59 protein-coding genes, 1 tRNA gene and 1 riboswitch are annotated in these 55037 nt (G+C 62.6%); of the genes, 28 read left to right on the top strand and 32 right to left on the bottom strand.

What is annotated here, in order from left to right; all coding sequences use genetic code 11:
• Positions 1 to 117: 117 nt before the first annotated feature.
• The 8 genes from IB264_RS13610 (at position 118) to IB264_RS13575 (ending at position 7752) form a co-directional block, all read left to right on the top strand.
• Entirely contained in the window at positions 118 to 1116 is a 999-nt protein-coding gene (locus IB264_RS13610) for an ABC transporter ATP-binding protein (protein ID WP_025427831.1), read from the top strand.
• On the top strand, positions 1113 to 2063 hold the full coding sequence (locus tag IB264_RS13605) for an ABC transporter permease (RefSeq protein ID WP_025427832.1): 951 nt from the start codon (positions 1113 to 1115) through the stop codon (positions 2061 to 2063). The genes IB264_RS13610 and IB264_RS13605 overlap by 4 nt, the downstream gene beginning before the upstream one ends.
• Positions 2053 to 2868 (top strand): ABC transporter permease, encoded by an 816-nt coding sequence (locus IB264_RS13600; protein WP_025427833.1) that lies wholly within the window; start codon positions 2053 to 2055, stop codon positions 2866 to 2868. The genes IB264_RS13605 and IB264_RS13600 overlap by 11 nt, the downstream gene beginning before the upstream one ends.
• Before the next feature lie 25 nt (positions 2869 to 2893).
• Positions 2894 to 4321, top strand: a complete 1428-nt coding sequence (locus tag IB264_RS13595) for a gamma-aminobutyraldehyde dehydrogenase (protein WP_025427834.1) — start codon at positions 2894 to 2896, stop codon at positions 4319 to 4321.
• A gap of 67 nt (positions 4322 to 4388) precedes the next feature.
• Positions 4389 to 4880, top strand: coding sequence for an ester cyclase (locus tag IB264_RS13590; RefSeq protein WP_025427835.1), 492 nt, complete (start codon positions 4389 to 4391; stop codon positions 4878 to 4880).
• 289 nt (positions 4881 to 5169) lie between these two features.
• Complete coding sequence (gene fhuF, locus IB264_RS13585; protein ID WP_025427836.1) at positions 5170 to 5922, top strand: siderophore-iron reductase FhuF; 753 nt, start codon at positions 5170 to 5172, stop codon at positions 5920 to 5922.
• Between the two features lie 2 nt (positions 5923 to 5924).
• A complete protein-coding gene (locus IB264_RS13580) occupies positions 5925 to 7070 on the top strand; it encodes an ABC transporter substrate-binding protein (RefSeq protein WP_025427837.1) in 1146 nt (381 codons plus the stop codon).
• A gap of 160 nt (positions 7071 to 7230) precedes the next feature.
• A complete protein-coding gene (locus tag IB264_RS13575) occupies positions 7231 to 7752 on the top strand; it encodes a hypothetical protein (protein WP_025427838.1) in 522 nt (173 codons plus the stop codon).
• A 24-nt stretch (positions 7753 to 7776) separates the two neighbouring features.
• On the opposite strand, the gene IB264_RS13570 is transcribed toward IB264_RS13575, so the two are convergent.
• Positions 7777 to 8361, bottom strand: coding sequence for a cysteine hydrolase family protein (locus IB264_RS13570; protein ID WP_025427839.1), 585 nt, complete (start codon positions 8359 to 8361; stop codon positions 7777 to 7779).
• 114 nt (positions 8362 to 8475) lie between these two features.
• Between IB264_RS13570 and IB264_RS13565 the strand changes: the two genes are divergently transcribed.
• Positions 8476 to 8919, top strand: coding sequence for an Lrp/AsnC family transcriptional regulator (locus IB264_RS13565; protein WP_225906328.1), 444 nt, complete (start codon positions 8476 to 8478; stop codon positions 8917 to 8919).
• 164 nt (positions 8920 to 9083) lie between these two features.
• On the opposite strand, the gene IB264_RS13560 is transcribed toward IB264_RS13565, so the two are convergent.
• From IB264_RS13560 to IB264_RS13550, 3 genes are all read right to left on the bottom strand, one after another.
• Complete coding sequence (locus IB264_RS13560) at positions 9084 to 10370, bottom strand: aromatic ring-hydroxylating dioxygenase subunit alpha (RefSeq protein WP_192433704.1); 1287 nt, start codon at positions 10368 to 10370, stop codon at positions 9084 to 9086.
• 250 nt (positions 10371 to 10620) lie between these two features.
• Positions 10621 to 13068, bottom strand: coding sequence for an FAD-dependent oxidoreductase (locus IB264_RS13555; protein ID WP_025427842.1), 2448 nt, complete (start codon positions 13066 to 13068; stop codon positions 10621 to 10623).
• Positions 13065 to 15512, bottom strand: a complete 2448-nt coding sequence (locus tag IB264_RS13550; RefSeq protein ID WP_025427843.1) for an FAD-dependent oxidoreductase — start codon at positions 15510 to 15512, stop codon at positions 13065 to 13067. Before IB264_RS13550 ends, IB264_RS13555 begins: the two co-directional genes overlap by 4 nt.
• A 128-nt stretch (positions 15513 to 15640) precedes the next feature.
• On the opposite strand from IB264_RS13550, the gene IB264_RS13545 reads away from it, so the two are divergent.
• Complete coding sequence (locus tag IB264_RS13545) at positions 15641 to 16507, top strand: LysR family transcriptional regulator (protein WP_025427844.1); 867 nt, start codon at positions 15641 to 15643, stop codon at positions 16505 to 16507.
• A gap of 6 nt (positions 16508 to 16513) precedes the next feature.
• Here IB264_RS13545 and IB264_RS13540 read toward each other — a convergent pair whose 3' ends face one another.
• From IB264_RS13540 to IB264_RS13525, 4 genes are all read right to left on the bottom strand, one after another.
• Positions 16514 to 17185, bottom strand: a complete 672-nt coding sequence (locus tag IB264_RS13540; protein ID WP_025427845.1) for an amino acid ABC transporter permease — start codon at positions 17183 to 17185, stop codon at positions 16514 to 16516.
• A gap of 22 nt (positions 17186 to 17207) precedes the next feature.
• Positions 17208 to 18023 (bottom strand): transporter substrate-binding domain-containing protein, encoded by an 816-nt coding sequence (locus tag IB264_RS13535; RefSeq protein WP_025427846.1) that lies wholly within the window; start codon positions 18021 to 18023, stop codon positions 17208 to 17210.
• A gap of 11 nt (positions 18024 to 18034) precedes the next feature.
• Positions 18035 to 18337: a GYD domain-containing protein gene (locus IB264_RS13530; protein ID WP_038576291.1), complete on the bottom strand. Its 303-nt coding sequence runs from the start codon at positions 18335 to 18337 to the stop codon at positions 18035 to 18037.
• Between the two features lie 61 nt (positions 18338 to 18398).
• Entirely contained in the window at positions 18399 to 19064 is a 666-nt protein-coding gene (locus tag IB264_RS13525) for a cysteine hydrolase family protein (RefSeq protein WP_025427847.1), read from the bottom strand.
• 147 nt (positions 19065 to 19211) lie between these two features.
• Between IB264_RS13525 and IB264_RS13520 the strand changes: the two genes are divergently transcribed.
• Positions 19212 to 20102 (top strand): LysR substrate-binding domain-containing protein, encoded by an 891-nt coding sequence (locus IB264_RS13520; RefSeq protein ID WP_192433702.1) that lies wholly within the window; start codon positions 19212 to 19214, stop codon positions 20100 to 20102.
• A gap of 15 nt (positions 20103 to 20117) precedes the next feature.
• Here the strand turns inward: IB264_RS13520 and IB264_RS13515 are convergent, their stop codons facing one another.
• From IB264_RS13515 to IB264_RS13500, 4 genes are all read right to left on the bottom strand, one after another.
• Positions 20118 to 21809 carry an alpha/beta-hydrolase family protein gene (locus IB264_RS13515; RefSeq protein WP_025427849.1) on the bottom strand — a complete coding sequence of 564 codons (1692 nt, stop codon included), beginning with the start codon at positions 21807 to 21809 and terminating at the stop codon, positions 20118 to 20120.
• Positions 21810 to 21988: 179 nt separating this feature from the next.
• Entirely contained in the window at positions 21989 to 22621 is a 633-nt protein-coding gene (locus tag IB264_RS13510) for a LysE family translocator (protein ID WP_025427850.1), read from the bottom strand.
• 313 nt (positions 22622 to 22934) lie between these two features.
• A complete protein-coding gene (locus tag IB264_RS13505) occupies positions 22935 to 24224 on the bottom strand; it encodes a mechanosensitive ion channel family protein (protein WP_025427851.1) in 1290 nt (429 codons plus the stop codon).
• Between the two features lie 258 nt (positions 24225 to 24482).
• Complete coding sequence (locus IB264_RS13500; RefSeq protein WP_025427852.1) at positions 24483 to 24941, bottom strand: Lrp/AsnC family transcriptional regulator; 459 nt, start codon at positions 24939 to 24941, stop codon at positions 24483 to 24485.
• 124 nt (positions 24942 to 25065) lie between these two features.
• Between IB264_RS13500 and IB264_RS13495 the strand changes: the two genes are divergently transcribed.
• Positions 25066 to 26349, top strand: a complete 1284-nt coding sequence (locus IB264_RS13495) for a cystathionine gamma-synthase family protein (protein WP_025427853.1) — start codon at positions 25066 to 25068, stop codon at positions 26347 to 26349.
• Between the two features lie 55 nt (positions 26350 to 26404).
• On the opposite strand, the gene IB264_RS13490 is transcribed toward IB264_RS13495, so the two are convergent.
• Positions 26405 to 26755, bottom strand: a complete 351-nt coding sequence (locus IB264_RS13490; protein WP_025428215.1) for a VOC family protein — start codon at positions 26753 to 26755, stop codon at positions 26405 to 26407.
• Positions 26756 to 26823: 68 nt separating this feature from the next.
• Positions 26824 to 27756 (bottom strand): LysR family transcriptional regulator, encoded by a 933-nt coding sequence (locus tag IB264_RS13485; RefSeq protein ID WP_051509174.1) that lies wholly within the window; start codon positions 27754 to 27756, stop codon positions 26824 to 26826.
• Between the two features lie 90 nt (positions 27757 to 27846).
• Here IB264_RS13485 and IB264_RS13480 point away from each other — a divergent pair, with 90 nt between their 5' ends.
• Positions 27847 to 28233 (top strand): hypothetical protein, encoded by a 387-nt coding sequence (locus tag IB264_RS13480; RefSeq protein WP_025427854.1) that lies wholly within the window; start codon positions 27847 to 27849, stop codon positions 28231 to 28233.
• Between the two features lie 16 nt (positions 28234 to 28249).
• On the opposite strand, the gene IB264_RS13475 is transcribed toward IB264_RS13480, so the two are convergent.
• Positions 28250 to 28831 carry a TetR/AcrR family transcriptional regulator gene (locus IB264_RS13475; RefSeq protein WP_038576295.1) on the bottom strand — a complete coding sequence of 194 codons (582 nt, stop codon included), beginning with the start codon at positions 28829 to 28831 and terminating at the stop codon, positions 28250 to 28252.
• A 95-nt stretch (positions 28832 to 28926) separates the two neighbouring features.
• Here IB264_RS13475 and IB264_RS13470 point away from each other — a divergent pair, with 95 nt between their 5' ends.
• The 4 genes from IB264_RS13470 (at position 28927) to IB264_RS13455 (ending at position 31605) form a co-directional block, all read left to right on the top strand.
• Positions 28927 to 29718, top strand: coding sequence for a crotonase/enoyl-CoA hydratase family protein (locus tag IB264_RS13470; protein ID WP_025427855.1), 792 nt, complete (start codon positions 28927 to 28929; stop codon positions 29716 to 29718).
• A 44-nt stretch (positions 29719 to 29762) separates the two neighbouring features.
• Positions 29763 to 30137: a helix-turn-helix transcriptional regulator gene (locus IB264_RS13465; RefSeq protein WP_225906551.1), complete on the top strand. Its 375-nt coding sequence runs from the start codon at positions 29763 to 29765 to the stop codon at positions 30135 to 30137.
• Positions 30134 to 30697, top strand: coding sequence for an SRPBCC family protein (locus IB264_RS13460; RefSeq protein WP_025427857.1), 564 nt, complete (start codon positions 30134 to 30136; stop codon positions 30695 to 30697). Before IB264_RS13465 ends, IB264_RS13460 begins: the two co-directional genes overlap by 4 nt.
• A 110-nt stretch (positions 30698 to 30807) precedes the next feature.
• A complete protein-coding gene (locus IB264_RS13455) occupies positions 30808 to 31605 on the top strand; it encodes an SDR family NAD(P)-dependent oxidoreductase (RefSeq protein ID WP_025427858.1) in 798 nt (265 codons plus the stop codon).
• A 46-nt stretch (positions 31606 to 31651) separates the two neighbouring features.
• Here IB264_RS13455 and IB264_RS13450 read toward each other — a convergent pair whose 3' ends face one another.
• A complete protein-coding gene (locus tag IB264_RS13450; protein ID WP_025427859.1) occupies positions 31652 to 32131 on the bottom strand; it encodes a DUF1772 domain-containing protein in 480 nt (159 codons plus the stop codon).
• Positions 32128 to 32958 carry an NAD(P)H-binding protein gene (locus IB264_RS13445; protein ID WP_025427860.1) on the bottom strand — a complete coding sequence of 277 codons (831 nt, stop codon included), beginning with the start codon at positions 32956 to 32958 and terminating at the stop codon, positions 32128 to 32130. The genes IB264_RS13450 and IB264_RS13445 overlap by 4 nt, the downstream gene beginning before the upstream one ends.
• A 103-nt stretch (positions 32959 to 33061) precedes the next feature.
• Between IB264_RS13445 and IB264_RS13440 the strand changes: the two genes are divergently transcribed.
• From IB264_RS13440 to IB264_RS13430, 3 genes are all read left to right on the top strand, one after another.
• Positions 33062 to 33754, top strand: coding sequence for a TetR/AcrR family transcriptional regulator (locus IB264_RS13440; RefSeq protein ID WP_025427861.1), 693 nt, complete (start codon positions 33062 to 33064; stop codon positions 33752 to 33754).
• Positions 33753 to 34022: riboswitch (cobalamin riboswitch) on the top strand. Its footprint overlaps the gene before it by 2 nt.
• Before the next feature lie 42 nt (positions 34023 to 34064).
• Positions 34065 to 34241, top strand: coding sequence for a CbtB-domain containing protein (locus IB264_RS13435; RefSeq protein WP_025427862.1), 177 nt, complete (start codon positions 34065 to 34067; stop codon positions 34239 to 34241).
• 197 nt (positions 34242 to 34438) lie between these two features.
• Positions 34439 to 35233, top strand: a complete 795-nt coding sequence (locus tag IB264_RS13430) for a CbtA family protein (protein ID WP_025427863.1) — start codon at positions 34439 to 34441, stop codon at positions 35231 to 35233.
• Between the two features lie 75 nt (positions 35234 to 35308).
• On the opposite strand, the gene IB264_RS13425 is transcribed toward IB264_RS13430, so the two are convergent.
• Together IB264_RS13425 and IB264_RS13420 are read right to left on the bottom strand one after the other, a co-directional pair.
• A complete protein-coding gene (locus IB264_RS13425) occupies positions 35309 to 36172 on the bottom strand; it encodes a (2Fe-2S)-binding protein (protein WP_025427864.1) in 864 nt (287 codons plus the stop codon).
• Positions 36169 to 37479 (bottom strand): glucoamylase family protein, encoded by a 1311-nt coding sequence (locus IB264_RS13420; protein ID WP_025427865.1) that lies wholly within the window; start codon positions 37477 to 37479, stop codon positions 36169 to 36171. Before IB264_RS13420 ends, IB264_RS13425 begins: the two co-directional genes overlap by 4 nt.
• Positions 37480 to 37639: 160 nt before the next feature.
• On the opposite strand from IB264_RS13420, the gene IB264_RS13415 reads away from it, so the two are divergent.
• The 3 genes from IB264_RS13415 (at position 37640) to IB264_RS13405 (ending at position 39888) form a co-directional block, all read left to right on the top strand.
• Positions 37640 to 38434 (top strand): DUF1194 domain-containing protein, encoded by a 795-nt coding sequence (locus IB264_RS13415; protein ID WP_025427866.1) that lies wholly within the window; start codon positions 37640 to 37642, stop codon positions 38432 to 38434.
• A gap of 205 nt (positions 38435 to 38639) precedes the next feature.
• Complete coding sequence (locus IB264_RS13410) at positions 38640 to 39350, top strand: GntR family transcriptional regulator (RefSeq protein ID WP_025427867.1); 711 nt, start codon at positions 38640 to 38642, stop codon at positions 39348 to 39350.
• Positions 39351 to 39648: 298 nt separating this feature from the next.
• Positions 39649 to 39888, top strand: a complete 240-nt coding sequence (locus IB264_RS13405; protein WP_025427868.1) for a DUF982 domain-containing protein — start codon at positions 39649 to 39651, stop codon at positions 39886 to 39888.
• 120 nt (positions 39889 to 40008) lie between these two features.
• Here IB264_RS13405 and IB264_RS13400 read toward each other — a convergent pair whose 3' ends face one another.
• The 3 genes from IB264_RS13400 to IB264_RS13390 all read right to left on the bottom strand — a co-directional run bounded on the left by IB264_RS13400 (position 40009) and on the right by IB264_RS13390 (position 42698).
• Positions 40009 to 41031: a glycoside hydrolase family 26 protein gene (locus tag IB264_RS13400; RefSeq protein WP_051509175.1), complete on the bottom strand. Its 1023-nt coding sequence runs from the start codon at positions 41029 to 41031 to the stop codon at positions 40009 to 40011.
• A gap of 180 nt (positions 41032 to 41211) precedes the next feature.
• The gene (locus tag IB264_RS13395; protein ID WP_038576297.1) at positions 41212 to 41559 is read right to left on the bottom strand and encodes a hypothetical protein; all 348 of its coding nucleotides are present in this window, start codon (positions 41557 to 41559) and stop codon (positions 41212 to 41214) included.
• A 1063-nt stretch (positions 41560 to 42622) separates the two neighbouring features.
• Positions 42623 to 42698, bottom strand: a tRNA-Ile gene (locus IB264_RS13390).
• 161 nt (positions 42699 to 42859) lie between these two features.
• Between IB264_RS13390 and IB264_RS13385 the strand changes: the two genes are divergently transcribed.
• Complete coding sequence (locus IB264_RS13385; protein WP_025427872.1) at positions 42860 to 43609, top strand: SIMPL domain-containing protein; 750 nt, start codon at positions 42860 to 42862, stop codon at positions 43607 to 43609.
• 662 nt (positions 43610 to 44271) lie between these two features.
• Here the strand turns inward: IB264_RS13385 and IB264_RS13380 are convergent.
• From IB264_RS13380 to IB264_RS13365, 4 genes are all read right to left on the bottom strand, one after another.
• On the bottom strand, positions 44272 to 44670 hold the full coding sequence (locus tag IB264_RS13380; protein WP_025427873.1) for a hypothetical protein: 399 nt from the start codon (positions 44668 to 44670) through the stop codon (positions 44272 to 44274).
• A 337-nt stretch (positions 44671 to 45007) separates the two neighbouring features.
• Positions 45008 to 45412 carry a ketosteroid isomerase-related protein gene (locus IB264_RS13375; protein WP_025427874.1) on the bottom strand — a complete coding sequence of 135 codons (405 nt, stop codon included), beginning with the start codon at positions 45410 to 45412 and terminating at the stop codon, positions 45008 to 45010.
• 164 nt (positions 45413 to 45576) lie between these two features.
• Positions 45577 to 45999 (bottom strand): secondary thiamine-phosphate synthase enzyme YjbQ, encoded by a 423-nt coding sequence (locus tag IB264_RS13370; protein ID WP_025427875.1) that lies wholly within the window; start codon positions 45997 to 45999, stop codon positions 45577 to 45579.
• A 201-nt stretch (positions 46000 to 46200) separates the two neighbouring features.
• The gene (locus IB264_RS13365; protein ID WP_025427876.1) at positions 46201 to 46554 is read right to left on the bottom strand and encodes a DUF1428 domain-containing protein; all 354 of its coding nucleotides are present in this window, start codon (positions 46552 to 46554) and stop codon (positions 46201 to 46203) included.
• A 227-nt stretch (positions 46555 to 46781) separates the two neighbouring features.
• Between IB264_RS13365 and IB264_RS13360 the strand changes: the two genes are divergently transcribed.
• Entirely contained in the window at positions 46782 to 47234 is a 453-nt protein-coding gene (locus tag IB264_RS13360) for a VOC family protein (RefSeq protein ID WP_025427877.1), read from the top strand.
• Positions 47235 to 47260: 26 nt separating this feature from the next.
• Here IB264_RS13360 and IB264_RS13355 read toward each other — a convergent pair whose 3' ends face one another.
• Positions 47261 to 47830, bottom strand: a complete 570-nt coding sequence (locus IB264_RS13355; RefSeq protein WP_025427878.1) for a transglycosylase SLT domain-containing protein — start codon at positions 47828 to 47830, stop codon at positions 47261 to 47263.
• A gap of 234 nt (positions 47831 to 48064) precedes the next feature.
• On the opposite strand from IB264_RS13355, the gene IB264_RS13350 reads away from it, so the two are divergent.
• On the top strand, positions 48065 to 48478 hold the full coding sequence (locus IB264_RS13350) for a lysozyme inhibitor LprI family protein (RefSeq protein WP_025427879.1): 414 nt from the start codon (positions 48065 to 48067) through the stop codon (positions 48476 to 48478).
• A 34-nt stretch (positions 48479 to 48512) separates the two neighbouring features.
• Entirely contained in the window at positions 48513 to 49307 is a 795-nt protein-coding gene (locus tag IB264_RS13345) for a DUF2066 domain-containing protein (RefSeq protein ID WP_158268959.1), read from the top strand.
• Positions 49308 to 49351: 44 nt separating this feature from the next.
• Here IB264_RS13345 and IB264_RS13340 read toward each other — a convergent pair whose 3' ends face one another.
• The 3 genes from IB264_RS13340 to IB264_RS13330 all read right to left on the bottom strand — a co-directional run bounded on the left by IB264_RS13340 (position 49352) and on the right by IB264_RS13330 (position 52690).
• Positions 49352 to 49645, bottom strand: coding sequence for a GYD domain-containing protein (locus IB264_RS13340; protein WP_025427881.1), 294 nt, complete (start codon positions 49643 to 49645; stop codon positions 49352 to 49354).
• A 183-nt stretch (positions 49646 to 49828) separates the two neighbouring features.
• A complete protein-coding gene (gene rpoD, locus IB264_RS13335) occupies positions 49829 to 51886 on the bottom strand; it encodes an RNA polymerase sigma factor RpoD (protein ID WP_025427882.1) in 2058 nt (685 codons plus the stop codon).
• Positions 51887 to 52345: 459 nt separating this feature from the next.
• Entirely contained in the window at positions 52346 to 52690 is a 345-nt protein-coding gene (locus tag IB264_RS13330; protein WP_025427883.1) for a GFA family protein, read from the bottom strand.
• Between the two features lie 320 nt (positions 52691 to 53010).
• On the opposite strand from IB264_RS13330, the gene IB264_RS13325 reads away from it, so the two are divergent.
• Positions 53011 to 53469, top strand: coding sequence for a hypothetical protein (locus IB264_RS13325; protein ID WP_025427884.1), 459 nt, complete (start codon positions 53011 to 53013; stop codon positions 53467 to 53469).
• A gap of 167 nt (positions 53470 to 53636) precedes the next feature.
• On the opposite strand, the gene tdh is transcribed toward IB264_RS13325, so the two are convergent.
• Together tdh and IB264_RS13315 are read right to left on the bottom strand one after the other, a co-directional pair.
• Positions 53637 to 54671 (bottom strand): L-threonine 3-dehydrogenase, encoded by a 1035-nt coding sequence (gene tdh / locus IB264_RS13320; RefSeq protein WP_107028309.1) that lies wholly within the window; start codon positions 54669 to 54671, stop codon positions 53637 to 53639.
• 124 nt (positions 54672 to 54795) lie between these two features.
• Positions 54796 to 55037 (bottom strand): aminotransferase class I/II-fold pyridoxal phosphate-dependent enzyme (locus IB264_RS13315; protein WP_192433700.1); only part of this gene is annotated, 242 nt, incomplete at its 5' end.

Raw genomic sequence — 55037 nt, 5'->3', positions numbered from 1 at the left:
CCGGCAAACCCGCCGGGTGAGCTTTGGGCGAGACGCCAACCGCACGTTCCCTTCTCCCCCCGAGCGGGGAGAAGGTTGCGGCAGCGGGATGAGGGGCTGGAATCCTGGAGCAATTTGATGTCCACCGCCGTTCTTTTCGACAATGTTTCCCGCCACTTCGGCGCCGTACGCGCGGTCGATGGTGTGGACCTCGAAGTCGCCGAGGGCGAGTTCTTCGCCATGCTCGGCCCCTCGGGCTCGGGCAAGACCACCTGCCTGAGGCTGATGGCCGGCTTTGAACAGCCGACAGGCGGTCATATCGAAATCTTCGGCGAAACCGCGGAGGGCGTGCCGCCCTATCGCCGCAGCGTCAACACCGTGTTCCAGGACTATGCGCTGTTCCCGCATCTCTCGATCCTCGACAACGTTGCCTACGGGCTGATGGTCAAGGGCGTCGGCCGCGAGGAGCGCCGCAAGGCGGCGGCAGATGCGCTCGCCATGGTCAAGCTGCCGGACTATGGCAGCCGCCGCCCCGGCCAGCTCTCGGGTGGCCAGCGTCAGCGCGTGGCGCTCGCCCGCGCGCTGGTGAACAAGCCCAAGGTGCTTTTGCTCGACGAGCCGCTCGGCGCGCTCGACCTGAAGCTGCGCGAGCAGATGCAGGAGGAACTGAAGACCCTGCAAAAATCGCTCGGCATCACCTTCGTCTTCGTCACCCACGATCAGGGCGAAGCGCTGTCGATGGCCGACCGCATCGCCGTCTTCAACGACGGCCGCATCCAGCAGCTCGGCAGCCCAGAAGAAGTCTACAAGCAGCCGAAGACACGCTTCGTCGCCGATTTCGTCGGCTCGTCAAACGTCTTGCCGGCAAAGCTGTGCCAGAGGCTGGGCGTCAGATCCTCCTATGCCAGCCTTCGCCCCGAGGCGATCGCGCTGTCGGCCCCGCGCGAAGGCGCGCTCAGCCTCAACGGCACCGTGTCGGCCCATAGTTTCCTCGGCGCGGTCAACCGCGTCGTCGTCGACGTCGAAGGCGCGCGCATCGCGGTTGCAAGCCCCGCCTCGCTCGCCGTCCCGCAAATCGGCAGCCCCGTCACTATCAGCTTTGCCGCCGACGAACTGCACCCGATGGAGGACGCATGACCGCCGTCGCTGAAAATCTCGCAGTCCCGGATCGCCGCGGCCCGACCGGCCGGCTCTCGGACTTCTTCTGGAAGCACCCGCATGTGCTGCTTGTCGTCATGCTGGCGCCGCCGCTCTTATGGCTCGGCGTCGTCTATGTCGGCTCGCTCTTTGCTCTCCTGCTGCAGAGCTTCTTCTCGATCGACGACTTCTCCGGCCTGATCAATTACGAGTTCACCTTCGCCACCTACCGCCAGCTGCTGAGCGAAACCAATCTCGACATCATCCTGCGCACCGTATCAATGGCGGCAATCGTGACGCTCGCCTCGGCGCTCATCGCCTTCCCGATCGCCTATTACGCGGCGCGCTACGCGCAGGGAAAATGGAAGGTGCTGTTCTATCTCGGCGTCATGCTGCCGCTCTGGTCGAGCTACCTGGTCAAGATCTATGCCTGGAAGCTGATCCTGGCCAAGGAAGGCATCGTCACCTGGTTCCTCGCGAAGCTGCATCTTCTGTGGGTGCTCGATGCCTGGCTCTCGCTTCCCGTCGTCGGGGGCAACTCGCTCTCGGTCAGCTACACCGGCACCTTCATCGTCTTCGTCTATGTCTGGATGCCGTTCATGATCCTGCCGATCCAGGCAGCGCTGGAGCGCGTGCCGACCAACCTGATCGAGGCCTCCTCCGATCTCGGCGGCACGCCGGCCCAGACCTTTCGCCACGTGCTCTTCCCGCTGGCGCTGCCGGGCATCGTCGCCGGCTCGATCTTCACCTTCTCGCTGACGCTCGGCGATTACATCATTCCGCAGATCATCGGCTCCTCCCGGCTGTTCATCGGTCAGGCGGTCTATGCCCAGCAGGGCACTGCCGGCAACATTCCGCTTGCCGCCGCCTTTACCGTGGTGCCGATCGTCATCATGGGCGCCTATCTCTGGATGGCCAAACGCATGGGGGCCTTCGATGCGCTCTGACCGCCTCAACCGCTCGCCCCTCGGACTGAAGATCGCAGCTGCCGCCGGCCTCGCCTTCATGCATGTGCCAATCCTGCTGATCTTCCTCTATGCCTTCACCACGGAGGAAAAGAGCTACCAGTTCCCGCCGCCGGGGCTGACGACACAATGGTTTGCGGTTGCCTGGAACCGGCCGGATGTCTGGGCGGCGCTGACGCTCTCGGTCAAGGTCGCCTCGATCGCGACCGCGGTCGCCCTGGTGCTCGGCACGCTCTGTGCCGCCGCCGTCAGCCAGACCCGCTTCTTCGGCCGCGAGACGATCTCGCTGCTGGTCATCCTGCCGATCGCGCTGCCCGGCATCATCACCGGCATCGCGCTGCGCTCGGCCTTTTCCATGGCGGAGATGCCATTCTCCTTCTGGACGATCGTGCTCGGTCACGCGACCTTCTGCATCGTCGTCGTCTACAACAATGCGGTGGCCCGTTTCCGCCGCATATCGGGCTCGCTGATCGAAGCCTCGATGGACCTGGGTGCCGACGGCTTCCAGACCTTCCGCCACATCATCCTGCCGAACATCGGCACCGCACTTCTTGCCGGCGGCATGCTCGCCTTCGCGCTGTCCTTCGACGAGGTGATCGTCACCACCTTCACCGCCGGCCAGCAGTCGACGCTGCCGATCTGGATGCTCGAAGAACTCATCCGCCCGCGCCAGCGACCGGTGACCAACGTGGTCGCCATGATCGTGGTGCTGGTCACTTTCCTGCCGATCCTCGGCGCCTACTACCTGACCCGCGACGGCGACCAGATCGCCGGTGCCGGCAAGTGAACTCGACTTTCAAGGGAGAACAGACATGGACACCCAGCTTTTGATCGGATCGCGCTTCGAAGCCGGAACCGAGGCCGAAGAGCATATCCTGAACCCGCGCACCGGCGGAAAGATCATCGACCTCGCCGAAGCCTCGCACATTCAGGTCGAGGCGGCGGTGAGCGCGGCAGAACGCGCCTTCGTCTCCTGGTCGATGACGACACCCGGCGAACGCTCCGGTTACCTGCTCAGGATCGCCGACGCGATCGAAAAGCACGCCGACGATTTCGCAGCCCTTGAAGCGCTCAACTGCGGCAAGCCGATCAATGCGGTGAAGAACGACGAACTGCCGGCGATCGTCGATTGCTGGCGCTTCTTTGCCGGCGCCATCCGCAATCTGCACGCGCCGACATCGGGCGAGTATCTGCCGGGGCATACCTCCATGGTTCGTCGCGATCCGGTTGGCATCGTCGGCTCGATCGCGCCCTGGAACTACCCGCTGATGATGATGGCGTGGAAACTGGCACCGGCGATTGCCGGCGGCAACACCGTCGTTTTCAAGCCGTCCGAACAGACGCCTTTGACGGCGCTGAAGCTCGCCCGTCTGCTCGCCGACATCCTGCCGGAAGGCGTGGTCAACGTTGTCACGGGCCGCGGCGAAACCGTCGGCAACGCGCTGATCAACCACCCGAAGATCGCGATGGTCTCGATCACCGGCGACATCGCCACCGGCAAGAAGGTGCTGACGGCCGCCGCCAAGACGGTGAAGCGCACGCATCTGGAGCTCGGCGGCAAGGCCCCTGTCATCGTCTATGACGACGCCGACCTCGAAGCCGTCGTCAACGGCATCCGCACCTTCGGCTATTACAATGCCGGCCAGGACTGCACCGCCGCCTGCCGCATCTATGCCGAAGCCGGCATCTACGAAAAGCTCGTCGCCGACCTGAGTTCGGCCGTCTCCACCATCCGTTACAATCTCGCCGACGACACCGAAAACGAGATCGGCCCGCTGATCTCGCGGCGCCAACGTGATCGCGTCGCAAGCTTCGTCGAACGTGCGGCCGACCAGAAGCATATCGAGATCACCACCGGCGGTGCTCCTGGCAGCGCCGACGGTTTCTTCTTCCAGCCGACGGTGATTGCCGGCGCGACGCAGGAAGACGAGATCGTCCGTCGCGAGGTGTTCGGCCCTGTCGTCTCGGTCACCCGCTTCACCGGCAAGGACGATGCCGTCGGCTGGGCCAACGACAGCGATTATGGCCTCGCCTCTTCGGTCTGGACGAAGGACATCTCCAAGGCGATGAAGGCCGCCTCGCGCCTGCAATATGGCTGCACCTGGATCAACACCCACTTCATGCTGACCAACGAGATGCCGCATGGCGGCGTCAAGCAGTCGGGCTATGGCAAGGACATGTCGGTCTATGCGCTCGAGGACTACACTGCTGTCCGTCACATCATGATCAACCACGGCTGACGCCGGCAGGACGTTGGCCGCGGTGCGGACAAAGCATGCAAACGAAGATAAACGGGAGGAAAATGCCATGTATCGCCGTCAACTGCTTGCTGCTGCAGGTGCATTGGGTCTGAGCACACTTCTTCTGGCGCCCGCCGGCCTCGCCGCCGACGCGGCGCCTGATGTCGTCGGTGCCTATGTCGCAGCGTGGAATGCCCATGACTCGAGCAAGGCCGCATCCTATTTCGCCGACGACGTCACCTATTACGACGCGTCCGTCGGCAAGCCTGTCACCGGCAAGGATGCCGCCAAGACCGGTGTCATCGACAATTTCCTGAATGCGGTTCCCGACGCCGTCTGGACCATGAAAGGCGACCCCATCGCCGCCGGCGACAAGGTCTCCTTCGAATGGGAATTCTCCGGCACCAACTCAGGCGCCTGGGCCGATGGCACGGCCGCGACCGGCAAGAGCTTCAAGTTCACCGGCGCCTCGGTCTTCACGGTCAAGGACGGCAAGATCGCCACTCAAAGCGACTATTACGACGCGCTCGGCTTCTACAAGCAGCTCGGCCTGATGTAGGCGGCCGTCGAGCCCGCGGCACCGGCCCTTCAGTAGCCGCAAGCCCGAGCTTGCGGCTGTCTCGCGCCTCGCCCGCGCATTAAAACATGCGGACAAAACTCATAAAATAACTTGCACAACGAATAAACATGAGTAACACGATCATCTTATGAATGTCTGACCCGTTCAGAAGGTGTCGCATGGTTGCAAGATGGCGTCTGTCCGCCCCCGCATTTGTGTTCGCGACGGCTCCGCGCGGCAGGCCTCGCAACGGCAGTGGGCCGGCCACGGGCCACACGCGGGTGCCCCAATGACTGCCGTATCCGAAGCGATCATGGAGACAGGCGCCCCCAAGGTTCTGTCTGCTGCCTTTTCCGGCCCGCACGCCTGGTGCAACGAAAAGATGGTGCTGTCGGACGATCTTTCCGACGGCATGGTCCTGCCCGAGTTCTTCGCCTCCGGCGCCTTCGACCGCGCCCTCGACACCTACGCTGAAAGGTCCGGCGGCACCGACCGCCGCGCGATCGCCTCCATGTGGTCGCTCTACTACTTCTCGGCGCTCACCATCCCCTATCTCGTTGCTCGCGTGCTCGACCATCAGGTGTTGCCGGTCGCCTTCAACCGCATGAAGGTGGCGCTGGCAGAAGATGGCCTGCCCCGCGCCTTTGGCGTCGCCGATGCCGGTAACTGGCAGGCGGGCGATGACGACGACGTGTTTGCCACCCTGGCGCCGCTGATGGGCGAGCACCTGCGCGAAGTGGTCGGCTACCTCAAGTCGAGTGGCGGCATCGCGCCGAAACTCGCCTGGAACAACGCGCTGGTTTACATCGACTATGCCCTGCGCGCCGCCGGCGTCGAGCCGCTTCATGCCCAGGCCGAAGCCCTCATCGGCAGCAGATCCCTGCCCGACGGCTCGCCCAACCCCTTCTTCGATTGCCTGCGTCACGAGGAAGAGGACGGTGCGCGGGTGTGCCGGCGCAAGATCTGCTGCCTGCGCTATCTGCTGCCGGGGGTCCGCAGCTGCGGCAGCCTCTGCGCCCTTCCCACCCAACGGAAACAGTAGTTTTGCTTCTCCTATCGCGATCCACGGTCCGGGCCTTGCTGGCCATCTTCGTCACCACCACGCTTTTCGCCACTGGCGCCCGGGCCGAAAACCGATGGCCGCTGACGGTGAAGGACGCGGCCGGGCGCGAGGTGACGTTAGCGGAAAGGCCAAAAGCCATCCTGCTTGGCAGCGGCTTCAACCTGGTCGCGCTTTCGCTCATTCATCCGGACCCCGTCAGCCTGCTGGCCGGCTGGTCCGGAGACATGAAGGGCGACAACCCTGAGATCTACGAGAGCTTTCGCAAAAAATTTCCTGCAATCGCCGACGTGCCGCTGATCGACGACGGCGGCACCGGCGCCGCACTGTCTTTCGAAACGCTGCTGACGCTGAAGGCCGACCTCGCGATCCTCGCCAACTGGCAGGCCGACACCGAGCCGGGCCAGCGCGCCATCGACTATCTCACCAGCACCGGCGTGCCGGTCATCGTCGTCGACTTCAACAGCGATCCCCTGAAGAGCACGCCGGATATGATGCGGCTCCTTGGGCGTATCTTCGAACGCGACGAGCAGGCCGAAGCCTTCGCACGCTACTACGAAGACAAGCTGGCGCTGATCCGCTCCCGTGTCGCCGCCAAGCCCGAACCGCGCCCAACCGTGCTGATGGATGCGTTTCCCAAGCCTGACCGTTGCTGCTGGGCCTATGGCGTCGGTGGGCTCGGCGAATTCCTGACGATCGCCGGCGGCCGCAACATCGCCGAAGGCGCGCTGCCGCGCGTCGGCGGCACCGTCAATGCAGAAGCGGTGATGGCGGCAAACCCCGACGTCTACATCGCCACCTCTTCGCCCGGCGGCACCTATAGCGGCTTCTCCATCGGTCCCGGCGTTGCCAGGCAAGAGGCGCAGCAGACCTTGGCTGCGGCCGTCGCAACGCCGGCGCTATCGAGCGTTGCGGCGGTCGAGAACGGCCGCGTCCATGGCGTCTGGAACTTCTTCAACGCCATCCCGCTCAATATTGTCGCTGCCGAAGCCTTCGCCCACTGGCTGCGGCCCGACATCTTCGCCGATCTCGACCCGGAAAAGAGCCTCGCCGACATCAACGAACGCTTCGCAGCCGTTCCTTTCGAGGGCACCTATACCGTCAGCCTTGGGGCCGTTACGCCCCGGTAGAAGCGCCCAAAAGCCCGCAACATTTGCAATCGCCGCAAGGGGTTGACGAAATCGCTCGCCGTTCAATCCACCAAATGTCGCAAGCGTGACCTTCGACCAGAGCCACGCGATGTTGCCACCCGCTCCTCACACTATATAAGGGTCGACGAGGAGGAGCTTCATGCTTTGGTTGGTAGCGTTGGTTGGCGTGGCGATCGTGTATCTGGCGGCGCGTTTCAGCCGCTTTCGCCGGTGGGCCGAGCCCATCCTCTCGGTCGCAGTGGCGATCGCCCTGCTCTCTGCCTTCGTCGTCTGGATCAGCGACCGCGGCGAGCGCAAGGCTGCAGCACCTGAGCCGGTGGCGACGGCCCCGGCGGCTCCGGCCGCCCAGAACATCAGCCTCGACGGCATGACGTTCGAACAAAGCCAGCCGGAGCGCAGCTTCCGCCTGCGCGGCACCGTCAGCAACAATGGCGCAACACCGCTCGAATATTTCCGGCTTTCCGTGACGCTCGAAGACTGCCCGCAGGACGCATGCGCGAAGATCGGCGACGACTCAGCCCTGGTTCTCGCCCGCGTGCCCGTCGGCCAGGCAAGGCCTTTCGAGACTTTCCTCACTTTCCCGAGCCGAGAGGGCGAAAGCCTGACGACGCCGAAATGGACCTACCAGGTGCTGGAAGTCCGCGGCGCCGCCAGCCGATAAGCCACTGCACGCGTTGCGGCGTCCTTACGCTGCCGACGCCGGCCGCATGGCCGAAATGATTGCCGCCGTGGTCGTCACCTCCGCGAATTCCGCCCGCAGCGTTGCGACATGGGCACGGTGGATGTCCCGCGCCGGGATCATGTCGCCGTCGCCATCCGGCTGGTCGAAGCAGTCGCAGGCATCTTCCACCAGGACCACCCGGTAACCGAGATTGGCGCCGACCCGCACCGAGGTCGAAACACACATATCAGTCGAGATGCCGAAGAGGACGATCGTATCAACGCCGAGCCGGCGCAGGCGAAGATCGAGATCGGTGCCGATGAAGGCGGCGTTGACGCTCTTGTTGACGAGCGGTTCGTCGCCAACGGGCTCGAAGCCCGGGCGCGGCGCGTTGCCAGACGCACCCGGCCTCAAGGTCGAGCCCGGCGCGACGCTGTCGTGCCGCACATGGATGATCGGCCGGCCGGCCGCGCGCCAGGCGGCAAGCAAGGCGCGGCCGTTGTTGTCAACGTCCCCGTTCCAGCGTGGCGGCCAGGGAGCGGCATCAAATGCCTGCTGCATGTCGATCGGGATGAGGACGGCATTGTCGGGAAGTCTCGGAATGGTCATGGCTAACGCTCCTTGATTGCCTCGGGAAGCTAGCCGTCCTATCGTCCGGTTTCACTGGACATGATGGCGGAAGACCGGACGATTGTCCGGCAAAATGACCAAGGGGACGACACATTGACCGAACTTGATGAAAAGGACCGGCTGCTGGTGGCCGCCCTGCGGCAGGATTCGCGCCAGAGCCTGGTGGCGCTTGCCCGCCATGCCGGCTTGTCACGCAGCGCCGCCCATGAACGTCTGCGCCGGCTCGAAACCAAGGGCGTCATCGCCGGCTATACGATCCGCATCGGCATCGAGGACAAGGCGCCGGTCGTGCGCGCGCTGATCGCGATATCCTTCCAGCCCGGTAAGAACTGCGACCACATCGTACCGCATCTCGCCGGCATGCCGCCGGTCGTCAGCTGCTGGTCGCTCGCCGGAGAGACCGACCTGATGCTGCTGGTCGAATGCGCTTCGAACGGCGATCTTGACACCATCCGTCGGCAGATCTCGTTGATATCGGGCGTCGCCACCGTGCAGACCCATGTGGCGCTGCGCACCCATTTCGATAGGCGTGACTGATCGCGCTGCGCCGATAGACGATGCCTGGCGTTGTTTCGGCCTCCATGCCGCAACTGAGACCACGGATACCTACCTCATTCCTGTGCTCGTCACAGGAATCTAGCGACGGCGCGTCCGCGCCGTCAGTGACATTCTTCGTCACATCAGGCGTTTTCAGAATTCTTTCACACCGCCGACGCGGCGCTGCTGGATCCCTGTGACAAGAACAGGGATGATGGTTGCGAAGGCCGGCTGATCTCGTCGAGATACCAGTTGATGTAGCGCAGCTCGTTCTGCTCCATCGGCGCGATCGGGCCCGGCACGAAATAATGCGAGCGCACGCCGCGCGAGGTGTGCTCGATGATCGCCTTGTCCTCATCGGTCGTGACCTTCCACAGCCAGGTGAGCTTTTCGAGGTCGTAGTCCTGCCCCTCCTCGGCCTTGCCGTCGACAAGCCAGATCAGCTCCATTTCGCAGGTGCCCGCCGTCTTCGGAATGAAGCGGTAGATCATGCCGTGATCGGGATAGCAGACGAGGAAGGTCGTGCCGCCGAGGTGGATGGAGGTGACGCCGCCGTCGAAATCGCTGAACCGGCCCATCAGGGTGCTAAGCGGCTGGCCGTCCTTGCTGCCGGTCTTGACGCCGTCATAGAGCGCATAGCGGAAGGCATGCACCGTCTCCTTGCCGCCGGCGGAACTCTGCCAGTGATCGCCGGAACCGACCTCGATGCCGAGAGCGCAGGTGCGCGCCTCCATCTTGGCGTTCAGCTCCTCGATCATGTGCAACGGCTGTTCGAGCGCGTGCGTCTCGGAATACTCAGGATGCGCCGGGCCGCAATGGTAGCACTCGACATAGTTCTCGACCGCGAGCTTCCAGTTGGCGTCGACAGGATAGGACTGCCGGTGCGCGACCTTGGCCTCGGCCCAGCCATATTGGCCGCAGGTGGCATGCAGCAGGTTCTCGACCTCGGTGAAATCGAGCGGCTGTTCGGCAAAGGAGATGAAGATCAGCCCCTCGACGACGCGCACATGAAGCTTCTTCAGCCCATGGTCCTCACGCTTGAAATCCTTCGGCATCAGCCGCGCCGCCTTCAGCGCACCGTCATTGCCGTAGGTCCAGGCGTGGTAGCGACAGACGAAGGCGCGGGCGTTGCCCTTTTCCTTGGTGCAGACCTCGGCGCCGCGATGGCGACAGACGTTCAGCATCGCATGGATCGCGCCCGTGGCCGTGCGGGTGACGATCACCTGCTCGGCGGCCATGCGAAAGACTTCGAAGTCATTGGGGTTGGGGATCACGCTTTCATGCGCGACGCAGTGCCAATGGCGGCGAAACACCCGGTCGAGATCACGCTCGTAGATATCCTCGTCGTGGTAGAAGGCCCGCACCAGCCCATGGCCCGGCCGATGCGCAGCGACCAGCTGATCGATGCGGTCGCCCGCGACAGTCGTATTGGAAAGGTCCGATGCGAACATGGCCCTGAACTCCTGAAAGAAGAACCGGAAGAACCGCGTCCCGGCGCGCGCATGCTAAATTTGCCTTGATGTACGAGGCTGCCCCTCACCCCCACCCTCTCCCTGCACGCGGGGGAGAGGGAGAGCGCTCCACCCGCACCTCAACCGCGCCCTTACTCAGGCACGGCGGTCGCCACACGTCTCCTTCTCCCCGTCAAACGGGGAGAAGGTGGCCGGCAGGCCGGATGAGGGGCAGCCTCAAACGCCGTCGTTACATCCTCACCCGCTCGGAACGCGGATCGTACATCGCCTTCAGCGACGCCTCCGCCTTCACCCGCGTGCCGGCGATCTCGATCTCGAAGCTGGAGCCGAGCACGTCGGCGTCGCTTTCGCCTTCCGACGGCACATAACCAAGGCCGATGGCACCGCCGAGATGGTGGCCGTAGTTGCCCGAGGTGATGGTGCCGACGATCTGGCCGTCGCGCACGATCGCTTCGTTGTGGAAGAGCAAAGGCTCGGGATCGGCCAGCCGGAATTGCACCAGCCGGCGCGAAAGCCCGCGATTGTGCTTGGCCAGCACCGCCTCGCGACCGATGAAATCGCCCTTGTCGGGTTTCACCGCAAAACCGAGCCCGGCTTCGAGCACATGGTCCTCGTCGGTGATATCGTGGCCGAAATGGCGGAAGGCCTTTTCGATACGGCAGCTGTCGAGCGTGTGGATGCCGCAGAGTTTCAGCCCGACATCCTGCCCCGCCTCCTCCAGCGCCTCGAACACATGCGCCGTCTGGTCGGTCGAGACGTAGAGCTCCCAGCCGAGTTCGCCGACATAGGTGACGCGGTGGGCGCGGGCGAGCCCCATGCCGATCTCGATTTCGCGCGCCGTGCCGAAGGGATGCGCCGCATTCGAGAAATCGTTCGGGCTCACCTTCTGCATCAGTTCGCGCGCCTTCGGCCCCATGACGCAGAGCACGCTTTCGCCGGCACCGACATCGGTGATGACGACGAACTCGTCGCGCACATGCTTGCGCAGCCAAGCAAGATCACGTTGAAGCGTGGCGCCCGGAACGACGAGCAGGAACGCGGTTTCAGAAAGGCGCGTGACCGTGAGGTCGCTTTCGATGCCACCACGGCCGTTGAGCATCTGGGTGTAGACGATACGGCCGGCCTCGACATTCATCTCGTTGGCGCAAAGCCGCTGCAGGAAGGAAAGCGCATCGCGCCCCTCCACCCGGATCTTGCCGAAGGAGGTCATGTCGAACAGGCCGACGCCGTTGCGAACCGCCAGATGTTCGGACTTCTGGTTCTCGAACCAGTTCTGCCGTTTCCAGGAGTAGCGGTATTCGCGCTCCTGGCCGTCATTCGCAAACCAGTTGGCTCGCTCCCAGCCGGCCACTTCGCCGAAGACCGCGCCACGCGCCTTCAGATGCTCGTGCAGCGGCGAGCGGCGCACGCCACGCGCCGTCGCCATCTGGCGATAGGGGAAATGGTCGGCATAGAGCAGCCCCAGCGTCTCAGAGACCCGATCCTTGAGGTAAGCGCGGTTCTTCTGGAAGGGCTGTGCCCGGCGGATATCGACCTCCCAGAGATCGAAGGGCGGCTCGCCGTCGTTCATCCATTGGGCGAGCGCCATGCCGGCGCCGCCTGACGATACGATGCCGATCGAGTTGTAGCCGGCCGCGACCCAATAGCCTTTCACTTCCGGCGCCTCGCCGAGATAGTAGCGGTCGTCCGGCGTAAAGCTTTCCGGCCCATTGAAGAAGGTATGGATGCCCGCCGTCTCCAGCATCGGCATGCGGTTGACGGCCATTTCGAGGATCGGCGAGAAATGGTCGAAATCGTCTGGCAACTGGTCGAAGCAAAAATCCTCACGGATACCGTCCATGCCCCAGGGTTTGGCCTTCAGCTCGAAGGCGCCGACCAGCATCTTGCCGGCATCCTCCTTGTAGTAAGTGCATTCATCCGGCACGCGCAGCACCGGCAGGCGCTTGAGGCCGGGGATCGCCTCGGTGACGATGTAGAAGTGCTCGCAGGCATGCAGCGGCACGGTGACGCCGGATTGTCGCGCGAACTCCCTGCCCCACATGCCGGCGCAGTTGACGACGTTGTCGGTTTCGATCGTATAGCTTTCGCCGTTCTGCTCGCAGGTCACGCCCGTTACCCGGCCGTCCTTCTTCAGAACCGCGGTCACCTTGACGCCCTCGATGATCGTCGCGCCGTTCTGCCGCGCACCCTTGGCGAGCGCCATGGCGATGTTGGCCGGGTCGCACTGGCCGTCGAGCGGCAGATGCACCGCCGCCTTCACATCCGAGGTGTTGAGATGCGGATACATCGCCTTGACTTCGTCAGGCGTGATTTCACGCACATCGACGTTGAAGGCGCGCGCCAGCGAAGCCTGGCGGTAGATCTCCTCCTTGCGTTCTTCCGTCAGCGCCACGGTGATCGAACCGTTCTGGCGCATGCCGGTGGAGATGCCGGTTTCGGCCTCCAGCTTGACGTAGAGGTCGGCGGAATATTTTGCCAGCCGCGTCATGTTCTGCGAGGCGCGTAGCTGGCCGATCAGGCCGGCCGCATGCCAGGTCGTGCCCGACGTCAGCTGCTTGCGTTCGAGCAGCACCACGTCGGTCCAGCCGAGCTTGGCGAGTTGATAGGCGACCGAACAGCCGGAGACGCCGCCACCGATGATGACTGCCCGGGCTTTCGAGGGAATCGGCTTGGTCATGCGCGCAGTCTTTCATTGGAGGGATCCCAGAGCGGCTGGTCGGCCTCGACGGTCGCCTTGAAGCGGTCGCCGAAGATCTCGACCTCGATCTCGTTGCCGGGCACGGCGAGATCGGCGCGCAGCATGCCGAGCGCAATCGACTTGCCGACGCGGTAGCCCCAGTTGCCCGAGGTCGTTTCGCCCACCACCTGGCCGTCCGACCAGAGCGTCGACATATACGGCGCGTCGCAGCCGTCGGCGGCGACTGTCAAAGTGACGAAACGTTTGCTGACACCCTGCTGCTTTTCGCGCTCCAGCGCCGCCTTGCCTTTGAAGCCGGGCTTTGCCCAGTCGACGAAGCGCTCCAGCCCGCCCTGCAGGATGGTGTAATCGGTGGAAAGGTCGCCCTTCCAGGCGCGGTAGCCCTTCTCGATGCGCAGGCTGTCGAGCGCCTCCATGCCGAAGGGTTTCAGGCCATGTTTCTCTCCGGCAGCCCAGACGGCATCGAAGATCGCGGCGGTATCGTCCACCTTGGTGTGGATCTCCCAGCCGAGTTCACCGGCAAAGGATACCCGCACCAACTGGCAGTAGCGCCCGGCAATCTGCGCTGTCTGGTGCGTGAGCCAGCCCTTGGCGAGATCCGCATCGCTGACATCGGCAAGGATGTCGCGCGATTTCGGCCCGGTGAGGATCTGGCAGCTAAACTGCGTGGTGACATCGTCAAGCGTGAACGCGGCATCGGCGGGCCGATGTTTCTGCAGCCATTCGAGATCGTGCCACTGCGCCGTTGCCGCCGTGATCAGGACGAAGAAATCCTCGTCCAGCATCATCACCGACATTTCGGTGACGATGCGGCCCTTGTCGTCGGAGAAATAGGCAAGGCCGATGCGGCCCGGCTTCGGCACCCGGCCGGTGATCAGGCCCGAGAGCCATTCGGTCGCGCCCTTGCCCTTGATCCGGAAGCGCGAGAACCCCGGCAGGTCGAGGATGCCGGCGGCATCGCGCACGGCGAGACACTCTTCCTCGATGCGCTTGGCCCACGGCCCCGCCCGCCCCCAGGTCTGCGTTGCCTCTTCGGAGGTGTCGTCACCTGATTTGGCGTACCACATCGCCCGTTCCCAGCCGTTATAGGGCTTGAATTGCGCGCCGAGTGCCTGGATCCGGTCGTGGATCGGCGACAGCTTCTTGCCGCGACCCGCCGCCCAATAGTGCTTCGGAAAATGCATCGCGTACTCGTGGCCGTAGATCTCCATGCCCTTGGCGATGCAATAGTCCTGGTCGGTATAGTCGGTGTACCGGCGTGGATCGCAGGACCACATGTCCCATTCCGTCTGGCCCTCGGTGATCCACTCAGCCAGCACCTTGCCGGCGCCGCCGGCCTGGCAGATGCCGAAGGTGAAGACGCAGGCCTCAAACGCGTTCGGCACGCCGGGCATCGGCCCGATCAGCGGATTGCCGTCGGGCGCATAGGGGATCGGGCCGTTGATGATCCGCGACAGCCCCGCGGTCCCAAGGATCGGCACGCGCTCGACAGCGTCGTTCAGATACCATTCCAGCCGATCGAGATCGTCAGGGAAGAGCTGGAACGAAAAGTCCTCGGGCATCGGATCGTCTGATGTCGTCCAGTGTGCCCGGCAGTTACGCTCATAGGGCCCGAGGTTCATGCCGTTCTTCTCCTGGCGGAGATAATAGGAGCTGTCGACATCGCGCAAGAGCGGCAGCTTGTGTCCGACCTCCTTCGACCAGGCGGCCAGTTCCGGGATCTCGTCGAACAGCACGTACTGATGGCTCATCACCATCATCGGCACGTCGCGGCCGAACATCTTGCCGACCTCGCGGGCATAGTAGCCGGCGGCGTTGACGACGTATTCGCAGCGGATTTCGCCCTGCGGCGTCGAGATCACCCATTCGTCGTTTTCGCGGCGCGCCGCCGTAACGGGACAGAAGCGGATGATCTTTGCGCCCATGTCGCGCGCGCCCTTGGCCAGCGCCTGCGTCAGCTGCGCCGGGTCGATGTCGCCGTCATAGGGGTCGTAGAGCGCACCGGTCAGCTCGTGCGTTTCGAGGAACGGATAACGGCTGCGCATCTCGTCGGGCGTCAGGATGTCGAGGTCCATGCCCTGGTAGCGACCCATGCCGACGACACGCTTGAACTCCTGCAGCCGCTCCTTCGAGTGGCCGAGCCTTATCGAGCCGGTGACGTGGTAGTTCATCGGATAATCGACGAGCGCACCGAGATCGCGGTAGAGCGAGGCGGAATAGCGCTGCATGTTCATGATCGACCAGGACGACGAGAAGGTCGGCACGTTGCCGGCCGCATGCCAGGTCGATCCGGCCGTCAGCTCGTTCTTTTCCAGAAGCACGCAGTCGGTCCAGCCGGCCTTGGCAAGATGGTAGAGCGAGGAAGCGCCGATCGCTCCCCCACCGATGATCACGACACGCGCGTGAGACGGCAAATTCGACATGCACTGTTCCCTCGTTTTGCCGGAATTCTTGCCGTCGAAACGAGGCGCCATCAAGCGATGGAAACAGGCTTTATTGATCGAAGAATTCGATTAGATTGAGTGGAACTTCGAAACCGGATGGGATGCCGATGCAAGTGGATCTGATCGAGACGTTTCTGGACCTGATGGAAACCCGTTCCTTCAACCGCACGGCCGAGCGGCTGAACATCACCCAGTCCACCGTTTCCCACCGCGTCAAGGCGCTGGAGGCACAGTTCAATCGCAAGCTCTTTACCCGCAACAAGGGTGGAACCGTGCCGACAGCCGCCGGACTCAGGTTTCTAGACTACGCAATAGCCTTGCAAAACCAGTGGCATGAGGCAACGCGCGCGGTCACCAATGCCGGCGCGCTGGAGCGCTCCATGCGGCTCGGCATCCAGCACGATCTGGCCGAAGCCTTTGCCGGCGAATGGCTATTCACGATCAGGCGTGAGCTGCCGACAACCGAAATCTACATGGAAGCGGATTATTCCAACCAGATGAACCGGGATCTCGGCGCCGGCAACCTCGACCTCGCCATGCTCTATACCCCGCACTATCTGCCCGATCTTCATTACGAAAGGATCGGCGATCTGCATTACATGATGGTGAGCACGGAAGCGGCTGCGCTATCGGATATCAGGGTCGAGACCTATATCCAGGCGATCTATTCGCCGGCCTTCGATCGCGCTCACCGGCTGGCTCTGCCGCATCTCTCCGCAGCGCCTGTTGCGACCGGCCAGAACATGGCGATCACCATGCTCCTGCATTCGCTCGGCGGAGCCGCCTATGTCACCACCGCAACGGCCAGACGGCTGACGCAATCCGGCCACGTCGCCCTTGTTGCCGATGCGCCGGTGATCCCGCAGACGGTCTACGCCGCCACCAGTCTGCGCACCCGTCATGCCCATCAGCACCGCAAGATCATCGGTGCGATGGAGGTGCTGCTTTCCGCAGGAAATGAGGAGGAAGCCTAATGTACGTTACGCCATTCGGCGCTGGATCAGCCGCTGTAAAAACATCAGGATCGAGACGATCGCAAGATAGTAGACGAGTGCTGCCGAATACCATTCGACGAAGCGGAAACTCGACGCGATCGCGTCGTTGACGACGGCCATGATCTCCCGCATCGAAATCACATAGGCAAGCGAGGTCAGCTTGATCAGGTTGATGAACTCGTTGACGAGCACCGGCATGACGATGCGCAAGGCCTGCGGCAGGACGACGAGGCCGAAGGTCTGCAGGCGGTTGAGCCCGAGCGCGCGTGCCGCATCTGTCTGCCCCTGGCCGATCGCCGCGAGCGCCCCGCGCATCGCTTCGGCCATATAGGCGGTCGTCACCAGCGTGAAGGCGATGAAGGCGGCGGCAAAGGGCGTGTACCAGGGCGCGCGCGTCAGGCCGGGAAAGAGCTGCGGCGCACCGTTCCAGACGATCAGCAGCACCAGGATGAGCGGCGACGAGCGAAACAGCCAGACATAGAGCTGGGCCGCCGTGCGCCGCACCGCCGCCATCGAGTTCAGGGCGACGGCGAGCGGCAGGCAGAGCAGAAACGAGGCGACCTGAACCAGGATGGACAGCAGGATCGCGATGGCCGCCCCCTGCAACATGACCGGCATGGTCAGGGCATCCAGAAACAGTTTCGTGTCGAAGTTCATGCCCTGTCCACCTTTTCAAGCCTCAACGATCGTAATCGACGTCGAACAGCGCCGGGTCCAGCCCGTATTTCTTGGCGATGCCGGCAAAAAAACCCTGCTCCTTCAGGGCCTTCAGCCCAGCCTTGACCGCGGCCGCATCGCTGCCTTCCTGGCGGCTGTAGATGCCGTAGGTGAAATCCGATGCCCACGTGTAGGGAAGCTGCAGCGTCCCGTCGGAACGCGAGGCGCGGTAGGCGCCTTCGGCCTCTTCGGTCATCGTCGCATCGACGCGGCCGACGAGGACCTGCTGGTAGGCCGCCTGCTGGGTCGGATATTCCTGGACCTCGACCGGCGGCTGACCCTTGGCGATCAGTTCCTTGTTCAGGGGCTCGATCCGCTCCTGCTTGTAGTAGGCGCCGGCTTCGAGCGCGATCACCTTGCCGCTCAGATCCTCCGGCGCCTTGATTGTGTCGCTACCGGCCTTGGTCACCATCGCGGTGGCCGATTTCATGTAGGACACGCCGTCATAAGTCTCGCGGCGCTTGGCGTTGATGTAGATGCCGCTGACGATCAAGTCGCAGCGCCCGGCCCCGAGCGTCGGCAACAGCCCGGCAAACTCCGTGACGGTATAGTTGACCTTGGCATTCCAGAGACCGGCGAGCGCTTCGACGATCTCGATATCGATGCCGGTCGGGGTTAGATCGGCCGGACTTTCCTTGAAGGTCAGCGGCGGAAAGGCCGCGGTGGTGCACACACCGATATCGCCATCGGCGGCAAAAGCCGGCGGCTCCGCCTGGGCAAGCCCCGCCGACAGCAGGATGGTTCCGAGAAGGGTTGCATGCGATGCCAGTCTGATCATCTCTATTCCCCTCATTGTGTTGGTGAAACGCGCCCGACGATGTCGCCATAGGTCTGGCTGTCGAAGGCGGGAAGGATAAGCGGGTCGACGAACCCGTCGCGTCGTGCCGTCAGCACGTATTGCATCATCGACGCATTATCAGGCATCTCGAAAACCTGGACGAAATCATAGGTTCCGAGCGTGGCGTAGAAGGCGACCGAGCGGCCGCCGAGCGAAGAAACGCGGTCTTCGCTCACCTTGCGCCGCGCGCCGCTGTCGGCGAGTTCGGCCAATCCCTTGGCCGTCAGTTTCATTAGCGAGATATATCGTTGCATGGGGCATCATTCCGTTGAAACGGTTGGCATCAGAACCGGTGATGTGGTGTTGGCGTCAGTGTTAGCGGCTAGCTTTTGCCAGGCCGGCGATGACCGCGTCGCTGGTCGAGACCGTGCCGAAGATGCCGTTCTCGATCGAGATCATGTTGATCGCCGCCTCATGCGCCCATTGCTCGCCGCTGGCGCAGCAATCCGAGATCGTCAGGCACTGGAAATTGCGGTCGCAGGCCTCGCGCAACGTCGTATGCACGCAGACGTCGGTGGTGCAGCCGGTAAACAGCATATGGGTGATGCCCTGCGCTCTGAGCACATGCTCGAGATCCGTATAGGTGAACGAGCTGTTGCAGGTCTTGTCGATGATGACGTCGCTGTCTGCGACATCGAGCTCGGGTAGCAGCTGAAAGCCGGGGCTCGAGCGCAGCAGGACCTCGGTGTTTTCCAGCCCCGAGCGCTTGCGGCGCCATTTTTCGTAAGGCGTCATGTCGGCGAGGTCGGCACGATAGCCCTGGCGCGTATGGATGATCAGGCATCCGGCTTGCCGCGCCGCGGCGATGACACGGTTGACGGCCGGCAGAATTGCCCTAAGCGGCGCCGGATCATAGCCCATCGAAGCGAAGTAGCCGTCGGGCGAGCAGAAGTCGATCTGCAGGTCGATCACCATCAGCGCGGTCTGCGACGGAACCAGCTTTCCGTCATAAGGAAAATCAAATGGTTGGGCCTCGATCATGCATGTCTCCCTCTCTCCGATCCAATTCATAGGAGCAAAAATCGATTGGGAATAGCGATTTTTTGTGCTTGATATTGTCTAGTTTTGCTAAACAATTGCCATTGCTTTGCACGCGACAGTCGATTGTCAATCAAGGCGGAAGTTCGAATGAAAGCTTTGCATTTCCTGCCTTATCTCAGGGCCTTCGAAGCCGTCGCCCGGATCGGCTCCGTGCGCCAGGCGGCCGACGAACTGGGCCTCAGCCCCGGCGCGGTATCGCTGCAGCTGCGCCGGCTTTCAGAGACGACGGGGCTGACACTTCTGGAGAAATCGGGACGCAATATCCGCCTGACGGCGGCCGGACGTGATTTCGCCCAGACCGTCTCCTATGCCATGGGCAATCTTGCCGTCGCGGTCGAGAATGGTGCCGAGCGGCAGCTCGAAAACCACCAGAAGAAGCTGACGGTCGCCCTGCCGCCGGCGCTGGCGATCGCCTGGATGGCCAGCCTCCTGGTGCAGTTCGCCGATGCGCGCGGCGTCAGCGATCTCGCCATGCGCAGCTGCATTCGCGCAAGCGACGTCCTCTGGGACGATGTCGACCTGGCGATCGTCTACGACAATCCGCCCTTCGACGGCCTGTGGTGGCAGGTGGTCAGCGACGTGAAGCTCAGGACCATATGTTCGCCGTTATTGTTCCCGCGGCTGGAAGGCTCGCACCGCGACAGGAAGCTGCGCGACGTCACATTGCTGCATGAGGATGACGGGCGGGAATGGACGCGCTGGTCGGCCGCCTCGCGCATCTCGCTCGAAGGCAGCCGCAGCGTTCGGGTGCCCTCGGTCGCCGTCGCCGTCGCATCCGCCCTGCAGGGACAGGGCATTGCGCTCGTCTCGGACGTTCTCACCCGCTCCTACCTGCAGGAAGGCCGGCTGATCCAGCCGTTCCCGACGGCGATACCGGCATCAGCAGGCTACTATCTTCTCTGTCCGACGGAGAAGGCCGAGGAACCGCTGATCCAGGCGCTTGCCCACCAGATCGCCGCCCACCTGCGTGGCGACTGACTGGCGCCGTACCCTTCAATAGCGCCCTTTGAGCAGCGCCTTCAGCCGCACCGCATCATCCGCGGTTACGCCCGGCGGATCGACAACCTGCATCCACGCATCGATATAGTGTTCCGGCGCATAGACGTGGCCGTAGCCGATCGGCGTCGTCGTGCCCATCGCCATGTCGGCCAGAAGCTGGAACATCGTCACGACAGGAAACCATCGAAGATCGGGCGAGACGTCATGCCCGCGCGGCGCTTTCATCCAGTCCGGCTCGCGGTAGAAGGAATACGGATCGAAGAAGGTGATCGGGTCGCTGGCATATTGCAGGTAGACGATGCGGACATTGCCCCATTCAGGGCCCGGAATATCAAGCGTATTCGCCTGGTTGGTGAAGCGGATCACCGATCCGTCGCGATAGAGCGGGCGCCATTGCGGAGACCCTGGATTGCGATTGCGGGTGATCGATAGCCAGGTCTTCGTCGGAAACGGCGAGCCGACCCAGAGCGCGCCCTGGAACGGATCGCTGATGATGTCGAACGGGTCGACCGAACCCTGCGAATTCATCGAGCCGAGGCTGAGGCCGTAGAGATAGAGCCGCGGCCGCTTGTCCTTGGGCAGCGTCGTCCAGTAGCCGTAAACCGCGTCGAACAGGGCGTTGGCTGTCTCGGCGCCATATTCCGGCTCGACCAGCAGAGAGAGCCAGCTCGTCAGGTAGGAGTATTGCACCGCGACACTGGCGACGTCGCCTTTCAACAGATATTCGAGCGAATCGAGCCCCGGCGGATCGATCCAGCCCGTTCCGGTCGGCACAACGATCATAAGGTTGGAGCGCTCGAACCCGCCGACGCGCTTCAGTTCTTCGAGCGCGAGCTTCGCTCGCTCCTTTGCCGTCTCGGCCGAATTGAGCCCGGCATAGACCCGCAGCGGCTCCTTCGCCCCGCCATTGAAGAAGGCGCCGATGTCCTTGGCGCTCGGCCCTGACGCGATGAACTGGCGTCCCTGCCGCCCGAGTTCATCCCAGGTCATCAGCGACGCGCCACTGCCCGTCTTCATCGGGTCAGTCGGCGGCGCCACATCAGGATCGATCAGCGCGTCGAGCCGTTGGAACGAGCTGTCGGCCGCATGCAGAGCGTAGCGGAAGATCACCCCGTCGGTGGCCGACCAGAACAGTGCAATTGCCGCCGCTACTGCGGCGAGCTTTGCCAGTGGCCGCGTCAACACATACTCGAAGCGCCTGGCGAGAACGCGGAACGTCAACCGAAACAGCCGTGCCAGCAGGACGATGAAGATGAAGACGAGCACGGCAATCAGGCCAAGCTTCAGCGGCTCCGCGCTCTCGACCGGGTCGAGGCCCATGAGGTTCCGCACGGTATTCTGCCACGCCGCCGCCCGCCAGAGGAAGGCGAGTGCAACGGCGGTGCAGCCGAGGGCAGCCACCAGCTTGAGGATCAGCCCGGTCCGTGGCCGCACATCGGGCAGCTCGAGAAACGACCACAGCCAACGAAGGAACACGCCGATGGCATAGCCGGCAGACAGCGAAAGACCTGAGATGACCGCTTGGATGACATAGGGGCGCGGGATCAGGCTTGGCGTCAGCGATGCAGCGAAAAACAGCACCCCGACGATGAGGCCCGTCGTCGAAAACGACGCCCTATGCCCGGACACGAACTGTGGAATGGGCCACTTTGCCACGCGCAGACCTGTCTCTTGAAGGTGATCCACCGGCAGGCTCCTTGTTCACGGTCGTTCATCGAGCGCGCCATTCCGATCGACGCGTTACCCGATTGATAACCGCCAGTCACCGCGCCGACAACCTCGTATCGGCCCTGCAACCGCTACGGGCGCGACAACCCTTGCCAAAGCGGCGAATGCGGCATCCCCTTACACGCGGTGGGTGCGGATCAGCTCTTCTGGAAGGCCAGGTGAACGCCGAGCCCGACGAGCACACCACCGCCGACGCGTTGCATGGCGCGCTGCGCCATGCTCGAACGCTTGAGCCGGGTGATCAGCACGCCCGCGAGGATGACGCAGGCAATATCAGCCGACGAAAACATCAGGTTGACGATCGTGCCGAGGATGACGAACTGCAGCCAGACCGGAAACGCCGCGGATGCATCGATGAACTGCGGCAGGAAGGCGACGAAGAAGATCGCCGTCTTCGGGTTCAGCACTTCGACGGTGATGCTCTCGAAGAAGGCGCGCCGGCCGGATTTCGCCTGGATGCCGGGCAAGGCGCGCTCCCCTTGCGTCTTGGCGCGAAACAGCGAGATGCCGAGCCAGACGAGATAGGCCGCACCGGCAAACTTGACGACCATGTAAAGCACCGGCACCGCATGAAACAGCACCGACAGGCCGGCAGCCGCCGCGAAAACATGCACATAACCGCCGAGGTGAATGCCAAGCGTCGCCATCAATCCGGACCAGCGGCCGCGCGCCATCGTCTGCGCCGCCGCATAGAGCATCGCAGGACCGGGGATATAGGCGAAGATCGCCGTGGTGGCGAGGAAAGCCAACAGCAGTTCCATTGAAGGCATCGATGTGCTCCCGATAGGCTGGACGGTGCGGATAAGCTGGCAATAGACAATGCCTGCGCTTGCTTGGCAAGGCGAATGGGCCAATGCGCGCACGCAGACATTGCGGGCCGGCCCGACCTTGCCACGCCCACCTGCCTGCCGTTTTGGAATCTACAAGCCGGAATGCGGCGCGCATCTCCCAGCCGAGGGCGACCGACGCGCAGGCCGCAACGTCGCCTCCCATAGTTGTCCAGTCCGGTGTTGCGAGCCCAAGACGTGTGCAGCGTCGGGCGTTTCATCGTCCTCCACACCACCCGCGTAGCGGCGTTCCGCTTCACACGCGGGTCACCTCGACAGGTGTCTTCATGATGATTTCACGATGCGGGAACGGGATGGAAATGCCGGCCGCCTTGAACGCATCCCATAGCGCCATCAGCACTTGACCGCGAATATTCGTCAGCCCGTTGCTCGGATCGGAAATCCAGAACCTCAATTTGAAATCGAGCGATGATGCACCGAAACCGGTCATCCAGCAGACCGGCCGGGCATAGGTGCTGGCGACCCGCGGAATCGATGCGGCGGTCTCGATGGCGATGCGCGCGACCTCGTGCGGATCGCTGTCATAGGATGTTCCGAAGTCGATCTCGATGCGAACATAGTCGCTGGAAAACGACCAGTTCACGACTTGCTGCGAAATGAAGTCTTCGTTTGGAATGAGGTATTCCTTGCCGTCTCTCGTGATCACCGAGACGAACCGGGATCGCAGGTCGCGGACCGAGCCGAAGGTATCGCCGAGTGTGATCGTGTCGCCCGGTTTGATGGATTTATCGAGCAGGATAATGATCCCCGAGATGAAGTTGGAGACCACCTTCTGCAGGCCAAAGCCGATGCCGACACCGACGGCACCGGAAAAGATCGTCAATGCGGTCAAGTCGATACCGGTGGCGTTCAGGGCGATTAAGCCGGCGAAGCAGATCAATGCGATCTTGACCAATTTGCTGATGAGGACCTTGAAGGAGGGGGTGAGATCCGCAGACCTCTGTATCCAATGCGCCGAGACGTTACCGAACAGGACGGCGAGCCAGATCAGCGCAAAGGAAAGGACGATAGCCTTCAAGACAAGCAACAGCGAAAGGCGAACCGCGCCGAGATTGAACGCCACGCCATCGAGCGTCGTCAGGATCACGCGATCGAGGCCAATCGCGTAGAGCGCAAAGTAGATCCAGCCAGTGACGGCAACAACACGCGCCAGCGTCTGATTTCTGATGATGCGCGTGAGGACCGAGATAACAAACCACGCCGCCGTAAGCGTAAGCGCGGTGCCGACCAGCCATCGGTATGACGGCCATCCAAAGCGCAACAGCATCGCATCGGCGATCCACAGCCATATAATCAGAAATAGCCACCGTAGCCGCCGCATGAAAGCGATGATGACGCGCAGCAAGTCCGGATTGCCCTTGATGGTGCGTGCGCGAGCTTCGACTGCCGGCTCTATCCGCTTTGCCAGGAGGCCACAAACCAGGTAGCCGGCGACAATCAGGGCGAGTTGATAGAACGTCCACTCGTTGAGAAGGACCGTCCGCATCCAGGAACCAACGGCGTCGAACGCTTCTACGAAATCCATCGCCTTTCTCCGCGAGCGCCATGCGTCCATCTGAGCGCACGAGAGCGGGGTGAGGAAAAGTGGGCGCGGTTTCCGCCCGCATCCCGCCCTAGCCAGAATCGATCACGTTCATGATCGTGGGTCGATCGACCGAAAATCATCGTGATCCAGGGACGCTCTCTTTTGAATCTAGCGCACCCTTTGCACTTTCAAAGCCGCCGCCCGAAAACCTGGTGCGGTCGCGTCGGGAAAATGCGACCCGCATACAGCGCAGTCCTCTCAGATCCGCCGCTCCTTGATCGTGTTCATGACGAAGCTTGTCTCGATCGAGGCCACGCATTTGAGCCGCGCGATCTTCTCCTTGATGAAGCGCTCGTATTGTTCGAGCCCGGCGCTCATCACCTTCAGCACATAATCGCGCGAGCCGGTGACGAGGTGGCATTCGAGCACTTCGTCCCAGCCGCGGATCGCCTGCTCGAACATGACGATCTCGTCCTCGTGCTGACGACTGAGCCTGACGGTCGCGATCGCCGTCATCGTCCAGCCCTCGACCGCCGGGTCGATCAAGGCGGTATAGCCGCGGATCACGCCGGTCTCCTCCAGCCGCCGCAGCCGGCGCAAACAAGGCGACGCCGATAGCCCGACGCGCTCGGCGAGCTCGTTGTTGGTGATGCGCGCGTCGGCCAGCAATTCCTTCAGAATTCGGCGGTCGGTTTCATCGGCAATTTTCTGCGTCATATTCCTTCAGTCCTGGCAATAGTTTGCGCAACTCAAGGGTATGTGATCGCAAATAGCAAGGATCGGTCCAGGCGTCTGATATAATTTGCCTGTCAGTCGCCCCGTTTCGCTTCAGGAGAAAGCCATGACCGCGCCGCACCCCTACAAGACTCATATCGGAAACCACAAGCTGCATCCCGAAACACTGATGCTGAACTATGGCTACGATCCTGAACTGTCGGAGGGGGCCGTCAAGCCGCCGGTGTTCCTGACGTCCACCTTCGTCTTCCGTTCGGCCGAGGAAGGCCGCGACTTCTTCGATTTCGTCTCCGGCCGCCGCGAGCCGCCGGCGGGTGTCGGCGCTGGTCTTGTCTATTCGCGCTTCAACCACCCGAACAGCGAAATCGTCGAAGATCGCCTTGCCGTCTATGAGCGCACGGAAAGCTGCGCGCTGTTTTCCTCCGGCATGTCGGCGATTGCCACGACACTGCTCGCCTTCGTCAAGCCCGGCGACGCGGTGCTGCACAGCCAGCCGCTCTATGGCGGTTCGGAAACGCTGCTGGCGAAAACCTTCCTCAATCTCGGCGTTTCGGCCGTCGGCTTTGCCGATGGCGTCAACGAGGCGGCGGTGACCGCGGCCGCCGAAGAGGCGATGGCCAAGGGCCGCGTCTCGGTCATTCTCATCGAAACGCCTGCCAATCCGACCAACAGCCTAGTGGACGTCGCCATGATCCGCCGCGTCGCCGACGCGATCGGCGCCAAGCAGGGTCACACGCCGGTGATCGCCTGCGACAACACCCTGCTCGGACCGGTCTTCCAGCGGCCGATCGAACACGGCGCCGATATCTCGCTCTATTCGCTGACCAAATATGTCGGCGGCCACTCCGACCTCATCGCCGGCGCAGCCCTCGGCTCGAAGGCGGTGATGAAGCAGGTGAAGGCGTTGCGCGGCGCCATCGGCACGCAGCTCGATCCGCATTCCTGCTGGATGCTCGGCCGCTCGCTCGAAACCCTGTCGGTGCGCATGCACAAGGCCAACGATAACGCCCGCGTCGTCGCCGAGTTCCTGCGCGACCATCCGAAGGTCGAGCGTATCCACTACCTGCCCTTCCACGACGAAGCCTCACCGCTCGGCAAGGCCTATGCGGCGCAATGCACTGGCGCCGGCTCGACCTTCTCCTTCGATATATCAGGCGGCCAGGAAGCGGCCTTCCGCTTCCTCAACGCACTGCAGATCTTCAAGCTTGCCGTCAGCCTCGGCGGCACGGAATCGCTGGCGAGCCACCCGGCGGCGATGACCCATTCCGGCGTGCCGATCGACGTGCGCCGCCGGATCGGCGTTCTCGACACGACGATCCGGCTTTCGATCGGCATCGAACATCCCGACGATCTGGTCGCCGACCTCGCCAACGCGCTGACGCTCGCCTGATTTCGAGAACCTGACATCAGCAGACCGGCCGCCGACGCCTTCGCGACCGGTCTGCTCAATGGGACAGGATGTTGATCACGTTGCCGAACGGGTCGCGGAGATAGAAGCGCCTGACACCCCAGGGCTCATCGGTAATGTCATAGACGATCGCCACGCCCTTTTCCCGGGCTTGGGCATAGACCGCATCGACATCGTCAACCTCGATCGAAAGCACCGGCACCGGCGTGCCGTTCCCGCCCTCACTCGCCACGCTCACCTGCGGCAATGCCGTCTGCCCTTTGGCCGCGAATGTCAGAATCCAGCCGTGATCCATCACCAGCTCGAGCCCGAGCAGATCTGCGTAAAAGGCGTGCGCGGCCTGCGGATCTGACGCGTAAAGATTGGACACGATACGTTTGACTGCCATGTCGTCCTCCCGGTTTTGCCACTCGGCAATCTGTATCGCCACGACAAGTTTGCCAAGAGCAGTGGTGCCTACTCCGATCGCGGCAGCACGGTCCGGATCGCGGTTTCGACCACAGCCTTGAAGCGCGCGATCTCCGGCCGCCGCTGCTGCTGGCGCGAGGTCTCCAGAAAGACCGTTCCCTCGGTGCCGTCGATTGCGAGCGGGCGGATGACGAGCGCCGGATGCAGGCCCGCCAGATGCCGGGCGAGTGACGACGGAACGGTGGCGACCAGCCGGCTCGCGGTCAGTGCATCGCCGATCCCCAGATGCGATGGCATGATGAGCATGATACGGCGCGAGCGCCCGTCCCGCGCCAGCAGCCGATCAAAATGGTTGTCCGAGACCGGCCACGGCAACGAATAGAGATGCGAGGCTGACAAATAGCCTTCGACCGTGACCTCATCCGTCGGAGCCAACGGGCAGAGCGGACCGAACAGGCAGACGAGGCGGTCGATCGCAACCGGGGTCCGGTCAACGAGGCTGCGGTCGTCACGATCGCCGCCGACCGAGATGACCGCATCGACTTCGCCCTGCGACAGTTCGGTGGCGTAGGAGCGGCGCTCGAAGGAGCGGATCTCCAGGCTATGGCACGCATGGTCCTGTTGCACGCCCTGGATCAGCACCGGCAGCAACTGCTGGCGCAGGCCGTCGGGCACCACCAGGGTAAACCGGCGCGCCTGGGGCAACGCTTCCAAAGCGCCGGATGAAACCGCGAGCGTAATGCTGGCAATCATCTCGCTGAGCGGCACCGCGATCTCTTCCATCCGCGGCGACGGCGCCATGCCGGTTGGCGTGCGCGCGAACAGTTCGTCGGAAAAATCCTCCCGCATGCGCCGCAGCCTGTGGCTGATCGACGACGCCGTCACCCCGAGCCGCACCGCCGCCCGCCCGACATGGCGTTCCAGCATCAGTGCATGCAGCACTTTCAGATTGTTGAGGTCGATGCGACGCCAGTCGAGCATGCTGAATTCCGTTCAATGCGAGATGAGGAGCGATCATTTTCCAGCGATCGTTGGCCTTGCTACAGCGGCTCCTTAACACAGGAGACCTCAATGCTTGACCTGAAACGGATCGCCCGCAGCACTTTGCTGCCGCTTCTGTTGCTGCCGGCGCCATCCATCGCCGAAGATGGCGGCCCGCACGTTACCAGCTGCGAAGCGATCTTCCATATGGTTGCGGGCTGGCAGAAGCAACCGCCGGAGTGGCCCGATGTCGAGCTGACGGCCGAGGTCGTGTCGTTGGAGGTTCAGGATCCGATCGCCGTCACCACCCTTTGCCCACAAACCAGGACCCGCGTCGTTTGCCTGGAATACAACAACAGCGCCTTGAAGCCGGGAGACCGGGTCGATGTCAGCGGGCTGGTCTCCGGCACTTTCGAAGACGGCGTCGTGCTCGATCCCTGCGGCACCATCAAGGTCGAAGCTGACGAAAAAACCTGACGACAGAAACCCGAGATCAGCGGGCAGCCGTCGCCACACGCACGAGGGTCGCTGCCGCCTTGCCGGCACTCTCCATATAGCTCGCATCCCGGTGCAGGAGCACGACTGCAAAACTGCCGTCGAGCAGCAACAGCATCTGGCGCGCCAGCTCGCCTGCATCATCGATGCCCGCCACGGCAAACATCTGCGTCAGCCAGGCCTCGAACTTCTTCTTGTGGGCGGCACCGATGCGGATAGCGGGATGGCCGGGCATGTTCGCAAGCTCGGCCGACGTGCGCAGGAAGCCGCACCCCTTCCATTTCGAATGCCGCGCTGCCCGGGCGAGATTGACGAAGATCGCCTCGACCTTCGCGGCAAGATCGCCGTCTGCTGCATCGAACCATCTGCGGAAGAGCGCCAGGTTCGGCTGGTCGCGCCCTTCGAGATAGGCGGCGATCAGCTCGTCCTTGCTCCCGAAATGGTAATAGAGCGTGCGTTTCGTCACCCCGGCAGCTTCAGCCACCGCGTCGACGCTGACGGCGCGAATGCCCTCGGCATAGAAGAGTTTCGAGGCGGCATCGATGATGCCTTCCCGGGTGGTGCGCTCTGGTTTTGCCATATCGATGTATACCGACTAGTGAATATACTTTTGATCTTCCCTCACCTAGCCTTCTTTCGTCAATGCCTCGCTCGACGCGAGGAAGGGAGAACACCATGTCCGACACCGTATTGCTGCAGATTTCCGATGGCATCGCGCTTCTGACGCTGAACCGACCGGCCAAGCTCAATGCGCTGAACTACGAACTGATCGATTGGCTTTTGGGTCTGCTCGACATGATCGAGGTGAACGACACCGTCGGCGCGGTGATCATCACCGGTGCTGGCGAACGGGCCTTTTCCGCCGGCGGCGACATTCCCGAGTTTTCCGGGAGCGTTGCCAAGGGGGCGAACACCGCCGTGCGTGATTTCGTCCGCCGCGGCCAGCGCCTGACCGCAAGGCTGGAGGCATTTCCCAAGCCCATCATCGCCGCCGTCAACGGTCTCGCCTATGGCGGCGGCTGCGAAATCACCGAGGCCGTGCATCTTGCCGTTGCCAGCGATCGCGCCCGTTTCGCCAAGCCCGAGATCAGGCTGGGCATGCCGCCGACCTTTGGCGGCACCCAGCGCCTGCCCCGGCTTGCCGGCCGCAAACGCGCGCTGGAACTGCTTTTGACCGGCGACGACTTTTCGGCCGAACACGCGCTCGAACTGGGGCTGGTCAACAGCGTCGTTGCCCACGACGAGCTCATGCCTGCCGCCCGCGCGCTTGCCAGACGCATCCTGCGACATTCACCGCTTGTCGTCCAGACGATCATCACCGCCGTCACCCGCGGCCTCAACATGTCGATATCAGAGGGGCTTCTGGTGGAAAGCGAACAATTTGCCCGCATGGTGCCGACCGCGGACCTCACAGAGGCGTTGGTCGCCTGGAAGGATCGGCACAGAGATATTCAACCAATCGGTTGACAATAACCGCGAGATCGGCGATATTCAACGACATGGTTGAATATATGAACGATCGGCTTGACGCCGTATTCCATGCGCTGTCCGACCCGACGCGGCGGGCGATGCTGCAGGATCTGTCAGCGGGTGAGCGGCTGGTGGGCGAGTTGGCCGCACCCTTCTCGATCTCGCTTGCCGCCGCATCGAAACACATCAAGGTGCTCGAAGGCGCCGGTCTCGTGCGGCGCGAAGTGCGCGGCCGGGCGCATGTCTGCCGGCTCGACGCCGAGCCGATGCATGCCGGCATGGAATGGATGCGCCATTACGAAGCCTTCTGGCGTCAACGCATCGATGTGTTGGAGGCACTGCTTCTGGCCGAGGACGCCGCGAAGGCCGCAGACAGGCAGACCACGACGCCGCAGCAAACGGAGAAGAAGCGATGACACCGCAAGCCGGCATGGACGACGGCGGATATGCCCGGATCGTCGCGCCGGATGCGGCACGCATCGAGCGGTTGTTGCCCGGCCCGATCGAGCGCATCTGGGCCTACCTGACGGAGGAGGACAAGCGCCGCCAGTGGATGGCGTCGGGCACCATAGGTGCTATAGCCGAATCGACGGTCGAACATATCTTCCGCCATGAGGACCTCGGCACGGATTGCGGTGAGCCGCCAACCAAATATGCCGCCCTTGCCGGCGAAAGCCGTATCCATGGCCGCATCATCGCCTGCAAGCCGCCGTACCTGTTGGCCTATACCTGGGGCGAAGGCACGCCGACGCCGTCGCAGGTGCGCTTCGATCTGGAGGCCAAGGGCTCAGAAGTGCTGCTGGTGGTCACCCATTCGCGCATCGCGACACAGGAGATGATGGCAAGCGTGGCTGCCGGCTGGCACACCCATCTCGACATTCTCGCCGATGTGGTTTCCGGCCGCACCTCGCATGGCTTCTGGAACAAGCATACTAGGCTCGAACAGGAATATGCGCGGCAGATCGCTGCGCGCTAGTACCCGTTAACACATCATACTTGCTGCACGGTTTTCTCCCTTGGATCGATATCGATCCAGGGGCCCATGCCGCACGCCCATTCACCCCAACAGGATCAAGGGAGGCTACAATGTTGCTTCAGGATAAGAGTGCGATTGTTTATGGCGGCAGCGGCGCCATCGGCGGTGCTGCGGCGCGTGCCTTTGCCCGCGAAGGCGCGAGTGTCTTTCTCGTTGGACGAACGGCCGAAACCCTGGATCGTACGGCCAAGGCAATACGGGCGGCGGGTGGAAAGGCGGAGTTCGACGTCCTCGACGTGATGGATCAAGCCGCCGTCGAGCGGCATGCGCAATCGGTTGTCGACCGAACCGGCAGGATCGACGTGGTCCTGACCGCTGTCGGCTTTGCCCACATTCAGGGCCCGCCGCTTTCTGAGCTGACGCTGGAACAGTTCGAGCACCCGATTGCAGCCTATACCCGCGCCAACTTCATCACCGCCAAGGCGGCAGCAGCGCAGATGGAAAGAAACGGCAGCGGTGTCATCCTGACGCTTTCGACGCCCGGCTCGCGCATGTCCGGCTCGGGTTTCCTCGGCTACGGCACCACCTGCGGCGCCATCGAGACCTTCTCGCGCATTCTCGCCGGCGAACTCGGCAGCCATGGCATCCGCGTCATCTGCCTGCGGCCGGATGCCATTCCCGAGGCACTGCCAGCTTCGCATGCGCGCGCCGTCTTTCAAGGGTTTGCCGACCGGTTCGATACCACTGTGGAGGAGATGCTCGACGGTCGGGCAAAGTCCGGCACATTGCTCGGCCGTTTCCCGAGGCTCGACGAGGTCGCCGACTATGCCGCCTTCGTCGCCTCGGACCGGGCGGGCGCCATGACCGGCGCGATCGCCAACCTCACCTGCGGCTCGCTGGTTGATTGAAATGAACGACCGGCGGACCTTCACAGGGTCGCGTCGGTCGTTCTCTTCAGCTGCGCGCAAAACCCAGAATGAACAGCGCCAGAGCGCCGATCGAGGAAATCGTGCGCACATGGTTCCACCAGACCCAGTCGGTCAGGTAGTGCTGCTGCCAGATTTCGGTGGCAGCCTGCCCAGACGTGGCAGCCGCCAGCGCATCGTTCATCGGCACGTTGAAGATAATGGTGACGATCAGCACGCCGGCGACGTAGGCGATGCCGCCGGCCGCCAGCAGCAGGCTGCCGTTACCGCCCCAGATGAAGGCCGCGACGACCAGCGCGAGCCCCAGAAGCGCCGTGCCCATGAAGGTACTGAGGAACAGCGGATTCTGGATCACCACGTTGATGGCGTTCATCGCCGCGATCCCCTGCTCCGCCGGCAGCCGCGACAAAGCCTGCATGATGCAGACCGAGAAGATGAAGAACAGCCCGGCCATCAGGCCGGAGCCGATTGCGGCGGCAAACGCCAGAGCGGGGATCAGCGGGATCATGCGGCGATACTCCAGACACCAGTTGCAGCGGTCTCCCGGGCATAGTCGGCGAAGTCGCGCGGTTTGCGCCCAAGCACGCGCTCGACATCGGACGTCACTTGCGAATTGCGCCCGTCGAGCACCGACGTGAAGAGATAGCGGATGAGTTCGACATAGTCATCAGGCAATCCGTCGGCCCGCAACTGCACCGTGAAGTCGGCAACCGGCACGGACTGATAGCCGATCCGGCGGTTGGCAGCCGTCGCGATCTCGGCCACGGCCTGGGCAAAGGTCATCAGCCGCGGGCCTGTCAGCTCATAGACCTTGCCGACATGCCCCTCGTCCAGAAGGGCTGCAACTGCCACGTCGGCGATGTCGTCGGTGCTGATGAAGGGTTCGGTGATCTCATCCGGCGGCAGGAACACCGATCCGCTGCGAACGGAATCGGTCAAAAAATCCTCGCTGAAATTCTCGAAGAACCAGCTTGCCCGGATGATCGTCCAGTCGGCGCCGGAGGCCTGCAGTTCGCGCTCGGCCGCTTCCGCCTCGTCCTCGCCGCGCCCCGACAGAAGCACCAGCCGCTTGATGCCCGAGCGAACGGCAAGCCTCGAGAATTTGCGGATGGTTTCGACGGCGCCCGGCACCGCCAGATCCGGCTGGTAGCTGATATAGATGCGCTCGACATTTTCAAGCACGGGCGCCCAGGTCGCCTCATCCGTCCAGTCGAAGGAAGGCGATGCCGAACGGGCGCCGATGCGCACCGCGATACCCCGCTCCTCAAGGCGGGCCGCCACCCGCCGCCCCGTCTTGCCCGTACCGCCCAGAACCAGTGTGAGTTTGTCAGTCATCGCTTCCTCCTGAGGTTGATTGCAAAACATGAGCATCTCTCACATTTGCAAATGTGATAAATCCTCGTATTTTAGGAGTCAAGTCAAAATGTGAGCATTACTCATGATTCCCGATGCAAGCCCTTCCACAATCCCCGCTGACGACGAGCCGGCGCTGCGCCGCACGCCCAGCCAGAAGCGCAGCCGCGAGCGCGTCGAGCACATCCTTTCCTGCGCCACGGCGATCATCCAGGAGAAGGGCAGCGACGCCATGCGCATGAGCGAAGTCGCTGAAAAGGCTGGAATCTCGATCGGCTCCCTCTACCAGTACTTCCCCGACAAGGCGGCGATCGTGCGCACGCTGGCCGAGCGCTACAATGCGGTCTGCAATGAATGCATCGGGGCCGAGCTTGCCAAGGTGACGTCGATCTCGGAACTGCGTGACGCCTTCTCCATGCTGTTCGACATCTATTACGATATGTTCCTGGCCGAGCCTGTGATGCGCGACATCTGGTCAGCGATGCAGGCCGACAAGGCGCTGCGCGAGATCGACCTTTTGCAAAGCCGTGCCGGCGGCCAGCTTCTGGCCGACGTCTGGGCTCGGTTTGCGCCCGACACGCCGCGCGAAACGATCGACAGCGCCGCCTTTTTGATCATGCATCTCGGCGATTGCACGATGCGGCTTGCGGTCTCCGTCACCAGAGCAGAGGGCGACCAGATCGTCGAAGCCTATAAACGCATGATCCTTCGTGATTTTGTCGCGGATGGACCGGGCGGCGGCGCAAGTCTAATTGACATCTCCGGGGTGCGATCCTAATCATCGTGGATCGATTGGTTCCCGCAACGCGAACGCGTTTCGGGAGTAAACGGGAACGTGACGGATGGACCCATGCTGGGCATTCAAATCACGGCCGACCCCGCGACTGTAGAGCGACGTGAATGCGCCGTTCCGGAGCGATCCGGAAGAAGCCACTGGAGACAAGACCGCGAGAGGGCGGCCCTTGCTCTGGGAAGGCGAGGCAAATCCAGGGTGATCTCACCCGACGTCCTGAGCCAGGAAACCTGCCAGTCGATGCGGGCATAGGGCCCAAACCGGGAAAGATCCCGACGCCATCACGGAGGTTGTCATGGCTACATCTACAGTTTCGAGCATTCCGCTCTCCCTCAGCGATCGTCTGACCGCAGGTATCATCGCGCTCCTCATCGGCGGCTTCCTCGTCTTCGGCGCAGGCCTGGCGAACTCGGCCGTGCTGCACGATACCGCGCACGACACCCGCCACTCCTATGGCTTCCCCTGCCACTAAGCGATGTTCCGGGACGCGACTTGCGTTCCGCATCGACATAGCTGCGGACAAAAACGCTTCCGGCAGACAGCCGGACGCGTTTGCTCGCGTCTGATGCAGATTGAAGATCTGCCGGACGGAGCCGTTCGCATATTTGCCAGTGGGACACGGCGCTGCCTGCCAGATGCATGGCGCGCCGATATCGAGGGATATCGAAAATGATTGTCAGAACGCTTCTGGCCGCGATCGTGGCTGGATTGATTGCCGGTGTCTTCATGACCGGCGCCCAGGAACTGCGCGTCGTACCGCTGATCCTGCACGCGGAAGAATTCGAAGGCGAGGCACCGGCCGCCGGCGAACAACCAGCCGTTCAGCCGGGAACGGCCGATCCGGCCGCAGCAAACCACGACCAGCATTCGTCGCTGAAGGCGGTTTCGCCGATTGGCGCTTTGCTTGACGCCCTGTCGCCGATCACGCCTGCCTACGCCCATGAGGGCGAACACGAGGAAGGCGGCATCATGTTCGGCATGAGCCGCTTTTCCGGCACGCTGATCGCCAATCTGGTGACCGGCTCCGGCTTCGCGCTGCTGCTCGCCGGCGTCAGCCTCGTCATCGGCTACCCGATCACGCTCAGGAACGGCGCGCTCTGGGGCGCCTGCGGCTGGCTTGCCGTGCACATGCTGCCGGCAATCGGTCTGCCGCCGGAACTGCCGGGCTTCCCGGCCGCGGAACTCGGCGACCGCCAGGTCTGGTGGGGTGCAACCGTGCTGTTGTCTGCCGCCGGTCTCTATCTGCTGGTCTTGCGGCAAGAGATCGCCGCCAAGATCATCGGCCTCGTGCTGATCGCGGCACCGCATGTCTATGGCGCGCCGCAACCGTCGGACATCTCCAGCAATGTGCCGGCCGTGCTCGGCGCTGAATTCGCCGTGGCAGCCCTTGCCACCACGCTCGCGTTCTGGATTGTTCTCGGCGTCGTGTCGGGCTTCATCAACGATCGTTTCGCCAAGGCGTAACAGACCGGCCAGATTTCGCCATCAACCCGGAGCCCCTGATATCGCCGATATCAGGGGCTTTGTCGTCGAGATGTCTCAGCGCGCCTGCAATGCCAGCAGATGCGCCTGCAACCGCGCGCGGCGGTCGTCCGGCGCCAGCATCACGCAACTGTCGCAGAAGCTGCCACCTTCCGTTCGATAATAGAGACAGCAGCCGCCGCGCAGGCGATAGGTGCGCGACAGCGCATGATTGCCGCCGATCTCGATCACGATGTCCTCGTAACGGAGCTTGTCGGAAAATAGCGACGTACCCGCGCGCTTGACGATCGCCAGCGCCCTCGCCATCGCGGTCTCCTCGTCGCCGAGGACGCGGCCGATCTCCAGGAACCCACCGGCAAGCGAATCCGCCGCAAGCCGCCATTGCGCGCCCGAGGACAGGCCGGTGCGACGCTTCAACATGACGACGATCGGCGCCAGATGCGCAGCGAAGGTTTCGCCGAAGACGTCCGCAGTCGCCGGGGCATGATCCCCGGCTGCGGGCAAGGCAAGGCTGAAATGAAACCGCTTGGCCGCGACAAGCCGTTCGCCATAGGCCCGCGAAAATTCTTCGAAGCGAAGGCCGCGAACGGCTGCCACGATGCCCCCACCGAGATAGAGGCCGCCAAGCGCGAGCGTGAGCTGGTTGCTGTAAAAGGCAATCAGATGGGCGGCGCGGATCTTGTCGTCCATGCCCTCGGCAAAGCGATCCTGATAGGCAAGGCTGTCTTCAAGCCCGACGCCCTCCTCCACCCAGAACCGCGCCTCGGGAAGAAATACGTCGCCGGCGGCCCCGAGCGAAAAGCCCACTTCGGGGAAAGACGACTGCAGGTGCGCGAGAACGCCAAGGGCGCTCTGGCGCAACGCCGCGTCCGCCTCGTCCTCCGCCGGGCGCTCGTCCTGCCGCTCGTGGCCCAAGCTCATGCCGTCTCCCTGGTCTCAAGCCAGCCGCCGCGAAAATCCGCCCGCTGCAATCCGCGCCGTATGGCCGGAATGCTGCGCGTCAGCTCCCAGACGAAACCGTTTCTGGCATTCTCGATCATCATCACGACAAGCCCCTGGTCAAGCCCGACCACGCGGTCGTCGACCCAACCCTCCGGGCCCACACCGGGCAGGCTCGGATTGAACCCGCCGGGAAACCGGCTCTCGCACAGAATGTCCGGGTAACAGTTCTCGAGCTCGGCGAGTGCCGACTGCGACGCATCGGCAGCGAAAGGCAGACAGGCAACCGGTGCCCAAGGTGCCAGCGTGCCATCGTCAGGACCACCGGGCGCGCCGCGCGCCGCATAGCCGAGCATCCGCTGCCAACGCCCATCGACAAGCCGCTGCCGCCCCGCCGGTCCACCGCAGGCGCTGAGGCCCCACATATCCCCGCCGTAACCGGCGAAATCGCCGGGATTGCGCTCGGCATGGGCTCGCTGCAGCGCGATCGCCCGGCAGGTATTGTCGAAATAATCAGTCGCCTCGTCACGCATCGGCGCATCGCCAATGCCGCGAAGGTCCAACCAGGCTTGCGGAAAGAGATGGACGAACAAAGGCGCGGCCTGCAGATGCGGCGCACCGTCGACCGTGGTCCACGCATAGGCGGCCGTGAATTCGCGGTAGTGCTCCGGGCCGATTGCATGGTGCGGCGCGCCGAGCGCGAGCACGTAGAGCAGCAGTGCCTCGCTGTAGCCCTGCCATCGATACTTAAGAAACCGCCCGGGCGGTCGCCAGCCCATCGTCAGTATCTCGCCACGGCCGAGCGCCCAGCGCCAATCCACCCGGGCATAGAGCTTATCCGCAAGCGCGCGGATTTCCCGCTCCCCCGCACTGTCGCCGGAGAAATAGGCGCCTGCGGTCAAAACGCCGGCAATCAGCAGCGCGGTATCGATGGTGGAAAGCTCGCACTGCCACACCCGCTCGCCGGTCTTCATGTGGAGAAAGTGATAGTAGAAGCCGCGATAACCGGTGGCGAGCGCATCGCTCCCCTGCCGGCTTTGCGCCAGAAACCGCAGGGTCATCAGCACCCGGCCGGCCGCTTCGCCGCGCCCGATCCAGCCGCGCTCGACGCCAACAGGGTAGCAGGAAAGCCCGAAACCGGTGGCAGCGATGCTTGAGGGCGCGTCGGGAAGCGACGTATCGGCGACAAGCCCGGTGCCGGCATCGCTATAGCGCAGGAAATAGTCGAAAGCGGCGGACTGCAGCCTATCGACCTGAAAACGCTCCGTATTCCGTGTCTGTTGAAGCATATCCTCAGCTCATGCAGGCCCGTCGGCACGGTATCGATCGGCAGTAAACCCTGTCGATATCACCTTTTATTGAAGGTCAGCCAACCCCAAACAGTCGCGATAAGCCAATCCTGTGCTACATTTCCTGAGATGACGCGGCTCGCAATGACGGGTTGAAGCGATGTTAACCATGCTGGCGTTGATCCTTTCCCTGACTGGTGGCCCGACCCAATCGACCGCCGCGCACACCGACGTCGATGTCGAACTGGTGCTGGCCGTCGACATGTCCGGCTCGATGGATCTGGACGAAGCCCGCGTCCAGCGCGCCGGCTACGTGCAGGCGCTGCGCCATTCCGACTTCCTCAATGCGGTAACGAGCGGTCGCTATGGCCGGATCGCCCTTGGCTATTTCGAATGGGCCGGCACCGTCAACGAATCCTCCGTCGTTGCCTGGCAGGTGATCTCCAACGCCGCCGAAGCGGACGCCTTTGCCGCGCTGATCGAGGCCCGCCCCGTCGGCACCCGCCGCGGCACCTCGATCTCCAACGCGCTCACTTACGGCACAGCGCTGATCGACTCCAACGCCTTTGCCGGCATGCGCCGCATCATCGACGTGTCTGGCGACGGACCCAACAATATCGGCCCACCGGTCATTCCCGCCCGCGACATCGCCATTGCCCGCGGCATCATCATCAATGGCCTGGCGATCCTGATTAGACCGTCCGTCTCGACCGGGCCGCTCGACCAGTATTATGCCGAGTGCGTCGTCGGCGGCCCGGGCTCCTTCGTGCTGCCGGTGCATGAGCCGGAAGATTTCGCCATCGCCATCCGCCAGAAGCTGATCCTGGAGGTCAGCGGCCTGCCGCCACCGCCGCGTGTGCGCCTCGTCGATGCCTTGCCCGCTCCCGACTGCCTGATCGGCGAGAAGCTCCGGCCAGGCTTCATCGACCGCGTCTATCCCGAACTTGACAAGTAGTCGGCCCACATTGGCAACGACGCTTTGCCATGCCAGATTGTCGTTTCCTTACTGCATGTTTCCTTAAATCCTATTCGATTTAAGGATAAAAACAGGCAGCCATTCAAAGTGCTACAGCGACATTTGCGCGTCTAATAAGACGCGCGGCGCTGTAGGGCGCGCGCGTCGATAAGATGCCGCGTTCAATCGTGGATCGATTTCCTTCATGTCCCTGACCACCCATCCTGCGGCGGCCGACGCGTCCACCGACACCAGCACCCGACAGATTCGCGACAAGCTGCGCGATGCGATCGTCGAACGACGGCTTGCGCCCGGAACCAAGCTGTCCGAAAGCGATGTCGGCGATCTGTTCAACGTCAGCCGTACGCTGGTGCGCGCCGCGCTGCAGTCGCTCGCCTATGAGGGGCTGGTCACTGTCGAGAAGAACCGCGGCGCCTTCGTCGCCCATCCCTCGCCGGATGAAGCCCGCCAGATTTTTGCGACCCGCCGACTGATCGAGCCGGGCCTCGTGCGCGCCGCCGCGCCGCGCATTGGCGCGGCTGATATCGATGAGCTGCGCCGCCTGCTTGCCGCCGAACATCAACTGACCGCACAGCGCGGCCGGTCGGCGCGCCGCGCCGAGATCAAGGCCTCGGGTGATTTCCACCTGGCGCTCGCCGATCTCAGCGGCAATGTCATTCTCAGGCGCTTCATGGATGAGCTGGTGGCGCGCTCCTCGCTCGTCATCGCGCTTTATGGACAATCGAGCGTCTCGACCTGTGGCCACGACGAGCATGGCGACATCCTGACTGCGATCGAAACCGGCGACATCGACACCGCCTGTGCGCTGATGATCCGCCATATCGATCACATCGAGGCCGATCTCGACCTCAGGGAGCGCAAGCCGACCGACCTCAGGGCCGCGCTCGATCTCTGATCGCTGACAGCCAAAACGCTTGAACGGTTTCAGGGAGACGGCCTGCACCCGGCCGCAGGCCCCTCGCCGCTCCCCACGCCTCCATCATTCGAAAAAATCTTTCGCAAAAATTGTCACGGCGAAAGCGTGCCGGCTCTCGTCCGAAAGCCTTGTCTTCCAGGGCTTCCGACGGCCCCCCATCTGGCCGAACACATCGGGTCGGCATCGTCATGGTTAAAAAAGTGCAGCCGCGGAGGGAACCATTGGCGCTCCCCGGCGTTGGCCTCGCGCTCAAAAGACTATGAACGAGGAATGCAAGATGAGCGAAAAAACCTTCGCAACGCCGATCCACCTGAAACTGTCGTCCAAGCGGCAGACCGTCGTCAGGACGGTCTGGGAGGCGCTCGAACTGCTGCGGCAATGGCCGGGCAGACGTGGACGGGAATATCGTGCCGCCCTTCAGCGCTGCCTGGATGCGCTTGACGGGCTGACCAGCGTCAACAGGGCAAGCCAATGCTTCACCGCGGCCGCCCGTGAATCGGGCCTTCTGCTTGCCTGAGAAAAACTCCAGTTTTCCGACATTCACGCACCGACTGAACGGCCGGTGCGTCCACCGCTCTTAAACCGCATGCCGTTTTCGCAAAACCGCTGCACACTTTTGCGCGACATGCATCAGCCGCTATTGCGTCGGCCGGCCGACGATTTCGACCTTGTCGGAAACAAGTGCTGCCAGCGCGGCCTTGTCCAGCCGCCAGTCCGGCGAGCCATAGCCAAGCGGCCACTTGTAAGGCTCCCTGTCGTTGAAGAACACCACGGCCGTCAACAGCGGGAAACGCGCGCGATAAGTCCTGCGATCGAAGATTTCTGCGTACCAGGCGCGCTTGTAATCCGCTGAACCGGCAACCCCAAGCTCGGCAATCATCACAGGCTTTCCAAAGCCTTCGACGCGGCGGTATTTTTCGCCAAGCGTCTCGCCGAAGCTGCGCTCCCGCCCCCAATAGTCCACATCCATCTTCTGCAGACCCCACACGGGAATGCCGATGGCATCGACGACATCGTCGCCGGGATAGTAGCCGGCAAGGTTGCGATGGCCCTTGGGCGACCAGACGAAGCGAGCGTCAGGCGCCAGCTCCCGGCAGCTTCTAACGAAATAGCGAAACGCCTTCTTATAGCCGTCCATGTCGCGCCGCGCCCAGGGATAGCGGCCGTCAGGGTCCTCCATCTCGTGGCCCCAGCGCATGTAGACCGGCGCTGCAACCGCGCCGGCACGCCGGCAGATATCGCCGATCTCGCGGTCGAAACGACCGCGGCCGATATCGGCAAACAGCCGCTCGCCGCCCGCCCGCCAGTTGCTCGCATGGGTATAGGGCTCGACGGAGATCATCAGCGCCCGCCCTTGGCCCTCGGCAATGGCGATCTTGCGCTTCAGCATCGCCTTGTCGAGCGCCTGCCAATAGATGAAGACATGCTCGATCGTGAGCGCAGCGCTGCCCGTGACCGCGTCATGCGGATCGTAGACGCCGATCGCGACCTCGCCGCCGGGCGTGCCGGCAGACCGCGCCGCCGAGCTGATCGAGCCCGTCGTCAGCACGCGATCGACCGTGCCGCCGAGATCGGCAGCCGCAACCCGCGAGGCACCCGCCACTGGCAGAAGCGCCATGAGGCCGGCCAAAAACACCGATCTGAACATCGCAATCGACAAGAGCTGTCTCCGGCAGGAGGACTTTGAGCATTTCCAGGAAAAGCCCGGGAAGGTTCCGCCCGGAGTTGCCTGGAACACAAGGAGCTTGAGTATTTCCGTTCGTGCATCCAACGCGGAAACGGTCTAACGGCACTCGGAATGAAACGGGGTGCTGTGGCGCTCCGCCCTATGGGAATGGCTTTACAGCGAGCTTCTGAGGAAGCAGCGCGACGTATGGCCGAAACCGCTCGGCGAGCAGATATAGGGCGCGCGGCCGAGATAGGCGGAAACGCGCCGTCTTGCCGGCAGCGGCTCGACGATATCGTCCTCTTCCGCAACCTTGATCAGCTTGCCCTGCTTCGCGCCCGCGCTCGGTGCGCTTACGGCTGCCTTGGAGCCGGCAGACGCAAACAGCGGGCTTTCAGCCATACTCGCCGACGAACAGCCGGATGAGACAAGCAGAAGACCGAGAAGCGAGGCAGGTACGAGATACTTGAAACCCGAAACGGTGGTGCGGCGTGCGCCGCCCAAGGCGGTTAGGCTTCGCATAAGCATCCTTTCGAAGAAGCGGCCAGCGCCGCTTGGCAACTTCCCTACAGCGCCGCGCGTCTTGTTAGACGCGCAAAGGTCGCTGCAGCACTTTGAATGGCTGCATGTTTTGATCCTTAAATCGAATAGGATTTAAGGAAACATGCAGTAGCGGGAATCACCCAAGAAGTTCAACCCCCACTTCTTATTATTGACAGCTAAAATTAAGAGTTTCTTTCTTAGCGATGTCTTTTCACACGTACGGACGACCGAAATCGGCGCGGCAGGCACGGGCCTTCGCCTCGCCAGCCGCCGCCCAGCCAAGGCGCGATACGTGGCCGCAACAAAGAAACGCTGTGAGATCATCAGGCCGGGCCGCCAACCCACGCGCACCGATTTCAACCGCACACCGACGTCGACCATGCGCCAGTTGCGCGCCTGTCTTCCTTCCCTTCGCAGCGCCTGCCGCACCAGCCGCCATCGCCGCCATGCGCGCCGATCACCTGTCAAGCCGCAACAGCCGTTCGTCCGCGGGACGCTCGGCGCAAAACCGGGCCCGACCAAAGTCCCCCTCATTTCTGGCTGCCGGCTGTTTACACAGTGTTGACCTCTGTGACGCACCTTGGCTTCCAGGCGCAACATGTTTGAGCGTATGCGCCCACTCCAAAACTGCCCGCTCCGGCGGGCATTTTTTTGACCGCTCGGCGGTTATCTCACAGATGAGAAGTATCTAACCGTAGAGCAGCCAGGAGCGCGGTTCTCCAGCGCGACTGCTGTTGAGCCATTTTTAGGTCGCGGAAAGAACCCTGGTGGGCGCGAGGTCCCGGGCCGGCGCGAGCCTTTCATGAGAGACGTCCTTATCAGGCTCGCTTTGTCGGCCATTGCAATTTTTAGGCGTTTCACGTCTGCCTTGCATATAGCTTCAGCAATCAAGCGCGTGTTGTTAGCATTTTACAGGATTTCCGCTCACATCCTACGCGTTGCACGAGGATAGAGACCTCACGCCCGCTTTACGCTTCATCGAACGCAATGATTTAACAGGCTTGAGACGCAGATCTCGCAAACATTCGCCGGTAGGTTACAATGGTGGGCCCGGAGGGACTCGAACCCCCAACCAAGCGGTTATGAGCCGCCGGCTCTAACCATTGAGCTACAGGCCCACGCCGGATCAAAGATCCGGGACTCAGCGAACCAATGGCAGTTCGTGATCGGCAATGGCTCTAGCCGAAAACCTTTTTGACGACAAGTCATTGCCGCAATGCCCACACAATCGCTAAGCATGAAAGCAGCAGGGACAGAAACAACCGGAGAGACACGAACCATGAATTCCACACGCACTGCCCGCACGCTTTCCATTGCTGCCTTGGCCGCCGCCTTTGCGGGTATTGCCGCTGCCGGCGCGCACGCGCAAGATCCCGCCAAAAAGCGCGAAGCGATCATCACCGTGGCCGGCGAAGGCCGCTCATCGATCGCGCCTGACATGGCCATCCTGCAGCTGAGCGTCGTCAAGGACGCCAAGACCGCCCGCGAGGCGCTCGACGCCAACAACAAGACGATGGCCGAGGTTCTGGCTGCGCTGAAGGACGGCGGCATTGCCGAGCGCGACCTGCAGACGAGCGGCTTTTCGGTCAACCCGCAATACAACTACCCGCCCAACAATGACGGCGGCAACCGCCCGCCGGAGCTGATCGGCTACCAGGTGGCCAACGGCGTCAGCGTGCGCGTGCGCGACCTCGCCAAGCTCGGTGACATCGTCGACAAATCGGTGACATTGGGCGTCAACCAGGGCGGCGGCATCCAGTTCACCAACGACAAGCCGGAAGGCACCATCACCGAAGCGCGCAAGGCAGCCGTTGCCGACGCCATCGAGAAGGCCAAGGTTCTGGCCGAAGCTGCCGGCGTCTCGCTCGGCAACATCGTCGAGATCACCGAACAGGGCTTCCGCCCGGAGCCGGTGCCGATGATGCGCGCCGGCATGGCCAAGGAATACGCAGCCGACTCCGTGCCGATGGCAACGGGCGAAAACAGCTACAACGTGACCGTCAACGTCACCTTCGCGATCAAGCAGTAAGACCGACCGCTGAGGCCCGTCCCGCGGAAAGTGCGGGCGGGTTTTGCGGGCCTGCAGTTGGCTCGGTACGACGCTTCGCTTAGGCGGGCATCAGTCGCATAGCAAAGCCCCGTGCGGTTACAACCGCGCGGGGCTTTTTCTGTCCGGCTTGAGATTGAAGCATGTCGCGAAAGTGTGCCGCAGGCTTGCGATAACGACATGGGTAAAACAAGAGAACCCGGCCGCTGAGGATTATCGACCCCGTCTGGAGGCCAGAAGCACCGACCCCCTCCGGGTGGACCCTCTGTCGGCTAACCAGCGTCGCGGCCGATGCCAAGGCATCGCTCTGCGGTATGCTGCTCACCGGATGGAGCGCATACGGTCCCACGCACGACAGCGCCGCGCGTCGTATCAGACGCGCAAAGTCGCTGTAGCACTTGGAATTGCTGCGCGCTTTGATTGGCAGAGCCACGCTTTGCCCGGCCACTGAGGCAGCCCTCCCGCCAAACAACGCAAAGTGGGTCGCGGCTTCGCAACAGCGCCAGGTGGACCAGAGACTTGTGGCGTGCGGCCCAGCCCTGCTCTTCTGCGATGTGTCTCAGACAAAGAAAAACCCCTCACGCCTGGGGCGTGAGGGGGCGCATTTCCGCCGGCCGGGGGAGACAGGACGGAAAAGGCTTGGATTACCAGCGGCCGATAAAGGGGCAGCCGCGAACGTTGGCGAACGCGATCGTCTGGCGATAGCCGCGGCGGCTGCCTTCGACGACGACGCGGCGGTGCGAGACATCGGCGACATGGGCGCGGCGCAGGCCATGGTCACGGGCCTTGTCGACGGCCATCCAGGGGGCGCAACGGCTACGGCGGCCACCGCCATCCCAGCCACGGTCCGGACCGCGGCGCTCGCGACCCCAGTCGCGCTCGTCACCATAACCACCGTCGTAGTCGCGATACTGGACCTGGACGCCACCGCCCGAGCCGAAGCCGAATTCGACGGTTTCTGCGGAAGCGGTGGAAGCGGCGCCCACGAGGCCGGTCAAACCGATGACGACGGCGGCGGCTGCGTTGATGAGGGTATTCTTCATGGTCTTTCTCCGAGGGCTTGAAGGGTTCAATCTGCAATCACCGTCCCAAGCGATTGATCGGACAATAGCGGCGCCAAACTGAACGCTAGCGGAACTGCACATTCATGCGGGGTTCAGATTGCGGGCACCTGACGAAAACCGGCGGGAGACAAAGATTCGTTCGACTTTTAAGCGAGCCGCAACGGCGCGGTGCTGCCGCACCAGAACCGGATTTTCGCTAGAAATATCAGTTGATTAATGGAATCCCCGGCACGCAGGATTGCGATACCGCGCGCGACGGGCGGCATAAAAAGATCGCCACGATTTCCTTGAGGCGGCCGTGATGCGTCGCTGCCGATCAGCCGGCAAGTTCGGCTTCGAAAGCCCGCATGTTGCGATAATGGCTGAGCCGGGTGATCGACTGGTCCTCGATCTCGAATACGAAGACGGTGGGGATCGAATAGGTTTGGCCGGATGCGGCGGGAAAGCCCTCCAGCGTCTCACGATAGGTGCCGCGCGCCGTCACATCGGCGGCAATCCGCTGGCCGAAATTGTCGCGCATCAGCACGATGTCGCCATAGGTTTCGTCGAAATGCCGGAGATAGGTCATGATGCTTGCCCGCAGCGGCTCGACGCCGACGGTGCGCTGGCCGGTCAGCGAATCAAGCGCCACGTCCTCGTCGACAAGCCGCGCCAAGGCGTGGAAATCGCGGTCGTTGAGCGCCTCGATGAAGCGGCTGGCAATGGTCTGCGCGTCGGTCATATCTACCTCGATGCTGATTGCGTATGGCCATGCCTTTCGGACGGCAGACGAGGAAACGACGATCGAACGAACGCGCCGGCAAATTTCGTTCGCACCCCGTTCCCTAACCAATATGGAGGGGTGACAGTCCCCTTCAAGACGTTGCCGCGGTCAATCGGCAGATGTCATGGCCCCAGATGCAGCACGATCTCGCGGCGGTGCGGCCGGTCGCGGTGTTCGAAGAGATAGAGCCCCTGCCAGGTGCCGAGCGCCATGCGGCCCGCATTGACGGGCACGCCGATCGACACCTGCGTCAGCGCCGCCTTGATGTGAGCGGGCATATCGTCTGGCCCCTCCTGCGTGTGCACCACCCAGCGCATCGACGGATCGGAGGATGGCGGCACCAGCCGGGCGAAGAACTCGCGGAGGTCCCGCTTCACGTCGGGATCGGCGTTTTCCTGGATCAACAGCGAGCAGGAGGTGTGGCGGACGAACAGGGTCAAAAGCCCCTCGCCCGCGCCGTTGGCGCTGACGAAGTCTGCCGCCTCGTCGGTGAACTCGTAGAGCCCCTGGCCGCGGGTGGAAATGACGATCGTGGTCTGCGGCATCGGCGTTGGTTCTCCTCGGCTGGCGGCGGCAAGCGCGCCGCCACCTGAACGGGTTTGGCAAAAGCCGCTGCCAAGTCAAGCCCACTGCAGGTCTCCTTAAATCCTATTCGATTTAAGGATAAAACATGCAGCAATTCAAAGGGCTACAGCGACCTTTGCGCGTTTAATAAGACGCGCGGCGCTGTAGGCCTCCCGCCAAGTCTATTTCTCGAGAAAAGCCTCGAATCCGCCATAGATCATGCGCTTGCCATCGAACACATCCTTCCAGGCATCGCCTTGCAGCCGCGGATCCGCCATCACCTTGGCAACGATCGCGTCACGGTCGGCGCGCGACTTGTAGACGATCCAGGAAAAGACCACGGTCTCGTCGTCCTTGGCCTGCACGGCGCGGGGAAAGGACGTCACCTCGCCATAGGGCACGTCGTCGCCGAGGCATTCGGCATAGGAGAGTGCGCCATGCTCCATCCACACATCGCCCGCCTGCCGCGCCATGTCCTTGTAGGCCTCGATATTGCCCTTGGGCACGGCAACGATGAAACCATCCACGTAACTCATGTCGATATCCTCCTCGGTTGCTTCGACCAACAAAGGACGAACGGGATGGAAAGGTTCCGACAAAACCAGCGATTTTTTCAGATGATGAATGCTTGGGTGCCCTCGCCGCCTTTGCCGGCCGGCCTGTTGCGGCCACTCAAGGCTTTGAGAAAAAATCCGGGTCGCCTGTCGGCACATCCGCTTTTCGTTCGTCCTTGGGAAGACCACCGCCCAAGGGAGCAACAGTCATGCAGAAGATCACGCCCTTTCTCTGGTTCGACAACCAGCTCGAAGACGCCATCCAGTTCTATACCTCCATCTTCCGCAATTCCCGCGTCACCGACGTCAAGAAAGGGCCTGACGGTAAGGCGTTCACCGCCTCGTTCGAGCTTGAGGGACAGGCGTTCATGGGGCTCAACGGCGGGCCGCATTTCAAGTTTTCCGAAGCCGTCTCGTTCTTCGTGCGCTGTGCCGATCAGGCGGAGGTCGACTATTATTGGGAGCGCCTGCTCGACGGCGGCACGCCGCAGCACTGCGGCTGGCTGAAGGACCGCTTCGGCCTTGCCTGGCAGATCATACCGGATGCGCTGATGCAGCACCTGAGCGATCCTGATCCGGCCCGCGCCGGCCGCGCCCAGCAGGCGATGATGGGCATGGTCAAGATCGACGTCGCCGGGCTTGAAAAGGCCGCCGCCGGCTGAGCCCTATGCCAGCTGCTGATATGACATCAGCTTCCGCAACCGTTGAGTTGGCGGCTATAGAGCGAGGCCATGCCAGAGGCGCGTTTGGCGCCGGTCTTGGCCGTGTCGCTCCAGTTGCCGCGGGCATAACCGGCATGCCCGTGATAATAGGCGATGTAGAGCCGATAGGCGTCGTTGAGCGCGATGCCGTTCTTCTGGCTGCTTTCGCGGTGATACCAGGCAATGAAGCGGATGGCGTCGCCGAAATCCGAACGCCGCGCCGTCCAGCGGCCGGTTTCGCTCTGGTAGCGCGCCCAGGTGCCGTCGAGCGCCTGCGAATAGCCATAGGCCGATGAAACGCGCGTCCAGGGAATGAAGCCGAAGAGTTTTGTGCGCGGCGGCTTGGCATTATGGCGGAAGCCGGATTCCGTATAGATCGTCGCCATCAGCACCGGAACGGGCACGCCATATTCGCGCTCCGCCTGATAGGCGGCGCGGCGCCAATTGTTGAAAAGGCCATCTCGCTGCTCGAAAACCGCGCACGCGTTCCGGGTGTCTCTCGGCACCGTTGCGCAACCGGCCAGCAACAGGAGGACGACGACAAAAACGCAACGCATCTTCGAACCTCTCGTTTCCGAGAGATTGATAAAACGTAAACGTTAAGGATCGGTTTTGAATCGAATACGATTGATTGCGGGGCTACCGCATACGTCCTGAAGTCGGATCCGATTTAAGGATAAATTATGCAGCAGGTTCAAAGTGCTACGGCGTCCTTTGCGCGTCCGCAGGTTTCCGAAGATCATGCGAGCGCGCGTCGACGGCGGCAGGCGCGAAACGAGGAGAGCGAAGACATGCGGTTTCCTGCTTTGATGTTTGCAACCCTTGTCGGACTGGTGGGCCTTGCACCCGCCGCATGGGCCGACGATTGCGCCAATGCCAGCGACCAGGCGACGATGAACGAATGCGCTGATAAATCCCTCAAGGCCTCCGACACCGAACTCAACACCCTCTACAAGCAGATCGAGGCGCGCCTGAAGGACGACCAGGACACCACCAAGCTGCTCATTGCCGCACAAAAGGCATGGATCGCCTTCCGTGATGCCGAATGCGATTTTTCCGCCGCCGGGGTTACGGGCGGCACCGCCTATCCGATGATCGTCCTTCTGTGCCGCGATAACCTGACCCAGAACCGCGTCAAGGATTTCAAGGGCTATCTCAGCTGTCAGGAAGGCGACCTCAGCTGCCCGCTGCCGCCGGTAAACTGACGGGCTGATGGGCAGGCTAGCCAAAACGCTTGTGATGACCGCAGCGATCATCGGGCTGTTGTGGACCGGCGCGCAAGCCGCCGACCGGACGGCGCTCTATGTCAGCGATGCGATCGTCACAGGCACCGGCGAGCAGAACCGGCAGATCGGCTTTCGCGAATGCCTGAGCGAGGTTCTCGTCAAGGTCTCCGGCGATTTCACGCTCACGGGGAGCACGGCACTTGCCGCCCTGCAGGTGCAAGCCGCAGAGTTCGTCGCCTCGTTCTCCTACCGCGACCGGCTGGAAGGCGTCCCGATTCATGACGAGCAGGGAACGCATGACCGCCCGCATGACCTTACCTGCCGTTTCGATCCCACCACCATCGATCCGCTCCTGGCAAAGCTCGGGCGCAAGCCGTGGCTGTCGCCGCGGCCGACAATCGCCGTGCTGCTTGCCGTTCACGATCAGAGGCGCCGCTTCGTGCTGACGCGCGACGGCAGCGAGAGCCCGTATATGGCGGATTCGCTTGCCGTCGCGGCAGTACCGCTGGCGCTCTCGGTGCGGCTGCCCGATGCTGCAACGCTTACAAGCAAAGACCTTGATTTCGTCCATCTATCGCGCCAGCGGCCGGCCGAGCTCAAACAGCTCGCAACGGATATCGGCGCGGAAGTGCCCCTCGCCGGCACCCTCGTATGGTCCGATGCCGCCCGCGGCTGGATCGCCGACTGGCGCATCACCGAAAACGGCAGGGAGTATCGCTGGCAGATCCGCGGCGTCAGCTTCGACGAGGCCTTTCGGGATGCCATGCGCGGCGCCGCGCGCATACTCTCCGGCAACGGCGCGCCGTAGATAAGCATCGTATTGCCGATTGTTGCGCTCAGCGCCTGCTGATCTCAGCCCAGGGACGCGACCAACTCGCGATAGGCGGCTTCCGGGAAGGCCTTGAGCGTCCGCGTGCGCACATTGCCACCCATGCCGAGCGTCATGGCAAAGCGCGCCGCCACCGCATCGTCAGGCGCCTCGCAGATAGCCACCATGTCGTACTCGCCCATGGTCAGAAAGAAATGTTTGAAGGAGCCGCCCATGTCGGCGAGCATCTTCTTGGCCGCGTCGAGCCGCTTGGGAGACTCGCGCACGTTCTTAACGCCCTGCTCTGTCCAGTTGAGGAGCACGACATAAGTGGTCATTTCACACCTCCATGAGGGCACGCTTCACGCCCACGGTGCGACTGCCCGTGCTTCAAGCCGGGTGCCCCAATTGCTCCGAAAGGGGAAGTATAGTCCTGTGCGGAGACACCTACAAGAAAGCATCGGAACAACAAAAAAGCCGGGCTGAGCGCCCGGCTTCTTGATGGTTCGACCTTCGACCGCTTAGCTGTCGAGGAACGAGCGCAGCTTGCGCGAGCGGCTCGGATGCTTGAGCTTGCGCAGCGCCTTCGCCTCGATCTGACGGATACGTTCGCGGGTAACCGAGAACTGCTGGCCGACTTCTTCGAGCGTATGGTCGGTGTTCATGCCGATGCCGAAGCGCATGCGCAGGACGCGCTCTTCGCGCGGCGTCAGCGAGGCAAGAACGCGGGTCGTCGTTTCGCGCAGGTTCGCCTGGATGGCGGCATCGATCGGCAGCAGCGCATTCTTGTCCTCGATGAAATCGCCGAGATGCGAATCCTCTTCGTCGCCCACCGGGGTTTCGAGCGAGATCGGCTCCTTGGCGATCTTCAGGACCTTGCGGACCTTTTCGAGCGGCATGGCGAGCTTCTCGGCCAATTCTTCCGGCGTCGGTTCGCGACCGATTTCATGCAGCATCTGGCGCGACGTGCGAACGATCTTGTTGATCGTTTCGATCATGTGCACCGGAATGCGGATCGTGCGGGCCTGGTCGGCGATCGAACGGGTGATCGCCTGACGGATCCACCAGGTCGCATAGGTCGAGAACTTGTAACCGCGACGGTATTCGAACTTGTCGACCGCCTTCATCAGGCCGATGTTGCCTTCCTGAATGAGATCGAGGAACTGCAGGCCGCGGTTGGTGTACTTCTTGGCGATGGAGATGACGAGGCGCAGGTTCGCTTCGACCATTTCCTTCTTGGCGATGCGCGCTTCGCGCTCGCCCTTCTGCACCATCGAGACGATGCGGCGGAATTCGGCGATCGAGATGCCGGTTTCGGTCGCAAGGTTCTGGATCTCCTGGCGGATGTCGCGGATCGTCTGGTTTTCGCTCTTGGCGAATTCCTTCCAGCCCTTGCCGGCCAGGTTGCTGATCGACTTCATCCAGTTCGGGTCGAGTTCGGCGCCGGAATACTGCTCGAGGAACGAGTCACGCTTGACGCCGTAGGATTCGGCCAGGCGCAACAGGCGGCCTTCGTTCTGCATCAGGCGCTTGGAGATGTCGTAGAGCTGCTCGACGAGGCTGTCGACGCGGTTCTGGTTGAGCGACAGCGACTTGACCGCCTTGATCAGCTCGTCCTTGAGCTCCTTGTAGCGGCGCTCCTGGGCAGGCGACAGCGTGCCAGTGGCAGCCAGGCGGGCTTCCACCTGCTGGTCCTGCAGCTTGCGCAGCTTCTTGTAGGTCTCGGCGATGATGTCGAGGGTTTCCATGACCTGCGGGCGCAGTTCCGCTTCCATGGCGGCGAGCGAGAGGTTCGACTCGTCGTCGTCTTCCTCTTCCTCCTCGCTCGGCATGACATCGCCGCCGACATTGGTGATGTCGTCGTCGTTGGCGGCGCGAACCTTGCGGGTCTTTTCCTTTTCCTCGGCAGCCTTGCGGTCAGCCTCGATCTTTTCCGGGCTCTGGAACTGCGGAGCAGCCTTTGCCTCGGGACCGGAATAGGTGGTTTCGAGATCGATGATCTCGCGCAGCAGCGTCTGGCCTTCGTTGAGTTCGTCGCGCCAGATGATCAGCGCCTGGAACGTCAACGGGCTCTCACAGAGACCAGCGATCATCGTCTCGCGGCCAGCCTCGATGCGCTTGGCAATCGCGATTTCGCCCTCGCGCGACAGAAGCTCTACCGAACCCATTTCGCGCAGATACATGCGCACCGGGTCATCGGTTCTGTCGGTCGGCTCTTTCTTCTTCGTCGCCGCAAGCGCCGTGCCGCCGGAAGGGGCCAGTTCGCCGCCTTCGCCGTCGTTGTCGTCGTCGCTGCTTTCGTCGTCGCTGCTGCCGCCGGCGGCTTCCTCAGCTTCCTCGTCTTCGATGACGTTGATGCCCATGTCGGAGAGCATCGCCATCGTGTCTTCGATCTGCTCGGAGGTGACTTCTTCGGACGGCAGGACGGAGTTCAATTCGTCCATCGTCACATAGCCGCGCTTCTTGGCGGCCTTGATCATCTTCTTGACAGCGTCATCGGAAAGATCGAGAAGCGGGCCGTCCGGAGCGCCTTCGCGTTCAACGTCAGCTTCTTCGTTTTCTTTGACTTTGGTTGCCATTTAGTTCGTCGCTTTCCTTGTCGCAACCGGCGTGAGCCCGGTGCAAATGCCGCTCGAAGGTCCGGGTGCGCCGCGCACCCGCCACCGAATCATTTCCCCTGACGTAACGGGATGATGTTTAATTCCTGATTAACCACGATAGCGATCGTGGCAAAGCGGGCAAGCTCCGACAGTCCTGCCACTGAAGCACTACTGGCATGATATCCTAACCGCCGTGTCATTTCGCCATTTCTTGCTTGGAAATGGTGATTCCCAGAATTTTCGATCCCGTCAAGCATTTCCGCTGAAAAACCGCCCGATTCGGCAAAAATCGCCTCAGTTCATGTTTTTTGGTGTTTATCAGCGTCCGCTGAACATGTAGGCGCTGCCCGTCAAAAGACAAGGGTCGATACCGCTTATCGGCAAGGCTCCGTTGTGCCTTGGCCAACGGCGCAACCATGACTATACGCGTTGGCACCCTCACACCGAAAGCCCGTCATATTTGACGATCTTCACTGCCTCAATGTCGAACTCCGGCAGACAGCGCAGGTTGACGGCCGCCATGGGTCCGTTCGGACCGGCCCCTTCGCCGAAGGGTGCGATGCCACAATGGTTGCAGAAATGATGCTTGATGACATGCCTGTTGAATTCATAGGTCGAGAGATCAGCTTCCGGCGTCTTCAGCCTCAGACTGTCGCGCGAAACGAAGGCCAGCAATCCGCCACGCCGGCGACACATCGAACAATTGCAATCGATCGCCTCGGCGAAGTTCCCCTCAACTTCGAAGGCAATCTTTCCACAATGACAGCTTCCCTCATAGCGCATGCACGGGCTCCTCTGATCGTCTCAACCGCTGATCGCAGACATCGGCAGCGTCGGCAAAGATAGTGCACCGCAGCCGACGAACAAGCCGGATCAACAAGACGCAAAACAATTCCTGAAACGGCGGACTTCGTCTTAGAGTTCGCAACATTATTCCGGTTTTTCGCTTGCCCGCGACCCGATCTCGAAAGACCTTCCGCCCTACTGCATGTTTCCTTAAATCGTACCCGATTTATGGACAAAAACATGCGGCAATTCAAAGCGCTACAGCGACCTTTGCGCGTCTGAAAAGACGCGCGGCGCTGCAGGAAACGGAGGCCAGAATGAACATCAAGGAAACCGACGCCATGCGCGTCATCAGCATTGCGCGCAGGATCACAATCCCGGACGTCAGGCATGCAGCCGCCGAGCTGGCACCGCTGATCGAGGCGGAGATCGGCCGGGCGGGGCGCAAGCCCGCAGGGCCTTGGATCTTCATCGCGCAGAACCTGCCGAAGAACGCCAGAACCGTCTTTGACTGGCGCATCTGCCGACCCGTCGAGCGTGGCGAGGGCTATCGCGGCGCGCTGGATATGATCGAGCTCGAGCCGATCATGGTAGCCTCGACCCTGCATCAAGGCCCGATGCGAAGCCTCTTCACCCAGGGCTATGCGCCGCTGGTGGAAAAGATCGAGATGAGCAGACACAATTTCTCCGGCGAGAGCCGCGAGATTTATCATCGCTGGGCCGGCCCGGGCGCCCGCTACCACGAGATCGAGATCCAGTTCGGCCTTGCCAACTAGAGCATTTCCAGGAGAAGTGCGCAGCGGTTTTCCGTCAGGAAATGCGCAAAAACAAAGAGATATAGCGTTTCTGCGATTCCGTCTAAACGGGAAACGCTGACGAAAAAGCCGCGCATCCGTGGAACGCGCGGCCTGGTGGTTTCCGGCACTGCGCCGAAGCGTCCCGCTTACCAGTCCATGACGACCTTGCCGGAGTTGCCGGAGCGCATGGCCTCGAAGCCGTCGCGGAACTCGTCGATGCCGATGCGGTGGGTGATGACCGGTGACAGGTCGAGCCCGCCCTGGACGAAGGCGATCATCTTGTACCAGGTCTCGAACATCTCGCGGCCGTAGATGCCCTTGAGGTTGAGCATCTTGAAGATCACCTTGTTCCAGTCGATCTCGAATCCGGCCGGCGCAATGCCGAGAATGGCGATCTTGCCACCATTGTTCATCTTGTCGATCATGTCGCGGAAGGCGGGTGCTGCCCCCGACATTTCCAGCCCGACATCGAAGCCCTCGGTCATGCCGATCGCCTTCATCACGTCGGCGAGGTTTTGCTTCGACGCATCGACGACATGGTCGATGCCGACCTTGCGGGCAAGCTCCAGCCGCGTCGGGTTGATGTCGGTGATCACCACCTTGCGCGCGCCCGAGCGCTTGGCAACCAGTGCCCCCATAATGCCGATCGGCCCGGCGCCGGTCACCAGCACATCCTCGCCGACCAGATCGAACGACAGTGCGGTGTGCACCGCATTGCCGAAGGGATCGAAGATCGCGGCGATCTCGTCGGGAACGTCTTCGGGGATCGGCACGACATTGTATTCCGGCAGGCAGACGAATTCGCCGAACGAACCCGGCCGGTTGACACCGACGCCGAGCGTGTTGCGGCAAAGATGGCCACGGCCGGCGCGGCAATTGCGGCACTTGCCGCAGACGATATGGCCCTCGCCCGAGACCCGCTCGCCGACATGGTATTTGGTGACGGCCGAGCCGACCGCGGCGATCTCGCCCATGAACTCATGGCCGACGACCATCGGCACCGGAATGGTTTTCTGGGCCCATTGGTCCCAGTTCCAGATATGCACGTCGGTGCCGCAGATCGCCGACTTCTTCACCTTGATCAGCACGTCGTTCGGTCCGACCTCCGGCACCGGCACACGTTCCATCCAGAGCCCGACCGCCGGCTTCGTCTTGACCAGCGCCTTCATCATCTTCGTCATTTGGTTGTCTCCAAAATCAACTGCCCGCCTGGGGCCGCCCCTCATCCGGCTGCCGCCACCTTCTCCCCGCGAGACGGGGAGAAGGAACATGCCGAGGGCTAGGGTGAGGGGCAGAGCTCTACACTCACTTGATCACACCGAGCTCGCGGCCGACCTCTTCGAATGCGGCAATCGCCCGGCGCACGTCGTTTTCGCTGTGGGCGGCCGACATCTGCGTGCGGATGCGCGCCTGGCCCTTTGGCACCACCGGGAAGGAGAAGCCGATGACGTAGACGCCCTTCTTGAGCATGCGCGCCGCCATCTCCTGCGCCAGTGCGGCATCGCCGAGCATCACCGGGATGATCGGATGGCCCTCGCCGGCCAGCG

The sequence above is a fragment of the Ensifer sp. ENS11 genome, assembly GCF_014851895.1.
GTDB classification, from domain to species: Bacteria; Pseudomonadota; Alphaproteobacteria; order Rhizobiales; family Rhizobiaceae; genus Ensifer; species Ensifer canadensis.
This window is presented reverse-complemented; position numbering and strand designations above follow the sequence as displayed.

Coding starts and splice junctions, on each gene's coding strand:
- IB264_RS13610 (WP_025427831.1), top strand. CDS start 118: ATGTCCACCGCCGTTCTTTTCGACAATGTTTCCCGCCACTTCGGCGCC.
- IB264_RS13605 (WP_025427832.1), top strand. CDS start 1,113: ATGACCGCCGTCGCTGAAAATCTCGCAGTCCCGGATCGCCGCGGCCCG.
- IB264_RS13600 (WP_025427833.1), top strand. CDS start 2,053: ATGCGCTCTGACCGCCTCAACCGCTCGCCCCTCGGACTGAAGATCGCA.
- IB264_RS13595 (WP_025427834.1), top strand. CDS start 2,894: ATGGACACCCAGCTTTTGATCGGATCGCGCTTCGAAGCCGGAACCGAG.
- IB264_RS13590 (WP_025427835.1), top strand. CDS start 4,389: ATGTATCGCCGTCAACTGCTTGCTGCTGCAGGTGCATTGGGTCTGAGC.
- fhuF (WP_025427836.1), top strand. CDS start 5,170: ATGACTGCCGTATCCGAAGCGATCATGGAGACAGGCGCCCCCAAGGTT.
- IB264_RS13575 (WP_025427838.1), top strand. CDS start 7,231: ATGCTTTGGTTGGTAGCGTTGGTTGGCGTGGCGATCGTGTATCTGGCG.
- IB264_RS13570 (WP_025427839.1), bottom strand. CDS start 8,361: ATGACCATTCCGAGACTTCCCGACAATGCCGTCCTCATCCCGATCGAC.
- IB264_RS13560 (WP_192433704.1), bottom strand. CDS start 10,370: ATGTTCGCATCGGACCTTTCCAATACGACTGTCGCGGGCGACCGCATC.
- IB264_RS13555 (WP_025427842.1), bottom strand. CDS start 13,068: ATGACCAAGCCGATTCCCTCGAAAGCCCGGGCAGTCATCATCGGTGGC.
- IB264_RS13550 (WP_025427843.1), bottom strand. CDS start 15,512: ATGTCGAATTTGCCGTCTCACGCGCGTGTCGTGATCATCGGTGGGGGA.
- IB264_RS13545 (WP_025427844.1), top strand. CDS start 15,641: ATGCAAGTGGATCTGATCGAGACGTTTCTGGACCTGATGGAAACCCGT.
- IB264_RS13540 (WP_025427845.1), bottom strand. CDS start 17,185: ATGAACTTCGACACGAAACTGTTTCTGGATGCCCTGACCATGCCGGTC.
- IB264_RS13535 (WP_025427846.1), bottom strand. CDS start 18,023: ATGATCAGACTGGCATCGCATGCAACCCTTCTCGGAACCATCCTGCTG.
- IB264_RS13530 (WP_038576291.1), bottom strand. CDS start 18,337: ATGCAACGATATATCTCGCTAATGAAACTGACGGCCAAGGGATTGGCC.
- IB264_RS13525 (WP_025427847.1), bottom strand. CDS start 19,064: ATGATCGAGGCCCAACCATTTGATTTTCCTTATGACGGAAAGCTGGTT.
- IB264_RS13520 (WP_192433702.1), top strand. CDS start 19,212: ATGAAAGCTTTGCATTTCCTGCCTTATCTCAGGGCCTTCGAAGCCGTC.
- IB264_RS13510 (WP_025427850.1), bottom strand. CDS start 22,621: ATGCCTTCAATGGAACTGCTGTTGGCTTTCCTCGCCACCACGGCGATC.
- IB264_RS13505 (WP_025427851.1), bottom strand. CDS start 24,224: ATGGATTTCGTAGAAGCGTTCGACGCCGTTGGTTCCTGGATGCGGACG.
- IB264_RS13500 (WP_025427852.1), bottom strand. CDS start 24,941: ATGACGCAGAAAATTGCCGATGAAACCGACCGCCGAATTCTGAAGGAA.
- IB264_RS13495 (WP_025427853.1), top strand. CDS start 25,066: ATGACCGCGCCGCACCCCTACAAGACTCATATCGGAAACCACAAGCTG.
- IB264_RS13490 (WP_025428215.1), bottom strand. CDS start 26,755: ATGGCAGTCAAACGTATCGTGTCCAATCTTTACGCGTCAGATCCGCAG.
- IB264_RS13485 (WP_051509174.1), bottom strand. CDS start 27,756: ATGCTCGACTGGCGTCGCATCGACCTCAACAATCTGAAAGTGCTGCAT.
- IB264_RS13480 (WP_025427854.1), top strand. CDS start 27,847: ATGCTTGACCTGAAACGGATCGCCCGCAGCACTTTGCTGCCGCTTCTG.
- IB264_RS13475 (WP_038576295.1), bottom strand. CDS start 28,831: ATGGCAAAACCAGAGCGCACCACCCGGGAAGGCATCATCGATGCCGCC.
- IB264_RS13470 (WP_025427855.1), top strand. CDS start 28,927: ATGTCCGACACCGTATTGCTGCAGATTTCCGATGGCATCGCGCTTCTG.
- IB264_RS13465 (WP_225906551.1), top strand. CDS start 29,763: ATGAACGATCGGCTTGACGCCGTATTCCATGCGCTGTCCGACCCGACG.
- IB264_RS13460 (WP_025427857.1), top strand. CDS start 30,134: ATGACACCGCAAGCCGGCATGGACGACGGCGGATATGCCCGGATCGTC.
- IB264_RS13455 (WP_025427858.1), top strand. CDS start 30,808: ATGTTGCTTCAGGATAAGAGTGCGATTGTTTATGGCGGCAGCGGCGCC.
- IB264_RS13450 (WP_025427859.1), bottom strand. CDS start 32,131: ATGATCCCGCTGATCCCCGCTCTGGCGTTTGCCGCCGCAATCGGCTCC.
- IB264_RS13445 (WP_025427860.1), bottom strand. CDS start 32,958: ATGACTGACAAACTCACACTGGTTCTGGGCGGTACGGGCAAGACGGGG.
- IB264_RS13440 (WP_025427861.1), top strand. CDS start 33,062: ATGATTCCCGATGCAAGCCCTTCCACAATCCCCGCTGACGACGAGCCG.
- IB264_RS13435 (WP_025427862.1), top strand. CDS start 34,065: ATGGCTACATCTACAGTTTCGAGCATTCCGCTCTCCCTCAGCGATCGT.
- IB264_RS13430 (WP_025427863.1), top strand. CDS start 34,439: ATGATTGTCAGAACGCTTCTGGCCGCGATCGTGGCTGGATTGATTGCC.
- IB264_RS13425 (WP_025427864.1), bottom strand. CDS start 36,172: ATGAGCTTGGGCCACGAGCGGCAGGACGAGCGCCCGGCGGAGGACGAG.
- IB264_RS13420 (WP_025427865.1), bottom strand. CDS start 37,479: ATGCTTCAACAGACACGGAATACGGAGCGTTTTCAGGTCGATAGGCTG.
- IB264_RS13415 (WP_025427866.1), top strand. CDS start 37,640: ATGTTAACCATGCTGGCGTTGATCCTTTCCCTGACTGGTGGCCCGACC.
- IB264_RS13410 (WP_025427867.1), top strand. CDS start 38,640: ATGTCCCTGACCACCCATCCTGCGGCGGCCGACGCGTCCACCGACACC.
- IB264_RS13405 (WP_025427868.1), top strand. CDS start 39,649: ATGAGCGAAAAAACCTTCGCAACGCCGATCCACCTGAAACTGTCGTCC.
- IB264_RS13395 (WP_038576297.1), bottom strand. CDS start 41,559: ATGCGAAGCCTAACCGCCTTGGGCGGCGCACGCCGCACCACCGTTTCG.
- IB264_RS13385 (WP_025427872.1), top strand. CDS start 42,860: ATGAATTCCACACGCACTGCCCGCACGCTTTCCATTGCTGCCTTGGCC.
- IB264_RS13380 (WP_025427873.1), bottom strand. CDS start 44,670: ATGAAGAATACCCTCATCAACGCAGCCGCCGCCGTCGTCATCGGTTTG.
- IB264_RS13375 (WP_025427874.1), bottom strand. CDS start 45,412: ATGACCGACGCGCAGACCATTGCCAGCCGCTTCATCGAGGCGCTCAAC.
- IB264_RS13370 (WP_025427875.1), bottom strand. CDS start 45,999: ATGCCGCAGACCACGATCGTCATTTCCACCCGCGGCCAGGGGCTCTAC.
- IB264_RS13365 (WP_025427876.1), bottom strand. CDS start 46,554: ATGAGTTACGTGGATGGTTTCATCGTTGCCGTGCCCAAGGGCAATATC.
- IB264_RS13360 (WP_025427877.1), top strand. CDS start 46,782: ATGCAGAAGATCACGCCCTTTCTCTGGTTCGACAACCAGCTCGAAGAC.
- IB264_RS13355 (WP_025427878.1), bottom strand. CDS start 47,830: ATGCGTTGCGTTTTTGTCGTCGTCCTCCTGTTGCTGGCCGGTTGCGCA.
- IB264_RS13350 (WP_025427879.1), top strand. CDS start 48,065: ATGCGGTTTCCTGCTTTGATGTTTGCAACCCTTGTCGGACTGGTGGGC.
- IB264_RS13345 (WP_158268959.1), top strand. CDS start 48,513: ATGACCGCAGCGATCATCGGGCTGTTGTGGACCGGCGCGCAAGCCGCC.
- IB264_RS13340 (WP_025427881.1), bottom strand. CDS start 49,645: ATGACCACTTATGTCGTGCTCCTCAACTGGACAGAGCAGGGCGTTAAG.
- rpoD (WP_025427882.1), bottom strand. CDS start 51,886: ATGGCAACCAAAGTCAAAGAAAACGAAGAAGCTGACGTTGAACGCGAA.
- IB264_RS13330 (WP_025427883.1), bottom strand. CDS start 52,690: ATGCGCTATGAGGGAAGCTGTCATTGTGGAAAGATTGCCTTCGAAGTT.
- IB264_RS13325 (WP_025427884.1), top strand. CDS start 53,011: ATGAACATCAAGGAAACCGACGCCATGCGCGTCATCAGCATTGCGCGC.
- tdh (WP_107028309.1), bottom strand. CDS start 54,671: ATGACGAAGATGATGAAGGCGCTGGTCAAGACGAAGCCGGCGGTCGGG.